Below are 57,671 nucleotides of genomic sequence, written 5' to 3' on the forward strand. Positions count from 1 at the left end.
ACGAGCGTACAGCCTCCTGACTACGGCGATTGCGTATATGCACCATAGCTCTATCAGAGCTATTACTTGTCATGATATTCATTGAGGAAGATAATTCAGAGCCTTACCAAGATATTCTTGTAATACCCTGATAAATAAATACTTATGTGAAAATAAAAAGGAATTACTGAAAATTTGCATCCCTTCAATACTCATGCTACTTGGCGAGTAGCCAAACTGACTGCTACTTGGCGAGTAGCGTTCATTTCATGCCGCAGAAGACGAAACGTGCTTGTTCCGCCCGCTCATGGTTTTCTGTCATATCGTAATTTTTTCAGTAAGGTTATCACTTTTCGTTTCCCTTGGAAAACGAGGTATATATGAATTGCCCTATGAAGTATATATCAATTGCCTAACGCAGTATATATCCTCGGGCATATGCAGTATATCTTCTCAAAAACGGCCAGTTGAGCGGTGTCTGAGACGACTGCTTCACGCATCGTTGATACGGGTACGGATGAAACGCTCTTTGACCATCTCCTCGGGGTTATTTTCGGATCATTTCAGGCATGAGACCGCAAAGGAACAAGCATATGCAAGAACCAAGTGACGAAAGTGATGAGTTTCGATGCTGTCGAGCATACACATGAGCGTGAAATCATCCCCATACACTATTTCCCGGCTCCGAGAAATTGCGTCTTGCATTATAATACGCTTTCTTTTTATCAAATTCAAAATCGGGCGTATATTCATAGACTGTTGAATCCTCGAAAAACCCTTCAATGGAACTTTGTTCCAAACTGAACACAAGAACTCCGGCTTTCGTCTGCCAGCAATCTTGATAGATAACATAACCTTCCCCGTAAATACCAAACTGAAATTCCCTATTATTATATCTAGCAACGATCGGAGTTCCGTCCTCCAAGTCATCTATATTCTCAAAGTCAAGCTGTCCGTGTTTACCCCTATTCAAAAAATCTCCAAACATCTTTCCTCATTAATCGCCGCTTTGACGGCTTTGGGTGTATCTTCTTGCGTCTCTCTCTTTTAAACCTAGACAACAATGATACAAGAGACCTTTCCCATAATTGTCAGCGGGGTAGAAGTACTCAATGAGCGTATCCTGCTGACCCATGTGGAGAACGGATTATTGATGAATGGTTTATGATAGAATAGCTTGCTTCATCGATAATAAGGTTGCCTGCAAAAGGGGTAAGTCCTCCTTCATTGTTGAATAAACAATATCAATATCTATTTTAAAATAATGATGAGCTATCACATCCCGCAACTTCATAATCTCCTTCCAAGGAATTACAGGATATAAAGGGAAAAGTTCTCCTTCTGAAAGTTTATCTATAGTTTTCACACTTTCACCGATAAAAATCAATTTCATACAAACACCATCCAAAACGAACATATCATCAGGAGTCAATAAGAAATCATTGCCATCCTTAATATGAGATGTACGGACTTGTATAACATGAATTGAATCAATCATCATGTCTATTAAATCCAAAATTCGTCCCGAATCTTTCCATTTATACATAAATCAAATCTTTATTTATGGATTTTTCCATACGAGTTCCTGCAAATGACTCTCTTTTACGGAATAAATCAACAGAACAACCTAGAAGTTTCTCAAGTTCTGACTTTAGGCGACATAATGTAAACAAACTCATATGAGAACTCTCGTAATATATATCAATATCACTATCTTCCCTTTGTTCATGACGAGCCACCGAGCCAAACAAACCAAGATTACTTATCTGATATTTACGAAACAACGATTCTTTTTCGCTCCTTAATATACTTAAGTATTCCTCTGTAGACTTCATAGGCTCATTCTTTTTGTTCTAAAAACAAAAATATAAAGAATAATTGAATCCTCCAAGTCAACTAATTGAAATTACCCTATGATTTTGGGGTGACAAACGCAACAGCTGATAAACAGACCGCTCAAACGCCACCCAATGCGTTCCCGTAGAATATAGGGGATCTATGTTAGAGTAATCGAATATATTCAGGATCGACCTCCACAGCGGCGACCAACAGACCAGGTATCTCCACGATCAAACGTTTCACACGGGCCCCTCGTATAGAGAGTAAGCGTCCCTCGTAGCCATCCAATGGGCCACCCTCGATGCGGATCATGCGACCGTACATCGCAGGGGTTAATTCTTCAACCAAGAAATAACGTGGGGAATCATCGGAATGGACAGCACGGATAAAACGGTTCATCTCCGCATGGCCTACCGTCATCGGCTTACGGTAGCCACCACGCAAATAACGATATTGGAGGGTACTGATCTCTTCTACGATTGGATCCATACACGCATGGGTCGTATGGGCAAAAAGTAAATCGTGCAGAAGAGGAACCTCCTCACGAATCCGCTTACCCTTCCTCTCGACCAACTGCCAACGCATAGGAGTGAAAACCTCTATGCCCTTTTCCTCTAGCAACCTATAGGCCGGACGTTTAGCATTGGGACGGGTCAGGTCTCGCAATACGAACCAATTGTCTGTCAAAGGATGTTCCATTGGATAATGGGATAATTCTTCTAGTCCTGAAAGGATACGTATTTTCTTATTATCCAATCAGTTACATAATAGATTCTTATAAGTTGGAAGGCGTACTTGGAGAGTAGCATTCGTCTCACGCTGCAAATGTAGTAAAAAATAACTAAACACAAGCAAACATTAGGCCTTGTTTGTGTTTGGTTATTTTTCACTACATTTGTGTTCGCTAAAAAAGGAGTAATTTAAAATGATCGATCAACCTACCATAGACCGGATATTGGACGCGGCGAACATCGTGGATGTTGTCTCAGAATTCGTGACTCTTCGGAAACGAGGAATCAACTATGTAGGATTATGCCCGTTTCATTCGGACAAATCACCGTCTTTTTACGTATCCCCCTCAAAGAATATCTGTAAGTGTTTCGCTTGCGGAGAGGGTGGAACCGCCGTTCACTTCATCATGAAGCATGAGCAACTCAGCTATTTCGACGCTTTACGCTTTCTGGCGAAAAAATACAATATAGAGATACAGGAACGGGAACTTACCGAGAAAGAGAAACAAATCCGTAGCGACCGGGAAAGTATGCTTATCGTCAATAGTTGGGCGGGGCAATACTTCTCTACTTTATTACATGAGCATGTTGAAGGGAAAAGCGTAGGTATGCGTTACTTTGCCGAGCGAGGATTGCGGGAAGATATCATCCGTAAATTCCAGCTCGGGTATAGCTTGGACCAGCGGGATGCTTTATACAAAACCGCTATAAAAGCAGGTTATAAAAAGGAATTCCTCGAGAAAACCGGTTTAGTTATCGCTTATGATAATGGAAACGTGAACGATCGTTTTCGGGGACGTGTCATCTTTCCCGTCCATACGCTAAGCGGAAAGGTCGTGGCATTCGGCGGACGTGTATTGAAAAAGGACGAGAAGACCGCGAAGTACGTAAACTCTCCCGAAAGCGAGATTTATCATAAAAGCAACGAGCTTTACGGCATCTATTTCGCCAAGCAAGCAATCATGAAACAGGATCGCTGTTTCTTGGTGGAAGGATATATGGACGTAATCGGTATGCACCAAGTGGGCGTAGAGAACGTGGTTGCCTCCTCGGGTACGGCGCTCACGCAAGGGCAAATCCGGCTCATACATCGTTTCACGAATAATATCACGGTATTATACGATGGAGACGCCGCCGGAATCAAAGCGGCTCTCCGGGGTATCGATATGTTATTGGAAGAAGGGATGAACGTCAAGGTCGTGCTTCTTCCGGCGGGAGAAGATCCGGACTCGTTTGCCCGTAGCCATAGCGCGAGCGAGTTCGCAGAGTTTATCAGCCAGAACGAGACGGATTTCATCCGTTTCAAGACAAAGTTACTATTGGCGGAAGCGGGGGGTGATCCGATCAAACGTTCCGCCCTGATCTCGGATATAATCCGTACGGTAGCGATCATACCTGATAATATCGCTCGCTCCGTGTATATCCGGGAATGTAGTACGACCATGGAGATAGACGAGCAAGTCTTACTCAACGAGGTCAATAAGATCCGTCTCAACAAGGAAGAGAACCAAGCGGCTAAATCCGTAAGGAATACACCGCCCGTTCAATCTCCCGTCAATACGATTCCGGAGTATCCAGATTTCCCCGGCTACCAACCGTATACACCGGAAGAGGCGAATACCCTTCCTCCGGAAAATATTCCGCCTCCACCGCTCGAGGACTATATTCCGGAAGAGGAAGCGGGTCCGCCCCCTACTCCTCCATACGAGGTTCCGACGGCTCCCAACATACAGGTCCAACCGAAACGTTCTCCTTTTGAGGCTTATGAGTTGGCTCTTCTGCGCTATATCGTACGATATGGCGAACGTGTCCTCTATGACTACGTAGATGAGGAGACCAACGAGCATGTCATCATGAGGGTCGCCGATTATATCCGTTTCGATCTGGAACGTGATGACCTTACATTTTATACGCCAGCCTTCAAACAAATGCTGGACGAGGCTGCTGAACATTGCCAGAACGAGGGCTTTATGGCCAGTCGTTATTTCCTTGCCCATCCGGACCCGAACATCAGCCGGCTTGCCGCCAACCTTATCAGCGATAAGTACCAGCTTAGTAAATATCATACGAAGTTCAGGGAACTGGAGCAAGAAGAAGATAAATTGGATTACTTGGTACCCCGGGAAATCTATTCCATGAAAGATGCCTATATCCTCTATAAGATAAAGGATATCCAAGCGAAAATCAAGGAGGCTCAAAACAAGGGAGACATGGAGCTGATCTTTGATTTAATGAAACAGAACGCCCACCTCAACGAGATCAAGAACGTGCTCTGCAAAGAGCTGGGTGAGCGTATCGTATTAAAAATGTAATAAAAAATAGCTATGAATTTCCTTGAGACAGAAAACGTGGTAAAACAGTACGCCGGGCATCTGGCGCTAAACAAGGTAAGTATCCAAGTTCCTCAAGGAACCATCTTTGGATTACTGGGGCCTAACGGGGCGGGCAAGACGACCTTGATCCGGATCATCAACCGGATTACGGCACCGGATAGCGGAATCGTTCGCTTCAACGGCCATGAGTCCAGCCCCGAAGACATCTACCAGATCGGTTACTTGCCGGAAGAGAGAGGGTTGTATAAAAAGATGAAAGTCGGGGAGCAGGCGATCTATCTGGCACAATTGAAAGGTCTCTCCTACCCAGAGGCACGCAGTCGTTTGACCCGTTGGTTCGAGAAATTTGACATCATGCCTTGGTGGAATCGCAAACTAGAAGAGCTGTCGAAAGGTATGCAGCAGAAAGTACAGTTCATCATTACCGTGATACACGAACCCGAGCTATTGATCTTTGACGAGCCATTTAGCGGATTCGATCCGGTCAACGCCGATCGCCTTAAACAAGAGATATTGGAATTGAAGGCGGCCGGGCATACCATTATATTCTCAACTCACAACATGTCCTCCGTTGAGGAGATTTGTGACGAGATTGCTTTAATCAATCGCTCTGAGGTCGTCCTGTCCGGCAATGTCAAGGAGGTACGGGAACGGTTTAAGAGTAATACCTATATATTAAATGTACGCAAGGAGACTGGAGGTATTGAGGAGTTAAGGATACGCAAGGAAGAGAATATCAGTAACTCCGATTGGCTTACCCGGCTGGCGTCCCAATATGAGATTCTTTCCTTCACGGAGGAGATCCCTTCTATGAATGACATTTTTATCAACACCGTTTCCGGTACAAACACATCAAAGGTATGAGCAAAATTGGATTAATCATCAAACGGGAATATCTCCGAAGAGTAAGTAAAAAGTCATTTATCCTGCTCACGTTCCTCACACCGTTTCTATTTGCCGCGCTCGTATTCGTCCCTCTTTGGCTTTCATCGATCAAAGGCGACGAGGTACATACCATAGCGATCCTCGACTCCACAGGTAAATACGCCCCGCTATTCGAGGATACGGAGACTTATCGTTTCATCCATAGTGACCAGAGTATGGATACCTACAAACAAATCCCTGATAAGGAAATATTCGCATTCCTTACGATCACGGAGGATTTACTGGAAAATCCAAAAGCCGCTACTTTATATTCCAAGAAACAAATCCCGGGAGAATTGAGCCGACTCGTCAATATGACACTAAAGAAGCAGATTGAAAGTGACAAACTGGCAACGTTCAATATCCCGAATTTGAAAGAAATCATAAAAGAAAGCAAAATCAATTTCAATATACAGACCATCAAATGGGGGGATGACGGAAGCGAAAAGCAATCCTCATCCGTAGTAGCCTCCATAACCGGTGTTATTTTCACCATGCTTATCTATATGTTCATCATGATCTATGGAGCAATGGTCATGCAAGGGGTTATGGAAGAAAAGACGAACCGGATCATCGAGATTATGATCTCGTCCGTCAAACCTTTCGACTTAATGATGGGTAAAATTATAGGAATCGGTTTTGTCGGGCTTACGCAAGTATTCCTTTGGGCGGTTATGACCTTTATTCTCATCACCGGGGGAACTTTCTTTTTGGGAGGAGGTATGGAAAGCGAGATCTTGCAATCAAGCATGGCACTTAACACAACCCCTAACATGACGGCTATCGCAGCCCAGCAGCATGGAAATGAATGGATAGAGATGCTTCATACGATTAACTTCACCGAGATAGGCATCTTGTTTATCGCTTATTTCATAGGCGGCTACTTATTATATTCTTCTTTATTCGCCGCTATCGGATCAGCTGTAGACGGCCAAGAAGACACGCAACAATTCATGCTACCAGTCACGCTCCTTTTAGTTTTCGCCCTCTATGCGGGAATCTATAGCATGGAAAACCCTGACGGACCATTAGCTTTCTGGTGCTCCATGATCCCCTTCACCTCTCCGATCGTGATGATGGTCCGGGTGCCATTCGAGGTGCCTTTGTGGGAAATACTACTTTCCATTGGATTTTTGTATATATCATCCATCGGTTTCACTTGGTTTTCCGCCAAAATATACCGTGTAGGCATTCTCATGTATGGTAAGAAACCCAGTATAAAGGAGATGTCCAAATGGCTTCGTTACAAATAAAAACATGATATCTACAACAAAAAAGCCTCGCTACTCTTATCGAATAACGAGGCTTTTTTATGTTGTTCTACCTGGATTCGAACCAGGACAAACAGGACCAGAATCTGTTGTGCTACCATTACACCATAGAACAATCTCTACAAAATTGTCAAGTAAACTTTAAACGTTGTTCTACCTGGATTCGAACCAGGACAAACAGGACCAGAATCTGTTGTGCTACCATTACACCATAGAACAATATTTAACAAATCGCCAACTCTCTTGTTAGCGAGTGCAAAGGTATATACTTTTTCAAAATTTGCAAATAAACCTTCGAAAAAAATGTCCAGAAAAAAGACGTACGTGTTTTTTTAAAAGCTTATAACAATCGAGGAGATAGTCTCAAACAAGCTATTACACATATATTAATGAAAGAAAAAGACGTATGTAACGAATTAAGAAGTATATTTGCGACTTGGAAAATTATATCAATAGAAATAAATGGATCAAACAAAAGAATTAGTAAAAACGATTGTTGAAGGCCTTCAAGAAAAAAGAGGCAAAAATATTGTAACAGTAGATTTAAGCCAGACTTCTGGTGCCATTTGTCAATATATGGTTATTTGTGAGGGAAACACTCCTACCCAAGTTTCTGCTTTATCCGATTCCGTATGGGATTTCGCACGCAAGAATGCAAATGAGAAGCCTTTGTCTATTGACGGTACACAGGGCGCTCAATGGATCGGCATGGATTATGGCACGGTTCTTGTACATATATTCTTGCCGGAACAACGTGCATTTTATAACTTGGAGAACCTTTGGGCAGACTCGAAGGTTATACAAGTACCTAACATTGATTAAGCCGGTCTAAATATTTGATGATAATCTCTTATGGAAAATAAAAACGACATGTTTAATAAAACACCGAAGAGCGGGAAACCTAAGATGTTCCGCTTTAATTTGTATTGGATGTACGGGTTGATCTTCATCATGCTTGTTGCCCTATACATGACAAATGATTCTTCGGGAACGAAAGAGCTAGGCTGGACAGAGTTCCAGAAACTAGCGCAGGAAAACGTATTCGATAAAATGACAGTCTACAACAAGAAGAACTTGGTGGAGGCTACAGTGAAAAATGGAAAGACAGAACAGGTCTTTGGGAATATGGACGTTTCTAAAATCGGGGTTTCTCCGAAAGTATACGTAAAGATCCCGTCAGCCGACAAGTTTTCCGATTTCTATGACAAAGCGGTAGCCGATAGTCATATCGATACACAAGTCCGGTTCGAGGAAGGCGATGACGCTATCTGGAATTTCTTGGTTTCATTCGGCCCGATTATCTTATTGATCGGTGTATGGATGTTCTTGATGAGACGTATGTCCGGTGGTACCGGCGCAGGTCCGGGTGGCGTGTTCAGCGTTGGTAAGGCAAAAGCTCAGCTTTTTGATAAAGATAATGACCGTAAGGTGACATTCAAGGATGTCGCCGGATTGGCGGAAGCGAAACAAGAGGTAGAGGAAATCGTCTCTTTCTTAAAGAATCCGGAAAAATATACCGAATTAGGAGGTAAGATACCCAAAGGTGCATTATTGGTAGGCCCTCCGGGAACCGGTAAGACATTATTGGCGAAGGCTGTTGCCGGAGAAGCTAATGTGCCGTTTTTCTCCTTGTCTGGTTCTGATTTCGTGGAGATGTTTGTCGGTGTAGGCGCCTCCCGTGTGCGTGACTTATTCCGCCAAGCGAAGGAAAAATCTCCTTGCATCGTCTTTATTGATGAGATCGATGCGGTAGGTCGTGCCCGTGGGAAGAACGCGAATATGAATAGCAACGATGAGCGTGAGAACACGTTGAACCAGTTGTTGACCGAAATGGATGGTTTCGGCTCTAACAGTGGTGTTATTATCTTAGCCGCTACAAACCGTGCGGACATTTTGGATAAAGCGTTGTTGCGTGCCGGACGTTTTGACCGACAAATCCATGTTGAATTACCGGATTTGAATGAACGTAAAGAGATATTCGGGGTGCATTTGCGTCCGATCAAGATAGATGAAAGCGTAGATGCTGAGTTCCTAGCAAGGCAGACTCCGGGCTTCTCGGGTGCTGATATCGCTAATGTTTGTAATGAAGCCGCTTTGATCGCCGCCCGTAACGGAAAGAAATTCGTACAGAAAGAAGACTTCATGAATGCGGTAGACCGCATTGTCGGTGGTCTTGAAAAACGTTCAAAGATCACGACGGAGGAAGAACGTAAATGTATCGCGAACCATGAGGCCGGTCACGCTACGTTAAGTTGGTTGTTGGAACATGCCAATCCGCTGGTTAAGGTGACAATCGTTCCCCGTGGTAAGGCATTAGGTGCGGCATGGTATTTGCCGGAAGAGAGACAGATCACCACCCGCGAGCAATTGCAGGACGAGATGTGCGCTACTTTAGGAGGACGTGCCGCAGAGGAATTAGTCTTGGGAAAAATATCCACAGGCGCATCCAACGATTTGGAACGTGTCACGAAACAAGCATATGCGATGGTCGTTTACTTCGGTATGAGCGATAAACTTCCAAACTTGAACTATTACGACTCCACCGGACAGGATTGGGGATTCACCAAGCCTTATAGTGAGGAGACCGCGAAATTGATCGATACGGAAGTACAGAAGATCATCAATGAGCAATACGACAGGGCAAAACGGATATTATCCGAGAATAAGGAAGGACATAGTAAACTTGCGCAGGTATTATTGGATCGTGAGGTAATCTACTCGGAAGATGTAGAGCATATCTTCGGGAAACGCACCTGGATCTCCCGTTCCCAAGAGATTCTGGAGTTGCAGGAAAAGGCTAACGGAAAGAACAAGGAGAATGCGGATAAGGAGGCGAAAGCGGACGCAACAATGGAAAACGTAACCGATACTCCTACCGAAGAAAACAAGACAGGGAAAATAGCTTGACCAAAGTCAAGACATTCATAACAAGTAAGGCTGGGGCGTATCTTTGATCAAAAGTTACTATCCAGCCTTCCTTATTGCTGTATTATCAATTTATTAGTTATATTTGCAGCCAAAATTACAAACAAGCAAAAACACTATTGTTTTGAAAAATCTGATTACACGTGCATTGACTGGCATTATTTTCGTCGCAGTATTGGTCGGTGCGATCTATTTCCACTCCTATTATTTTCTTACGGTATTTGGACTCATTACCGGACTTTCTCTATGGGAGTTCTACGGATTGGTCAAACATTATGAGAATGCCGCCATCAAACGATTTGTCAGTTCCTTGGGGGGAGCCTACCTCTTCGCCGCCACATTCGGTTACGCCAATGGCTTGGTTGGAGGCAATATATTTCTCCCCTATCTTTTATTCTTAATGTATACCATGATCACCGAGCTTTACGATAAAGCCAGTAATCCAATCAATAACTGGGCATTGACCTTATTCGGTCAAATCTATTGCGCAGGCTCTTTCTCTCTGCTAAACTTTATTACATCGGTACCTAATACGCCGGGCGAGATCGTACATATCCCCTATTTTGCCTTGGCTATTTTCGTTTTCGTATGGGTAAATGATACGGGAGCTTATCTAGTGGGATCTATGCTTGGAAAAAGAAGATTGTTCGAACGTATCTCTCCCAAGAAGTCCTGGGAAGGTTTTTACGGAGGGTTGGCATTCGTATTAATAACCTCCCAAATATTCGCTTGGTTCATGCCGGCCACGAACTGGTACACATGGCTTGGATTAGCCGGCACGATCGTAGTATTCGGAACTTGGGGCGACTTGATCGAATCTTTGATGAAACGTACGTTAGGCGTGAAAGATTCCGGGCATGTATTACCCGGACATGGAGGCATGCTGGATCGCTTCGATAGCGTAATGATGGCTATACCGGCCGCTTATATCTATATCGAGTTATTTATTCGAAATTAAATGTCAGGATCACCATACGGGATGTAGCTTTCGATAAGGCATCCGTATATTTGATATTTGCTTGATCTACCAAGTCCGGACGATCTTTCTCCAATAGGTTAACCAATCCGAAACAGAATTTCAGCTCCGGGCATAACTTAAAGTAGGGTAGATAGATATCACATCCCAAGCCAAACTCAAATCCGAAGTCCGTGCTTTTCAATAGAATCGGATTACCTTTCTTACGGCCTATATCCACGGAGCCATAGATACCGCCGATCAAATAAGGACGATAATTATTCAAGCGTAAAGCCGTATATTTAACGTCTAAGGGGAAATTCAGATAACTGGAACGAACGTTCGTGATGAATTCCTCTCCCGTAGCCTGTTCCCGAAACTTAAATTTCTTATCTCCGAAATGGATAGAAGGCGTGAAACGTAAATTGAAATAAGGATTCATATACATATCTCCGATCACCCCGACACTAAAGCCGGGTGAGTAAGAAGGAATCTCCGCAAACCAAGTCTCTCCATTGGTCATGACACCGGTATGGGTCAATAACAAATCCTGCGAGTGAATACCCACATGAAACCCCAGATGAAGCCATTTCAAATCAGCGTACGGCTGATTCCTCACCCTTTCCTTTTGAGCCATGGCTCCCATGGTAGCCAAGCTTACCACATATAATATAAGTAATAATCGTCTCAAATCTCAACCTATTTTGTTTAATAACGAAAACCCGACAAAGATATTGCAAAAAAGAAGATTTTTGAAGAAAATAAGCCAGTAGATATTTTTTAAATAGAAAGAAAGCTATATTTTTGCACCTACTAATAGTTATCAATTTAAACGTTTAAAAAAATGGCTTACGTAATTAGCGATGATTGTATTGCATGCGGAACTTGTATTGATGAGTGTCCGGTAGGAGCAATTTCAGAAGGTGATAAATACAGCATCAACCCTGAAATGTGTACAGATTGTGGAACTTGCGCTGACGCATGTCCTACAGAGGCTATCCACCCGGCTGAATAATTCGCAGCAAAGAATAGGATTTTCCTTTGCGGAAAGCTCCTAACACATAACGGGCTGTTTCTCTCTATGAGTAAAACAGCCCGTTATCTTTTTCTCTTCGTGTTATATTAAAACTCAATATCTAACTTTATATCACCGGAAGCCATATCCTCCTCTGGGGAATCGCCATGAATCGTTTCCTCCTCTTCAGGTTCCACCACGTCTTCCGCGGATTTCTTCAGATTTGAGTTCTTGATATAACTGATTACATCTTGCATTCCCTCCATGAACTTCTCAAAGTCCTCCTTATAAAGGAAAATCTTATGCTTCTCAAATGAGATTTGCAAACCATCCTTTGATTGAATTTTCTTACTTTCCGTAACGGCAACGAATAGGTCATCTTTCAAATTCCTCTTCACATCCAGATAATAAATCCGTTTTCCCGCTTTAATGGCTTTAGAGTATAGAATCTCCCTGTCGCCACCTTCAACATGTTTTTTATTCCTTGATTCTTCCATGACAGCTAACATTCGTTAAAAACCCACCCACTTTATAGAACTTGCTTCAAATATGTGCATTTTTTTTTAATTAGCAACTATTTTAACGATCGAAAATACGCCCATTGAGGCTAAATTTGTAAAATATCATCTAACACATATAAAATTAAGTAAATCCGGATTCTTTTATGGAAAAAACAACTACCTTTGCAGCCTAATTTATAATAAGAAGTTCCTTCAAACGATGATCAACAGAATTTTAATCCGCATTAAAGTTTTACAGATAGTATACTCTTACTATCAAAACGGAAACGGTGACCTCAAAGTTGCGGAAAACGAATTGCTTTTCAGCCTTCAGAAGTCATATGACTTATATTATTATTTCTTACTCCTAATTATCGAAGTTACCAACCTGCAAAGAAGGATCCTTGACACCCGGAAGTGCAAATACATGCCTACCGACGAGGAGTTAAACCCGAATACACGCTTCATAGACAATCGTTTCGTCGCTCAATTAGCGGAAAACGATACGTTGAAAAAGTATGTAGACGAGCAAGGTCTCTCATGGAGCAACGACGAGGAGTTCATTAAGAACGTATTGGATACGATCCTAAGTTCTGAGATTTACGCCGAATACTTGAAAAACGAAGAAGACTCGTACGAGACGGATCGTGAGTTCTGGCGCCAGATCTTCAAGAAAATAATCTGTGGAAACGAGATGATAGAGGAATATCTGGAAGATAAAAGCATCTACTGGAATGACGATATCGAGATCGTAGAGACTTTCGCCTTGAAGACTATCAAGAAATTCGAGGAGAAGAAAGGTAGCAAACAAGCCTTATTGCCAATGTTCAAGGATTTGGAAGACAAGGCTTTCGCAATCAAGTTATTCCGTCAAAGTTTGTTGAAAGGTAAGGAATATCGTGAACGCATCGACAAACATATGAAGAATTGGGAAACCGAACGTATCGCCAATATGGACTTGATCATCATGCAAGTCGCCTTAGCCGAGATTTTATCGTTCCCGACCATTCCCATCAACGTTACCTTAAATGAATATATCGATGCCGCAAAGTATTATAGTACACCTAAAAGCGGAACATTCATTAACGGAATTCTGGATTCAATAGTCAACGAATTAAAAAAAGAGAAGTTATTGCTCAAAGATTAATTATTATCATTACATTTGTGCATATCATTATTGATATTAACTTGTAAAACGATTATTATAGTATGAACTTACTCAGTATTTTACTTCAAACTCCAGCTGGAGGAAGTCAGTGGTCCGGTATTTTGATGATGGTAGTTATCGTAGCTATCTTCTATTTCTTCATGATCCGTCCGCAACAAAAGAAACAAAAAGAAATCCAGAAATCACGTGAGGCGTTGAAAACAGGCGATAAAGTGATTACCGCCGGAGGTATCTATGGAAAGATCAAAGAGATCGGTGATACTTATATGCTAATCGAGGTAGCGGATGGAGTACGTATCCGTGTAGATAAAACTTCTATTTTCGCTTCAGCGGAAGACGCTCAGCAGCAGAAATAATCTAACTACAGAATATGTCACGACTTGAGAACATACAAAATTCCTTCAAGTCTATCCAAGCAAAGACTAAGGCTTTTTTCCACGGAGACAGATGGAAAGAGGTCTTGGTCTTTTTCTTTTTCGCCCTTTTGGCTTTCGGTTTCTGGCTACTCCAAAGCTTGCAGCAGGAATATGAGATAGAACTTGTTTTTCCGGTTAAGTATAAGAACGTACCTGCCGATATAGCGTTTAATGCCCCTGAGGTGGAAACGATTACCGCAAAGGTAAAAGACAAGGGTAGCGTTTTACTCAACTATACTTTTGGAAGATCGTTTGCTCCGATTGAAGTGAACATGAAGAATACGAAGGAGAAAAATGGTTCGGTTCAAGTAAGTAAAAGGCAGATCGAGAACGATATTCAAAAACAATTGATAGCCACTACGGCATTACAAAGTTTTGATCCGCAACAAATAGATATGGATTTCAGTCAGCGGGTCCATAAGGAAATACCGGTCGTCTTTAATGGCGATATTCATCTGGAAGCCGGCTTTCAACTATCCGGGGATATCCGAATCACCCCTCAAAAGATCAACGCTTATGCCACCGCGGCGATCTTGGATACACTGACCTCGGTTAAGACGGTCTTCACCGAGGTTAAAAAGGCGAATAAAAACATTACGAGAACCGTACAACTGATCAAGGTAGACGGCGTTAACTTCGATCCGGAAAGTGTATCCATCACGATTCCGATAGAGGAGTACACGGAGAAGACATTGGAAATACCTGTCTCTTGCAGTCATATACCGCCACATTATACGGTACGTATGTTTCCGGCGGTCGTAAAAGTGACTTGCAGTGTGCCCTTGTCCCGATTCAAAGGACTTTCGGAAGATATGTTCTCGATTCATATACCTTTTGAGGATCTGGAGCAAAACGTATCTGGTACCCTACCCGTCAAACTCACCAAGAAACCAGACTGGGTGCATACGGCAATCTTATTGCCAGATAAGGTAGAATTTATTTTGGAACACAACAATAAGCATGATTAAAATAGGTATTACAGGAGGGATCGGGAGCGGCAAATCCGTCGTAGCCTCTTTATTAGCGTTATCCGGTGTACCCGTATACATAGCGGACGAGGAAAGTAAATGGCTGACAAATAACTCCCCGGTTATCCGTGAGAAATTAACAGCCCTTTTCGGTCCGGAGATTTATACGAATGAGGGATTGAACAAGAAACTTCTAGCCTCCCACATCTTTAATAATCCGGAACAATTACAACAGGTCAACCAGATCATTCATCCTGAGGTAAACCGTCATTTCTCGGCTTGGGTAGAGAGACAGACTTCCCCTTTATGTGCCATCGAATCCGCCATATTATTCGAATCCGGTTTCTACAAAGTGGTAGACATAAGCTTGATGGTCTATGCCCCAAGAGAACTCCGCATCGAAAGAGCCTTGGGGAGGGACTCAGCCTCGAGAGAAGAAATCGAACGCAGAATCAACAGCCAAATGTCGGACGAGGAAAAGAAAGATCGCTCCGATTACGTTATCTATAATGACAACAGACAGGCCCTTATACCGCAAGTAGGCAAACTGTTATGTTGGCTTCAATCCCAATAATCACCGATAGCGGGACGAGTGGCTTTTACAGTATCTTACCTTCATCATCCAATGAACCTAAGATACTTCGTCAACGAACCTAAGATACTTTGTCGATGCACCTAAGATACTTCTCCAACGAAGTTAACTGTCCTCATGACGGAAGAATTCCACTTTTTCTTATTACCTTTGCCACCTCGAAGTTTAACACTAATAGAAAATAAAAACATTATGTTGAAGACTATTTTGTCTATTTCGGGAAAACCCGGTCTGTATAAACTGGTTTCCCATGGAAAAAACATGTTGATCGTTGAATCGCTGACTGATAACAAGAGAGTACCCGCATACGCAAAAGATAAAGTAATCTCATTAGGCGATATCGCAATCTATACGGATGAAACAGAAGTGCCTTTGCATGAGGTATTGACTAGCGTAAAGAATAAAGAAGAGGGAAAAGCCGCCTCTTTAGTACCTTCTAAAGCCACGACGGACCAATTGCGTGCGTACTTTGCCGAGGTATTGCCTAGCTATGATCGTGAGCGTGTTTATCCGAGCGACATCAAGAAACTACTCTCTTGGTATAACATCTTGATCAACGCAGGCATCACTGACTTCACCCCGGAAGATGCTCCGGCAGAAAAGGAAGCTGCTGAAAAAGAAGCTGAATAACAGCATACGACATAAAGATTAAAGAAAGGACCGTTCGATACCCATCGTCCGGTCCTTTTTTTATATTGCCACATTAACCAACAAGAGCACTTATGCAAAAATAGTCCATTATTTTAGGCTAAACCTCACATTGTCTAGGGCGGGTAACTCCTCTATCTTTGCCAACAAATAATTCACTCTATTGACCTCATAAAATAAAGAGCAAAGATGGAAAGCACCAAGTATTATCTCGGTCTGGACGTTGGCGGTACCAATATGGTCGCTGGCGTAGTAGATGAGAATCACCAGATTATCGCAAAGGAGAGTATACCGACACAAGCCGGACGCACGATCGAGGAGATCACCACCGACATGGCGGAAGTCAGCAAAAAAGCGGTTCTCAAAGCAGGCTTGCAAATGGAAGACATCTCTTCTTGGGGCATCGGCATGCCCAGTTACGTAAATCCAAAGACGAACCTTTTGGTACATGCCAATTGTTTCGGATGGAAGAATGTCCCCATCTACGACTATTTAAAGAAGCATATCTCATTGCCTACTTATATAGCCAACGACGCCAATTGCGCGACCTATGGAGAGGTCTTGGCCGGATCGGCCAGCCAATATACCGACGCCATCATGCTAACGCTAGGAACGGGAGTCGGAGGCGGAATTATCATGGGTAAGAAGATTTATTCCGGATCCGATAATATGGGAGCCGAACTCGGACATACCAAATTGGTATACAATGGCGAACGCTGCACATGCGGGCAAAAAGGTTGTTTGGAAGCTTATTGCTCATCCACCGCATTAATCCGTATCATGAAAGAGACCTTACAAAAGAATAAGGACACCTTGATATGGAAACTTTGCGGCGAAGACGAAAATAAAGTCAATGGAGAGATTCTTTTCGAGGCCGCTAGACAAGGGGATTCCCTCGCTAAACAGATCGTCGATGACTATATCAGTAGACTGGCCGCCGGAATCTCCACGTTCATAACCATCTTCCGTCCGCAAGTAATCATCTTAGGGGGTGGTATCGCACATGCAGGTGACCTGCTGTTGAAACCTTTAAACGAGAAACTACATACTTGTACCTTCGCCGCCGAGGAAATAGGTATCCCTCAAGTTATCCGTGCGGAATTAGGAAATGACGCCGGAATAATCGGCGCCGCGCTTTTAGAGAAAACGATGTAACGAAAAAAAATATGAAAACAAATAAGAAAGAACTTTTAGATTCATTCAAGGGAGGACTGATCGTATCCTGTCAAGTACAACACGATGATCCGACTTTTTCAGTAGACTTTGTCGTAAAAATGGCAAAAGCCGCCCAATGGGGAGGAGCCGTGGGTATCCGTGCCAACGACCCAGAGCAGATCAAGGCGATCAAAAAAGAGGTGGATTTGCCGGTAATCGGGCTTTGGAAAATCTGGCACGATGATACGGACGTATTTATCACTCCCACCCTAGAGGCCGCTAAAGCGGTATGGGAAGCCGGAGCCGAGATTATCGCCTTGGACTGTACGAGCCAAATCACTCATGAAGGCCACCCGGCATACGAACTGCTACCGATCTTGAAAAAGGAAATTCCGGAAGCGATCATCTTCGCCGACGTATCCAATTATGAGGAAGCCGTACGTGCCGTAGAAATGGGAGCCGATATCGTTGGCCCTACCTTATATGGGTATACGGAAGCTACCAAACATATCGAGCAACCGGATTTACGGGAGTTCGCCCGTATGTGCCGTGACTTCAAGGGCAAGGCCTACGTCATTATGGAGGGGCATATCTACTCGCCGGAAGATGCCATGAAATGTATCTTCCTCGGAGCTCACTCCGTAGTAGTAGGTAGCGCGATCACCCGTCCGCACTTGATCACGAAACGTTTTACAGACTTACTAACCGGTTACCAAAATAACTGGCGGGAAGCCGAAAGAAGCAAACATTAATAGTCATATGGCAAATTTCAATGTAGAAGGGGCGCAAAACGTAGAGATCAGCAAGAAAATACCTTGCGAGAAACCTCTGATCGTACAACTGGAGATCATGGAGCGGTATACGGCAGTCCATAAAGCCTGTGCCGCCCTACCCAAAGAGATACGTGAAGTGGAATGCCTGAAAGTTTTATACCCCACGCTATTTCGCAAGATCACGGATCAAGACTTGATCGCCGGACGTACGGACTTCCTACCCATCGGGTTCGGATGCGTAACCTCATTAGGGGGTGTCGGGCATTATTGCGTATTCAAGAAACTCCGTGCCTTCCAGCAACAACTGGATGAAACTGAACGAAAACGGGTGGATACGTTATATGATTATTGGTTGGATCACGATTTAAAGACCCAATTCAACAAGGAGGTCCTCACCGAGGATACATTGGGTATGTTCATCGACTGCGAATACCCGATGATCGCTACCGCACGTCTATCCGGAATGATGCTGGATTACCCGAAACTATTGGATAAGGGCATCGGTGGCCTTCGCTCTGATTTACAGGAGAAACTCAAAGAGCAACCCGATAATAACTTTTACAAAGCAGGCATCCAATGTCTGGATATTTTTGTAGATTGTGCTTCTCATCTCCAGCAAGACGCTAGAGAGCAAATGGCTTCAGCCAACATGAAAAGGCAAAAAGAATTAGAGCGTATCTGCCAAGCCCTAGAGAACATCAAGGAGAAGAAACCCGGTACGTTCCATGAAGCGATGCAGTTATTCTGGTTATTCGCTTTGTTGGCCGGTGTTATAAACTACGGTCGTCTGGATGATTATCTAGGCCCTTATTTAGTAGCCGATCTCAAGTCCGGGCGATTGACCGACGAAGAGGCATACCGATATATCCACTCGCTTTGGACCATGATTGAAAATCGCCGTACAACCGTAAACGGACGTATCATCGTAGGCGGTAAAGGACGCAAGCACCCGAAAGAGGCCGACGTATTCCTGCATATCGCCATGAAAGTAGCGAAAAATTGCAGGTATGTAGAGCCGCAATTCACCTTGCGTTTCGATAAAGATACCTCCGAGGAAATCTGGGACGAAGCGTTGGACGCTTTGGGTGCGGGAGCTACTTACCCGACCCTTTACAATGACGACGTAAACGTCCCGGCCGTCATGTACGGAATGCGTGTAGACGAGAAAGCAGCGGAACAATACGTGCCTTTCGGGTGTACCGAGTTCGTGATACAAGGACAAAGTACGGGTACGCCCAACATCTGCATCAATTTACTAAAACTACTTACAATTTATATGAATGATGGTATCGACCCGATTGACGGTAAACGTAAATCCGGGCCGGTACCTCTAAAGAAATTAGAGGAGTATCAGACATTCGAGGAATTCTATGACGGTTACAAGGCTTTACTCGATTATTATCTGGATCTGTCTGTCAAAGCCCAATACCATTCGTATGAGGTGATGAACCAGCACGTAAGTTTCTTGTTTACCAGCCTATTGACCGATGATTGCATCGCACGGGGAAAAGCGCTTTTGGACGGAGGCGTACGTTATCTAGGCGGGACAAACGAGACGTATGGCAATATCAACACTTCCGATTCCCTATGGGTAATCCGGGATCTGGTATTCAATCAAAAAAAATACACGTTACGGCAATTAAATGATGCCATGCTAGCTAATTTTAACGGCTATGAGGCTTTACGAAAAGATTGCCTAAACTGTGATAAATATGGTAACGACCTTGAGACTGCCGATACGATGGCCAACGATTTGTACGAGTTCGTAGCGAAAGGCGTACGCGATCGCGGTATCGCCATCGGTATGCAATACTTCTTGATCGTTATCAGCAATAATCAATTAAACACGGAATGGGGAAACCGGACCGCCGCCTCACCCGACGGACGATTATCGTACATGTATATGAATCCTGCCAATAATCCGCAAGGGGGAGCGAATAAAAGCGGCCCCACGGCCATGCTGAATTCCTTGGCGAAGTTCGACGCCAAGTATCATGGAGGCTCGGTACAAAACATTAAGTTTTCTCCTTCCATGTTCAACGAGAACAGGGCTGTCATCAAGAGCCTGTTCAAGACTTATTTTGCGAAAGGGGGTTGCCATTTGATGGTGACTGTAGTAGATAAGGGAGTTTTAGAAGACGCGGTAGAGCACCCGGAAAATTACCCGGACCTAATCGTCCGGGTAAGCGGGTTCTCCGCGGTATTCGTCGATTTATCTCCCAATATTCAACAGGAACTTTTAAGCAGGGTATTATATGATGAATAAATATAAGGTTAGCGAGAATAGGTTATCAATCATGGAGATCGAACGGTTCGCCGTTCACGACGGCCCGGGCATCCGGACCGTCGTTTTCCTTCAAGGTTGTCCCCTACATTGTCCATGGTGCTCCAATCCGGAATCCCAGAAAAGGAAACCGCATCTGCTCCATATCAAGAATAAATGTATCGGATGCGGACGTTGCGAGGCGATTTGTCCACGGGGCAATATCTCCATCCAAGACCATTTTCCGGTGTTTAATCGTCAGGCCTGTGTAGCCTGCAAGGCTTGCGAGCGTATATGCCCGCAGAACGCTATTAAGTTTGTCGGTGAATCAATTACCTCATCCGAGGTTATGGAAATCCTTTTACGTGACCGGGATTATTACCTGAATTCCGGTGGAGGGGTTACGTTTTCCGGAGGGGAAGCTTTCACGCAATTCGAGGGATTGATGGATTTGCTGATCCAATGCAAGAACGAGAAACTGCATACCTCCGTAGAGACTTGTGGGCAAGTGAATCTTGATAAGATAAAGCAAGCGCTTCCGCTTATCGATTTGTTCTTGTTCGATATCAAACATACGGACAAGGATTTACTTCAGAAAGAAACCGGAGCGAACTTGGATACGATCCTCACGAATTTACGGTATATATCCAGTAAGAGCGCTAATAAAGTAACGATCCGTGTACCGGTAATCCCCGGTTTCAATTTCAATGAGAATACGCTTCGGGAAATATTCATGCTGGCGAAAGAGAATCGTATCAAATGCGTACACCTGCTTCCCTACCATACATTGGGAAAAGATAAATACGAGCAATTAGGTCTCACCTATCCTTATCCCTGCGAGCAAATGCTAGCCAAAGAAGAGCTGTTCCCCTTTAAGGAGATGGGGGAAATAATGGGTTTGGAAATACGAATCGGAGGATAAACTCCTCCCAATAAAATAGTATCTTCGCGCAAATCATCGTTTTATAAATCTTAGTAAGAGACATATGAAAACAGAAAAAGAGAAAGCGGCGGAAGGTCTATTATACAATGCGAATCATGATAGTGAGCTTCAAGATGAGATGAAAAGAGCGAAATGCGTCCTTTTCAAATACAACCAATTGCCCCCCGACCAAGAGGAAGAAAAAGATCGGATTCTAACCTCTTTTCTAGGCAAGAAAGGGAAGAACACCGTTATCCTATCCCCTTTCCAATGCGATTATGGCTATAATATCGAGATTGGGGATAATTTCTTCGCCAACGTGAATCTCGTTATCTTGGATGGAGCGAAAGTTCGTATCGGCAATAACGCATTCATCGCCCCGAACGTAGGCATCTATACCGCCGGCCACCCTTTTGACGTAAAGCAACGTAATGAGGGTTTGGAATACGCTTTTCCCGTGACCATCGGCGATAACGTATGGATCGGTGCGCAAGCCTGTATCCTTCCGGGGGTGACCATTGGCGATAACACGGTAATCGCCGGAGGTAGTGTCGTAACCAAAGATATTCCGGCCAATGTTATAGCTGCCGGCAATCCCTGCCGTGTAATCCGGGAAATAACGGAAGCCGACCGGAATAAATACCGCCAGCCCTAAGCTCCCGTTTAGGGTATCCCTAAGCCCTCGTTTAGGGCAGCCCTAAATTCCCGTTTAGGTTCATCGTAAATATCTCACTTCGGTAACGAGTGCCGGTAATCCTTGGGTGATGTCCCTACTATCTTCTTAAAGATACGGCTGAAATAGTAGGGATCGTCAAAGCCCAGTTTCAAGGCGACTTGATTGATCTTCATATTCGTATGTAATAATAGCTGGCAAGCCCGGTCTATTTTCATATGCAAGAAATAATTCATCGGAGCATAACCGGTTTCCTTGAAGAAAAGCCTGTACATATAAGATTCCGAATAGCCGAAATGAGAGGCCAATTCCTTTAATGTCAATTTATTTTCCAGATTCTCCGTCATGAAGTGGGTCGCCAAACTAATAAAGAACGTATTCTCCGCCTTGCTTTTGGAGAATTTAGCCTCCCTATACGTCTTCACATAGAGGAAAGAGGCGATCAAATGATTGAAACTTAAATTGACGTAATTAACCGTAGCCTCATCCGTCCCACTCTCCAACACATTCAATAGTTCATCAAAAAAAGCGATACGATCGCCGATACGGGAATTATCATCCATGTCGATCGGGATCACCCCTTGCAGTTGATCGCTGATATACTTCGCCTTTTTCCCTTTAAAATGTGCCCAATAAATATACCAAGGATCATGCTCACTCGAACCATATTGATGGGGCTTCTCTGCCGGGAGGATGAAAAAATGATTCTCGGGTACGACATATCGTTTTCCATCCAACACGTACCACCCTTCCCCTTTCGTGCAATAAATTAAAAGATACTCTCCACAACCGGACGCACGATCAATATAATGGTTTTCCGCCTTCGGAAAATACCCCATAGAGTGTACGACCAAGTCCGCGACCAACGGGTTGTTCAACGCTTGTTCTATAATGTAGAAAGGATAGACAATCAACCGCTGACCGGAAAAACCATGCTTTATTTTCGCCATAAACCAAAACTTTTAGATGGTTACTGAATAACGCAAAGATAATCCATTTTTTTTAGCTAGATACTCTATTATCCAAATCCTTTATGTGCAGTATTTTTGCCAATGAACAAATAAACCATATCAAATGGCGTTATCATAAGGAGATAATCAAACTAAATATTCTAACAGATGAAAAAGATCGTATCTATTTTTCTAGTAACCATTTACGGGATGTGTATGGTTGCATGTGGAAGTCGTTCCTCATCCACGGAAGTAAAAGATAATGTATTGACTGAGGAAGAAAAAGCGGAAGGCTATACCTTGTTATTCAATGGCAAGGATTTTACCGGTTGGAAAATGTTCAACGGGGGTGATGTCAAGGGATGGCAGGTAGAAGACGGGGTGATCGTCGGCTACGGAAACGGTGGTGACGTGATAGCAGATACTACGATCAAGGTAAGTACCGATATCGTTACCGTTAAGAATTACCATAATTTCCAGATCAAATGGGACTGGAAAATCGGAGCGCAAGGAAACTCCGGATTCTTATATCACGTACAAGAAGGACCTAAGTACAAAGCTCCTTTTGAAACCGGCCCGGAATACCAGTTGATCGATGACGATAACTATCCTTGGGTCAGCGAGACCGGAAAAGAGGGATTGGAAGACTGGCAGAAAACGGGTTGCAACTACGCTATGTATGTACCGGAAACCAAACAGGTGAACCCTCCGGGAGAATGGAACTCCTCTATGGTACTTTACAAGGATGGATATGTTGAGCACTGGCTGAACGGAGAAAAACTATTCTCTTTCCAAGAAGGGTCCGAAGATTGGAAGATGCGTCGTTATAGCGGTAAATGGGAAGCTTTCCCCGATTACGGTATCTCTACCACCGGTAAACTTTGTTTTCAGGACCATGGAAGTAAAGTATATTTCAAGAATGTGAAGATTAAGGATTTAGACTAATTGTATTAAGAAATCAATGCCATGAATAGAAAAGAATTCTTTAAAGTATCGGCCGCGGCAAGTCTCGCGTCACTACTATCACCCCTTTCCGCCTATGCGGAGAAATTCGAATCGGAAGGTAAAAAGGTGAAAGTAGCCGTTATCGGTTGCGGAAGTGTATCTACCCAATATTTTCCCCATATATCGAAATGCCCGTATGTAGAAATCGTGGCTTGTTGCGATATCAAACCGGATCGTGCTCAAAAGGCTGCCAAGCAATATAATATACCTAAATGGTACAAGCATATCGATGATATGCTTAGTGGTTCCAAGTTCGACTTGATGCTTACATTGACCGATATGCAGGTTCACGGAGAGTTAAACCGTAAGGCTTTGATGGCGGGAAGAAATGTCTGGAGCGAGAAACCTTTGGCGAATTCCTATAAGGAAGGCAAAGAATTATACGATCTCGCTACTAGCAAGGGGCTTCGTATCTGGGGTGCGCCTGCCGTTGTAAACAGTCCTCAATTTGCCTTTATGGCCGAACAAATCAATAAAGGAACCCTAGGTAATCTGGCATGCGCGCACGGACATTACGGACATGAAGGTCCTTCTTGGTCCGCTTTCTTCTACGAACCGCTAGGTGGCAGTATGCCCGACTTAGGAGTCTATAACATCGCTACCCTAACCGGATTATTGGGACCGGCTAAATCCGTTGTTGCCATGACTACAATCGTAACCCCGGAGAGAACCGTAGACGATAAGGGCAAGATCAAAGTTCGAGAAGAAGATAATGCCATGATTATCATGGAACACGAAAAGGGAGTCCTTTCTCATATCGAGTGTGGTTTCAACTATTTCGATCCATACGGACATTTAGGTAAAGGACAGGAGAAAGCGACGATCTCCTTATACGGTTCCCACGGCAATATGCATATGGTAGGTTACGACTGGGCACCGAACGGGGTGGACTTATCGACGATGGATCATCCGGTACCCCAGCGTTTCGTTCCGGACACCAATGGCTATGTTTGGCAAGAAGGTGCTTCCGATATCAGCAAACACATGGCATTAAACACGGAACCACGTATAAATGTCGAGCATGCGTTACACGTATTAGAGATTATCGAGGCCGCCCGAAAATCACAAGCTACAGGTCAACGCATCCAGCTTGTATCGAAGTTTCCTTGGCCGATGGTAAAATAAATTAAGAAGTCTTAGTAGTGAAAAGAACGGGACATTTAATATATTTGTTCCTGTAAATACCAGAGAAACATGAGGAAGATAAGTGAAATTTTATGCTGCGTAGCCATACTTTGTTGTGCATTGAGCGCATGTAGCGACAAGCCGGCAACGGTAAAAGTCAGTAGTTTCAATATTTGGTTGAATACCCTAGGGGGAAAGCTTCCCCCTAGCCAGACAGCGAAAGTGATCGAGGCTAGCCAGACGGATATCGTAGGAATCCAAGAAGGGCATATCTATGAAGAAGACGGCATCAAGCACGATCATGTACCGGAAATCGCGGAATCCCTAGGTTTCCACCTTTTCAACCAAGGGGAGGGACATTATATCTTATCTCGTTATCCGGTCGTCGACAGTACGGCTTCCCGCTACGGGGTGAAGATACAGGTAGGCAAAGACAAATTCTGCTGGATGTTTAATTGCCATCTATATTATATCCCGTATCAGCCTTATCAATTGAATGGGATTCCTTATGGCGATTATCCGTTTATCGATACCGAGGAGGAAGCTGTCCGGTTCGCCAACGAGGCCCGGCGTGAAGAAGTAACTCGTTATCAAAAGGATATACAGCAAGTCATGAAAGAAGGTTATCCTGTCTTTTTAACAGGAGATTTTAATGAGCCTTCTTTCTTGGACTGGACACAACGGGCTGCCGATGCCGGTATCCACAAGATCAAGGTGGAGTGGCCGGCAACCAAGGCTTTCTCTGAGATCGGGATGAACGACTCCTACCGGACAATCCATCCGGACGAGGTCTCCACACCCGGCTATACATGGACTCCCGTTCCTAGCGAACAAGAAATACTAGACCGTCTGGATTTCGTACTATATTCCGGATGTAAGGTAACAGACTCATTTATCACAGGCGAAAGCGAGGCCACCTCGGACGTGGTAGTCTCCCCTTACCCTTCAGATCATAGAATGGTAACCTCCTGTTTCAATTTCTAACAGCAACTACTAAAAAACAAATTATACAACATGGAATCAAGAAGAGATTTTCTGAAAAAAGCAGCCGTAGCGGCAGCTGGTCTAACAATCGTTCCCTCTAAAACGATCGCTGGATTAGGCCATAAGGCACCAAGTGATACAATGAATATTGTCGGTATCGGTATCGGTGGTAAAGGCCACCCGAACTTGGTCGGCATGAAAACCGAGAACATCATCGGGCTTTGCGATATCGACTGGAAATACGCGAAGAACTGCTTCGAGGAATTCCCGGACGCTAAACGTTATTGGGACTGGCGGAAGATGTTCGATGAGTTGGGCGACCAGATCGACGGTGTCATGGTAGCTACTCCGGACCATACTCATGCCACGATCGCAGCCACGGCCTTGACAATGGGTAAACACGTATATTGCCAAAAGCCGCTTACCCACTCTGTTTACGAGAGCCGTTTATTGACAAAACTCGCCGCTAAATATAAGGTAGCGACCCAGATGGGTAACCAAGGGAACTCCGGCGATGGTGTCCGTCAATTATGCGAATGGATCTGGAACGGAGAGATCGGTGAAGTAAAAGAAGTACACGCATGGACCAACCGTCCGATCTGGCCGCAAGGATTACAGCGCCCAACCGAAAAACAACGTTGTCCGAAGACGATGAATTGGGACTTATTTATCGGCCCGGCCGCCATGCGTCCGTTCCATGAGATCTACACCCCTTGGAACTGGCGTGGATGGTGGGATTTCGGAACCGGAGCTTTCGGAGATATGGCTTGCCACGTACTCGACCCGGTTTACCAATCCTTGAAGTTAGGTTATCCGGATCGTGTACAAGGCCGTTCTACCCAGATCAATACGGAATCCGCTCCTCAATCGGAGGTGGTAGAATTCCGCTTCCCGGCTCGTGACAATCTTCCAAAGGTAGCCTTGCCGGAAGTGAAAGTATATTGGTACGATGGCGGTATGCTTCCTCAGCGTCCGGACTTATTACCGGATGGTGTAGATATGATGCGTGACGGTTTGGGTGGATGTATCTTCGTAGGTACTAAAGACACGTTGATCTGCGATTGCGGAGGTTTCAACTCCCGGTTATTATCCGGCCGTGTACCTCAAGTAACCCCCTATTTGCGCCGTATCCCGAACGCTACCGGATACTTTGACGGTTTCCATGAGCAAGACTGGATCCGTGCTTGTAAAGAATCGCCGGAGAACCGTGTGGAAGGAACTTCCAACTTCGCTTATTCCGGACCATTCAACGAGATGGTGCTATTGGGTGTATTAGCGATCCGTCTGCAAGGCTTGAACAAGAAATTGATGTGGGACGCCCAAAACATGCGTTTCACCAATATATCCTCTTCCGACGTATTGAAGATCGTAACCAGCGATGATTTCAAGGTGATAGACGGTCACCCCTATTTCGATACGAAATACGCGGAGTTCAATGCGCTAGAGGCTGCCAACGAATATATCAGACATACCTATCGTGAAGGCTGGAGCCTTCCGGAAATGCCGGTATAAGTATGAAACGATATATTATATTAGCACTATGTACGGTCATGTTCCTTGGACAGGCCGTACAGCTGGCGGCGCAAAAAGCGGACTGGAAGGTGGGTATACAGACTTGGACTTTCCACAATCTTACGTTGATGGAGACCTTGGATAAGACCCAACAACTGGGCATGGGGTATGCGGAGGCTTTCTTTTTCCAAGAATTGGGCGCTCCGTTCCCAAAAGAGACGTATTTAAATTACGACTTGAGCGATGATGACTGCGCTTTATTACGCCATGAGTTCAAGAAAAGGGGAATCAAGCCGATCGCCTTTGGTGTAGCCTCTTATGGGACTAACGAGGAATGGGATAAGTTCTTCGCATTCGCTCATAAAATAGGCGCGCATATCGTGACTGTCGAACCGGAGTTAAACCAGTTGGACTACATCGAATCCCTCGCCAAGAAGTACGATATGGAGGTAGCGATCCATAACCATCCGAGTCCATGCATTTACGCAAGTGCCGAGGTGGTAGAGAAAGCGCTGAAAGGCCGTTCTCCCTTGATGGGAGTATGCGCCGATATCGGCCATTGGAAACGGGTGGGTGAAGATCCGCTCAAGAATCTCCAGAAATTATCCGGACGCATCAAGGTGGCGCATTTGAAAGACCTCACCGACAAGATGGAAGACGCCACATGGGGAACCGGGATCTTACCGGTAAAAGCGTTCGTCAACGAGCTGAAGCGTCAGCATTTCAACGGGCTTATCTCCATTGAGTACGATGATTTCAAATCCGATATCCAAGAGATACGCAACAGCTTGGAATTCCTACGAAAATGCTCTAAATAGAAGTATACGCTTCCCTTAAAAACATCTATATCGGCGTAGGCCCACACGTATATACGTATAGGCTTACGCCGATACTAATATGGGCCTACACGTATATACGTATAAGCCCACACCTATATATGCCTAAAAAGTCGTTATCAGAACAAGGGATTATCCACCTTTTCTCTCAGCAACGCAAGATCTACCACCTGTTGAATATCACTCACATAATGGAACACCAAGCCTTTCAAATACTCCGGTTTGATCTCATTGATATCCTTCTCATTCTCCTTGCAAAGAATCAATTCCTTAATCCCGGCACGTTTAGCCGCCAAGATCTTCTCCTTGATACCACCTACGGGAAGCACTTTGCCACGCAGCGTAATCTCGCCCGTCATAGCCAAGTTCTTTTTCACCTTACGCTGAGTAAAGGCGGAGACAAGAGAAGTCACCATCGTTATTCCGGCACTCGGTCCGTCTTTCGGGATCGCCCCCTCCGGTACGTGGACATGCACATTCCAGTTCTCGAACAACTCCTCGTTAATATTAAACTGAGCCGCATGCGCATGGATATACTCAAGTGCCAACATGGCAGACTCTTTCATCACATCTCCCAGATTCCCGGTCAAAGTAAGCTTTGATCCCTTACCTTTACTTAAGCTCGACTCCACGAAAAGAATCTCACCACCAACAGCCGTCCAAGCTAATCCCGTAACCACGCCGGCATAGTCATTCCCTTGATATTTATCGCGGGAATATTCGACCGCCCCTAGATATTCATACAAATCCTCCGGCTTAATACTAGTCGGGATAGGCTCATCGCTAGCGACTTTACGGGCTAGCTTACGCATGATTTTGGCGATTTTCTTATCCAATTCCCGGACACCGCTCTCGCGTGTATAGGCTTCAACGATCACTTGTAAGGTTTTCTTGGGGAATTTCACGGAACCTTTCTTCAAGCCGTGTACATCCATCTGCTTAGGCACGAGATGCTTCGCTGCGATCTCTACCTTCTCCTCCATGATATAACCGCTCACCTCGATCAATTCCATACGATCCAGCAACGGCTGGGAAATCGTATTCAAATTGTTAGCGGTAGCGATAAACATTACCTTGCTTAAATCGTAATCGATATCCAGATAATTATCGTGAAACGCATTATTCTGCTCCGGGTCCAAGACCTCCAATAAAGCGGATGCCGGATCCCCCTTGAAATCATTCGTGATCTTATCGATCTCATCTAAGATAAAGACAGGGTTCGATGTTCCCGCCTTCTGTATATTCTGGATGATACGTCCGCACATAGCACCGATATAGGTACGACGATGTCCGCGAATCTCGGCCTCATCGTGCAATCCACCTAAAGAGACACGTACATATTTACGGCGCAAAGCCTCTGCGATGGAACGCCCCAATGAAGTCTTGCCGACTCCCGGAGGACCGTACAAACAGATAATCGGAGATTTCATATCCCCTTTCAGCTTCAATACCGCCAGATGCTCGATAATACGCTCTTTCACCTTCTCCAAACCATAATGATCACGATCTAAGACCTTCTGGGCATGAGACAAGTTGAAATTGTCCTTACTATACTCGTTCCACGGCAAGTTAACGATATTCTGGACATATTGCGTCTGTACGGAATAATCCGGAGATTGCGGATGCAATCGTTCCAATTTTCGCAATTCCTTCTCAAAGACCTGCGCTACCTCGGCAGGCCATTTCTTACGACTGGCTTTCTCCCGTAATTCTTTTATCTCCAACTCATTGATATTCCCGCCCAATTCCTCTTGAATGGTCTTGATTTGCTGTTGAAGGAAATATTCTTTTTGTTGTTGATTGATATCCTCATGTGTCTTCATCTGGATGGAAGCTTTCAACTCCACCAGCTGATACTCGCGGTTCAAGATAAAAAGTAACCGATACGCACGCTCTTTTAAGTCCCCGATCAATAACAATTGCTGTTTCTCGGCCGATCCACTCGGTATATTGCTACAAGAGAAATTGACCACATACAAGACATTCTTATTATTCTTGATCGAGAAGATCAAATCCCGGGGAGGTTCAGCCACGGCCCCAAGCATCTTGATGGTCAAATCCTTGATCGTTGAGATCAAAGCCTCGAACTCGCGGTCTGTCTTGTCCGGCTTCGTGTCCTCCAACACGGTGATCTTACCGGAAAGATACGGATCTGTCTCGGTCAACTCATTCAATTCAAAGCGTTTCTTACCTTGAAGAATAACAGTAGTGCTACCATCTGGCATCTCTAAGACACGAACGATGTCAGCGATTACCCCGGTAGTATATAAATCCTCTAAAACCGGATCTTCCGTATCCATCTCTTTCTGGCAAACAACTCCGATCAAACTCTTTTTATGTACAGCCTCTTTGATCAGGCGCATCGATTTAGGACGCCCGATAATCACCGGCAAGGCAACACCCGGAAAGAGTACCATATTCCTTAACGGAAGAATGGGTATAGTGTCTCCAACTTTCTCTATTCCTTCTGTGAAATCCTCATCTACATCGCATTCTGTAAGAATTGGCATTACGATACCAATATTGTCATCCAAGTCATCAAACGAATTCTGGCAAAATACTCTCGTCTTTTCTTTCATATATACATTCATATTGTATATGTTAATACAATAAACGTGCCAAAGTTACAGCTTTTCATTCAATTCTTACTAATTTCGCGGCATACAATCGATAGAGATATGGCAAATCCTTATTTTCAATTCAAGAAATTTACGGTATGGCACGATAAATGTGCCATGAAAGTCGGAACGGATGGCGTTTTGCTTGGGGCGTGGGCTAGCATAGAGAGATGTCAGAGGATTTTGGATGTGGGAACCGGAACGGGATTGATCGCCCTCATGCTGGCGCAGCGTAGCACCGCGATCCTAGACGCTATCGATATAGATTCAGACGCATGTTTACAAGCTCAGGAAAACATCGCGAAATCGCCTTTCGCCAACCGGATACAAGTCTATCAAACCTCGCTCTCCGAATATATGCCGGATGAGAATATCAAATATGACTTGATCGTATCCAACCCACCCTATTTTATTGATTCATTGAAATGCCCGGATACTAAACGTAATCTAGCCCGGCATACGGATACTCTATCACTCCCGGATTTATTGCGTGATAGCCGCAAACTGTTGGCAGCCGAAGGAAATATCGCCTTGGTGCTTCCCTTCGATCAACGGGAGTCTTTAATAGACCTCGCTCGAGAAGAGTCTTTGTCGCCATCGAGAGAAGCCCACGTTTCCCCCATACCGGACGCCCCTCCTAAGCGTTTATTAATAGAACTCTCAGCGACGCCGGTAGCAAAACCCAAATCGTCTCATCTGACCCTAGAAATCGAGCGGCATCGATATAGCGATGAATTCACCGCTATAGCTAAAGACTTTTACTTGAAAATGTAAGGAAGTTTTTTATCGAAGAAGCGAGTTACCTCGTCAAATAAATTATGTACCTCCTTGGTGAAAGACACAACCTCCGGAGTCAGCACATGTAAGGCCTTCGGTTCCACCGTAATATCGATACGGCGATCTGCCATGATCGGTTCTCCATCCAAGTGCATCACGCCCGGATGTTGGCGAATAATCGTGACTTGCTGGGCTTTCATCGTCTTAATCTTACTATTCCGATCAATCTGTTTGGTAAACAATTGAATGGCCAAAGGAGCGATATCCAATGGCATAAAAGGGGATAAGATCGTAACGTCCATCCGTCCGTCCTGTATATTCGCGTGCGGAGCGATAAACGCGTTATTACCATATTGCGAAGCATTCGCGCAAGCGACTAGAAACGCCTTCTCCTTGATCGTCTGATTATCTACCACCAATTCATAAGGCTCAGGCTTATAGCTCAGATACTCCTCTATCGTATTCTTTATATAAGTAAGAGACCCGCGCCGTTTCTCATTCGCGAATTTCTGGCTGACGGCGGCATCAAAACCGACTCCACAGGTACAGAAAAAGACCTGTCCGTTCGCCCGGCAGCAATCTATCGTCGTAACATGCCCTTTCGCGATCAGATCGATAGCCCTTTTCACGTCCATCGGTATGTGCAATTCTCTAGCTAAGCCATTGCCCGAACCTTTCGGGATGATACCTAAGATCGCGTTCGAATGGATCATAGCTCTCGCTATCTCATTCACCGTCCCGTCACCGCCTACCGCCAAAATATATTCAGCTCCTTCCTCTATGGCTTGCCGAGTCAACTCGCTGGCATGGCCTGCATACTCTGTAAAAGAAATGTTTAACGAACAGTTCTTTTTCGAGCAGATCCCTTCGATCATCTTAGGTATCTTGCGCTTCGACCCTACACCTGATATAGGGTTTATGATAGCTTGTACTTTTATATCCCGTTCGCTCATCCTCACTTCTTCTTTTTTATTTGAGAGGACAAAAATAATGCTTTTATAAAACTTTTAAAGCATTTCGACTACTATAAGTTATTTTTTTACTACTTTTGCGGCTGGATTTGCCGAAACATGGGATTATGTACGCGGCGAACCTGTGTTCTTTATTAGAATAAATAAATAGCGAGATAAATCATTCTCTTTTATAATAATATGAAACTTTTACAAGAGAAACTAGCAAAGTACGACGCTCCTCAAAGAGCCATGGCAATGGGAATCTATCCTTACTTCAGGGAAATCCAGAGCGATCAGGACACGGAAGTTCTAATCAGCGGGAAGAAAGTCTTGATGTTTGGTTCTAATGCGTACTTAGGATTAACCAATCATCCTAAAGTAAAAGAAGCAGCGATCGAGGCCATTAAAAAGTATGGTACAGGTTGTGCCGGCTCACGTTTCTTAAACGGAACGTTGGACTTACACCTCCAGTTGGAAAAACGTTTAGCAGAATTTGTTGGTAAAGAAGACGCCATCGTATACTCTACAGGTTTCCAAGTTAATCTAGGTGTTGTATCCTGTATCACCGGACGTGAGGACTATATCCTTTGGGATGAGTTGGATCATGCATCCATTATCGAAGGACATCGTCTTTCTTTCTCCACGAAATTGAAATTCAAGCATAACGATATGGACTCCTTGGAGAAACAACTCCAGAAATGCGAGCCAGACAAGGTGAAACTTATCGTTATCGACGGTGTCTTCAGCATGGAAGGTGATGTCGCTAAATTACCGGAAATCGTAGCTCTCGCAAAGAAATATAACGCAAGTGTAATGGTTGACGAGGCTCATGGTATCGGTGTATTCGGTGATCATGGCCGCGGTACTTGTAATCACTTCGGCGTTACGAACGATGTTGATTTGATCATGGGAACTTTCAGTAAGTCTTTCGCTTCTATCGGTGGTTTTATCGCATCGGACGAACCGGTTATCAATTACTTACGTCACCACTCCCGTTCCTATATCTTTAGCGCAAGCAATACGCCTGCCGCTACTGCCGCAGCGAACGCGGCATTAGATATTATGTTAAGCGAACCGGAACGTATCCAACATTTATGGGATTTGACTCATTACGCATTGGATGGTTTCCGTAACATGGGTTGTGAGATCGGACATACTTCTACCCCGATCATCCCGTTGTTTATCCGTGACAACGACTTGACATTCCTTATCGTAAAAGAATTATTTGAGGCCGGAATCTTCGTAAACCCGGTAGTAGCTCCCGCAGTTGCTTCCGAGGATACACTGATCCGCTTCTCCCTTATGGCTACCCACACGAAAGAGCAACTAGATTACGCTTTGGAGACAATCCACAAGGTATTCAAGAGCCATGGGTTGGTAGACTAATCGTGTAAATATATAAGAAAAGGCCCGAAGGTTAGGTATAACACCTATCTTCGGGTCTTTTTTTATAACTGAAAAAATCATAACTATGATTTTGAATGGGAATAAATCACTATTTTTGCATATTTAGATAAATTGGGCGGTTATGTCGATGGCCCTCTTACAAATTAAAAATAAATGGATTTCATATTAGATAAAGGAAGTAGCCATATGGGCTGCAAAGGTTGCAGCAAAAGGCAAAACAATAAACTGAATACCTATGATTGGTTGTGCGATGTACCCGACGCGGAAGGCTCGACTGATTTCGTAGAGGTTCAATTTAAAAATACCCGCAAAGGGTATTACTTGAATAGTGCTAAAATACCTTTGGAAAAAGGTGATATAGTAGCCGTAGAGGCAAGTCCCGGTCATGATATCGGTACGGTTTCTTTAACGGGTAAATTGGTTCTGCTGCAAATGAAGAAGAACAACGTGCGCACGGAAGCCGAGCCTAAACGGATTTACCGAAAGGCAAAACCGACCGATATCGAGAAATATGAGGAAGCAAAAGCAAAGGAACATGCCACCATGATTCGCTCGCGGCAAATCGCGGCCGATTTAGGATTGAATATGAAAATCGGTGATGTAGAGTATCAAGGTGACGGTAATAAGGCGATCTTTTATTATATAGCGGATGAACGTGTAGATTTCCGTCAACTAATTAAAGTGCTAGCGGAGGCTTTTCGTGTTCGTATCGAGATGAAGCAGATCGGTGCTCGTCAAGAAGCCGGACGTATCGGTGGTATCGGCCCTTGCGGTAGAGAACTTTGCTGTTCCAGTTGGATGACAAGTTTTGTATCGGTCGCTACCGGAGCTGCCCGTTATCAAGATATTTCCATGAATCCCCAGAAATTGGCCGGACAATGCGCTAAATTGAAATGTTGTATCAATTATGAGGTAGATACATATGTGGAAGCCCAGAAACGCCTTCCTTCCCGGGAAATTGTCTTGGAGACCAAAGATAATAATTACTATCATTTCAAGACGGATATTTTCAAACGGGAAATTACCTATTCTACGGATAAATCATTTGCGGCTAATCTTATCACGATTCCGGCAAGCCGTGCTTTCGATGTCATTAACATGAATAAGAAAGGCATGAAGCCGATATCTCTAGAGGCGGATACGAAGCCACAACCACCGAAACGAGACGCTCAAGATATTCTTGGGCAAGAAAGCGTCACACGTTTCGACTCTGTTAAAAAGAAAAAGAAAAAACGTCCTGCCAACAAGAATAATGGCGAGAACAATGGAAACGGGAACGGAGCTAACACCACCGCGACGGCAGTTACCAACACCGACGCACCTGTTTCTGAGAATAAGAACAACGGAGGAAACGGAGCCGGTGGCAATAATCGCCGCAACGGAGGAAATAATAGGAATAGCAATCGTGAGAATAACCGGGACAGAGAGAATAACCGGGAGAATAACAAAGATAATAGCCGGGAAAACAGTCGGGAGAATCGGGAGAACAACCGTGATAATAACAGGGAGAGCAACCGAAACAATCGCCCGAAACAAAGGCCGAGAGCTAATAACGATAAGCAATCCAACAATGACAAGCCTGCGAATAATGACAAACCTCAGCAACCGATCAAACAGGCCAGACCTGATAAAACGGAGAATAGGCCAGAGACAAAGCCTGAGGCTTAAAAAGTTCATTGCCGCCTGTGTAACATGCTTCTTATGCTTCTCTTGCGAGAATGAAGCTGTATACGATCAGTATCAAGCTATCCAGAACACCTCGTGGGAGAAGAATAAGGAGTACTATTTCACTTTCTTGATTGAGGATATATCGGTTCCGTACGACCTAACCTTGGAAGTACGGAACAATAATATGTATCCGTATCAGAACCTATGGGTATTTTGCAGCGAGGAACTTCCGATAGGTCCTTTAAAAAGGGATACGATCGAATGTATGTTAGCTGATGAGTTTGGGAAATGGTATGGGGACGGGATCTCCCTGTTTCAATCCAGTTTCCCGATACGGTCTGCTTACTATTTCCCCGTTAAAGGGCAATATACCTTTAGCTTCCGGCAGGGGATGCGTAACGACCAACTTCCGGGCATTCAGGAAATCGGCTTACGGGTCTTACCTTCTTCCACTAACGCTCCTTCCGAGAAGCGTCCAAACGAAGAAAAATAAACAATAAGATCGTAAATCCCCAAAGCGAGGAACCTCCATAGCTAAAGAAAGGCAAGGGAATGCCGATAACCGGAGTCAATCCCGTCACCATGCCGACATTAATCGCCAGATGGAAAAAGAATATGGAGGCTACGCTATAGCCATAGACTCGCCCGAAAGCATTATCTTGCCGCTCCGCCAATACAATCAGACGAAGAATAAAAAGTCCGAATACGATCAATACGGCAGAGGCTCCCAAAAAGCCTTGCTCCTCGCCTACCGTACAAAAGATAAAATCCGTATCCTGTTCCGGCACATACTTCAATTTGGTCTGCGTCCCATTCAAGAATCCTTTTCCGGATAATCCTCCGGAACCGATAGCGATCTTGGACTGATTCACATTATACCCCGCCCCGCTTGGATCATCCTCCAAGCCTAAAGAGACTTTAATACGAATTTGTTGGTGAGGTTCCAATATGTCATTAAACACATAATCCACAGAAAATAGGAAACAGATAGAACCTAAAGCGAACAGAGCGATTAACGCATAATGCCATACCCAGTTTCGAATGGATAAATAGAATAAATAGATTGACGCGGCTCCTACCAAGCCTATCGATATCCAAGCGAAGTTTACCGGGACAAACAAAGAAACGACATACCCGATCAAGAATATCGAAGCAATTCCCCCAAGCATGATCTTAACGCTTATATAATCCTTACGGACATTCCCAACTAATCCCATGGTTATTAATAAGACAAGGCAAGAGACGATTAATTCACCCAATGGGGTAATACCCACCATCACCTCTGAATATTTCATTCCCGTAACGAAAAAGACGACCGCACAAACTCCTATCAACAAAATATATCCAGTCATTCCTTCCCGGTATAACATCAGGAAGAATGCCAAGTAAACCAATGCCGACCCCGTCTCTTTCTGTAAAAGAATACAAACCATCGGCAAGAAGATCAAGAACAAAGTGATTGAGAAATTCTTGACCGTCGTTAGCTTAAAGCCATAGCCATTCATAAACTTCGCCACGGCCAAAGCGGTAGCGAACTTAGCCAACTCCGCTGGTTGCAAACGGATAGGTCCCAATACGAGCCAAGAATGCGATCCCTTGATATTAGGTGCTAAAAATATAGTGGCGATCAACAATACGATCACGCACGCATAGATCAGATAGGCGAATATATCGAAGAAGTCACTTTCCAGCATCAATATGACGAAAATAAGGGCGAGTGAGGTACCGATCCAAATCATCTGCATCCCCGGACGGCCCGACGGGTCGAACAAGCCAACGTTATCAAACTCGTAGCTCGCCCCACAAATACTAAACCAACCGGCGATTACCATAATCAAATACAACAAAATGGTAATCCAGTCTACCGACTTCCATATTTCCGTTTTCCTATAGCGCATTGTTCGGTAGTATTACGGCATTCATAATATATTCCTCCGTCGCCTTGTTAGCCTCGGATATTTCTCCTTTCAAATATTTCTCCAACATCAATTTACCGATAGGCACCGCATAGGTAGCACCGAATCCGGCGTTTTCCACAAACACGGCAATGGCGACCTTCGGCTTTTGATAAGGAGCGAATCCCATAAAAATAGAATGGTCCTTACCATGCGGATTCTCCGACGTTCCCGTCTTTCCACAAACCTCGATATCCGGTAAAGCCGCCCCACGACAGGTTCCACCATAAGCGGTTCCCGTAACAGCCCCTCGCATACCCTCGGCAATATAACTATAATAATGCGTATCCACCGATGTATAATGCCTCTTACTATATAATGTATCCAGCGGAGTGTCTTGAATCTCTTTTACGACATGCGGAGTAATATAATATCCCCGATTAGCGACAGTAGCCGCCAAATTACAGATTTGCAAAGGCGTAGCCAATATCTCACCCTGACCGATAGCGATCGAGATAACCGTACTGGAATTCCAACGTCCCCGGTACACCTTATCGTAGAACTTACTATTCGGAATGAACCCTCGCTTCTCTCCCGGAAGATCAATTCCCAACTTATAGCCATATCCCATTGAGACCATGTGATTCTTCCAAACCTCAAAAGCCTCCTGTACCGAGGGATATCGCTTCCGGCTGTCGATCATATCATGCAGTCCCCAAGGGAAAAAAGAGTTACAAGAGGTCGCCAACGCCCCGACCAGATTCAGAGGAGACGGATGCCCGTGGCAAGCCGGCTTACCACCCCGGAAGGTGTATCCATGCGCACAGGTATATTGAGTTTCCGGGGTAATCACACCTTCTTGCAAGAAGATCAAACCTTGGGTCGGTTTAAAAGTAGATCCGGGAGGATATTGCGCCATGAGCGGACGGTTGAACAGAGGTTTCAACGGGTCCTTCTGCAAAGCCACGTAGTTCTTTCCCCGCTGGCGCCCGATCAAGATACTCGGATCATACGTAGGGGCGGAAACCATACAAAGCACCTCCCCTGTCTCCGGCTCTATCATCACGATACCCCCTAATTTATTCTGCATTAACTTCTCCCCATAAGCCTGCAAGTCCATATCCAAGGATAATTTCAAGTTTTTGCCGGATTCCGGCTGGATATCGTGCAGGCCTTCCTCGTATCGCCCCTTGATACGTCCGTGAGCGTCACGCAACAGGATCTCGACACCCTTCACGCCCCGCAAATATTCCTCGTACGATTGTTCGATCCCGGTCCTGCCGGAGTAATCGCCTTGTGTATAATAAGAGTCACTCTCTATATCTTTCCGGTTTACCTCGCCGATATTTCCCAGCACAAGAGCGGCATTGGGATACTCGTATTGGCGGATCGTGCGATTCTGTATATAGAAGCCGGGAAATTTGTATAACTTCTCCTGCAACACGCCATATTCCTGCGCGGAAAGCTGGTTCATAAATACTTGAGGGACATAGGAAGAATAACCGGGATTTAACCGCCGGTTCTTAATATCCGCTATACGTTTGAGGAATTGCTCTTTCGTGATGCCCAGCACATCGCAGAAATCGAGGGTATCGAAAGGCTGTATCTCACGCATGATAAGCATCACGTCGTAAGCGGGCTGGTTATAGACCAATAATTTACCATTACGGTCGTACATCATGCCTCGGGAAGGATATAAGGTCTTTTTCAAGAAAGCGTTACTATCCGCCCAAGCTTTATAATCGTTGTCGACCACCTGAAGGATGAACAAACGGATAATAAAGATGATAACCAACAGGATCACCGCCCCACCTAAGACATAGCGCCTGTTCTCAAACTCATACTTGGTATTATTCTCCACTTTTCTGAGACTCTATATTGAATGCTTCTACCGTACAAATCAATAAGGTTGTCATCACCACGCTCGAGAGGATACGGACAACCAGAAACAACGGGTCAAATAAAGTCAACGACTCAATCGCGAAAAGAGTCGTATGTTGTATCAACACAAACGATAACACATATCGGAAAAAGCCTCCGAAACCAAAGGTCTTATAAGACGGGTAAATACCTTCCGGCAAATCTTTCCCCATGAATACACGGATTAACGGCTCCCTGCAAAATCCCGCCAATGTACAGGCGGCCGCATGCATACCCGGTGTGTTGCTGAATGTATCGATAACCACCCCGGCTATGAAAGAGAAGAAAACGACTTGCGTCCGTGAGCTACCGACCGGCATCTTAATAATGAAATAGAGATACAGAAACGGGGTAGCGATCCGCAAGAAATGAATGTTGTTCAAGATCAAGACCTGAATCAACACAAACACCACGAAATATATGAAACCACGCAGTAAATTATTAATCATTTCTTTTCGCCTCTTGTTCTACACCAATTTGCTCCGTCTGACGGAAATTCTTGATAATACGCACGTTGTTCAACGCTTGGAAATCCGTAGCCAACTCTACCTGTAATGAATAGAAATTATCATCGTGTTGTTTCTCGAAATCAGCGACCGTACCTACGATAATACCCGAGGGGAATACGGCTGAGTAACCGCTCGTCACGATCGTATCGCCTTTCTGGAACTCCACATGGCGCGGCAACTCATCGAGGTTGGCGTACAGCGTATTGCGTCCATTCCAGCTTAATGACCCGAAATAACTACTACCTAATACCTTACAACTCAACCGGAACTTAGGATTCAGCAACGGAATGATCACGGAGAAATGATCGGAAACCGTCGATACGATACCCACCACACCTCGTTCCGAGACAACTCCCATATCGGGCATGATCCCGTCCAGCTTCCCTTTATCCACGGTAATATAATTAGACAAATGCGTGACACTGTTGTTCACTACATCCGCCACGACAAACGAATAAGGAAATTGCTCCGTCGAATCCGGCGCAAATCCCTTAAAACTAACCGTATCCGCAATCAGCGCATCTAACTGATCTTGCAGATCCAGCATTTGCAATTCCAACTGTCCGTTACGCTCCAATAACTCCTTATTGATATCCCGAAGATTCAAATAAGAAGTGACAGATCCGGATATCGAGGCGATATATCCTGTCACGACATTCGCTGAGCTGAATATAATATTCCGTTGGTACGCGTTATTACGATAGACCAACATCAACGAAACAGCCTCAAGCAGAATGAACAAAAACCAATGCCTCTTCCCGATCAGGAATTCTAGTAACTTACGCATAGGAATTGAAAACTGAAAGTTGAGAATTGAAAATTGAAAAGAACCAGACCTATCGGCTTGCTAATTTTCAACTTTCAATTCTCAATTCTCAATTATTTACTCTTATCGGATTAAGAAATTAAACTTCTCAATATTCTTCAAAGCGACTCCCGTACCTTTCGCCACGGCATGCAACGGATCCTCGGCGATATGGAACTGGATATTCATCTTATCCCGCAAGCGCTTATCCAAACCGCGAAGCATAGCGCCACCGCCAGCCAAATAGATACCGTTTTTCACGATATCGGCATATAACTCGGGAGGGGTTTGCTCCAAGGCACTCAAGATAGCCGCCTCTATCTTCGAGATAGACTTATCCAAACAGTGGGCAATCTCCTGATAAGAGACGGGTACCTCCATCGGTAAGGCAGTCATCTGATTCGGGCCGTGAACCACGTAATCCTCCGGAGCGTCTTCCAATACCGTAAGCGCGGAACCCACGTTGATCTTGATACGCTCGGCCATACGCTCACTCACCTTCACGTTGTGTTGGCGACGCATATACTCCACGATATCAGCCGTTAAATCGTCACCCGCCATACGGATTGATTTATTCGACACGATACCACCTAAGGAGATGACAGCGATCTCGGTAGTACCACCGCCTATATCCACGATCATATTACCCTCGGGGGCCAAGACATCTATACCGACACCGATAGCGGCAGCCATCGGCTCAAAAACCATGTACACATCACGTCCACCGGCATGCTCGGCAGAGTCTCGCACGGCACGTATCTCTACCTCCGTACTACCTGAAGGGATACCGATCACCATACGTAAGGACGGAGCGAACCAGCGCTTCCTTCCGCTCGCCATCTTGATAAAGCCGCGAATCATTTGCTCGGCAGCGTAAAAATCCGCGATAACTCCCTCACGAAGCGGTCGTACGGTACGAATATTCGGGTGCGTCTTCTCGTACATCTCACGGGCCACCTTACCGACAGCCAGCACCTTGTCCGAGCGAGCATCCAAAGCAATCACCGAAGGTTCGTCTACCACCATCTTATCATTACACGTGATAATGGTATTAGCGGTACCCAAATCTATGGCAACTTCTTGTGTGAAAGAAAACAATCCCATTAGTCTTATTATTAATGTTTAAAATGACGAACACCTGTCTTCACCATAGCCAAACCATGTTGGTTACAGTACTCGACAGACAACTTATCATTGATAGAGCCTCCCGGCTGGATTACGGCCGTGATACCTGCTTGGTCTGCGATCTCAACGCAATCGGGGAACGGGAAGAAAGCGTCGGAAGCCATCACGGCGCCATTCAAGTCGAAGCCGAATGATTTAGCCTTCTCTATGGCTTGTCTCAAAGAGTCCACACGAGAGGTCTGCCCGATACCGCTGGCGCAAAGCTGCTTGTTCTTCACCAAGGTGATCGCGTTGGACTTGCTGTTCTTCACGATTTTGTTGGCGAACAACAGGTCCTCAACCTCCGAGGCTGTCGGCTGCTTATCCGTCATAGGCTCCAAATCAGCCTTACCTTGGATGCTCAAGTCCTTCTCCTGCATCAAGACACCATTCAATAAAGAACGGAACTGCATCGGGCAAGTCTTGCAATCCTTACGGATCAAGATGATACGGTTCTTCTTCTGTTGAAGTACCTCCAGCGCGTCAGCGTCGTAAGCCGGAGCGATAATCACCTCGAAGAAAATCTTGTTGATTTCCTCGGCCACTTCCTTGTTAATCGTAGTATTCGTGATCAAGATGCCACCGAAAGCGGAAACCGGGTCACCGGCCAAAGCCTCTTTCCAAGCCTCAACCACATTACCGCGGGAAGCGATACCGCAAGCGTTATTATGTTTTAAGATAGCGAACGTCAGCTCGTCGAACTCATCGATCAAGTTCACGGCAGCGTCGATATCCAATAAGTTGTTGTAAGAAATCTCTTTTCCATGGATTTGATCGAACATATCGTTAAACTTACCATAGAACTTAGCGGCTTGATGAGGATTCTCGCCATAACGCAAATGCATCGGACTATCTACCGTTGCACGGAAATGGGAACCTTCGCGGCCATCAAAATAATTGAAGATAGCGGAGTCGTAACCCGAGGAAACGGCGAACGCCTCTTTGGCGAACCATCTACGATCCTCGATGCTTGTCTCAGCGCCCTTCTCGTTCAAAAGATCCATCAACGGCTGGTATTGAGCCTTGGAAGCTACGATTACCACATCCTTGAAGTTCTTCGCGGCGGCACGTATCAAAGAGATACCGCCTATATCTATTTTCTCAATAATCGCTTGTTCCTCAGCGCCGGAAGCGACAGTCTCCTCGAAAGGATATAGGTCAACGATAACCAAGTCGATCTCCGGGATCTCATATTCGGCTAATTGTTTCTGGTCATTCTCGTTCTCGCGGCGAGCCAAGATACCACCGAACACCTTCGGATGAAGCGTCTTCACACGACCGCCCAAAATAGACGGATAAGAAGTCAAGTCCTCTACCGCATCACAAGGCAAACCCAATGACTCGATAAATGATTGAGTACCACCTGTTGATACAAAGCTCACACCCTCGCTATGCAATTTCTTTAGGATTTCGTCCAGCCCGTCTTTGTGAAACACAGAGACCAAGGCACGTTTCATTCGTTTCGTTGCAGCCATCTTTCTATTTTCGTTTACTTTAATGTTTTAGAGCACAAAAGTAGATATTTATTTCCAATCCAGCCTTATTATTCAGATAAAAACAAGGCAACCATACCAAATTTCATCCATAGCCAAAGAAACATGAATCCATCGCACATGATACGGGAGACGGGGCACGCCCCGTCTCTACAACATATGACATTGCCCTAAGATAATGAGATTTCCTTTGTTAATAATAGAAGATCGCCCAATTTGACATTCTGACATTTTGTATTCTAAAGCTCCAGAGAATCGAATATTTCGCCCCAGAGTACAGTCGGTTTCCATATTTGAGAATAAAAATCCGCAATTAGTTATCTTCCAAGGATATATCGTTTTTGGAGCTTTTATTCTAGCGAGGATTCCCGTCTCTTATCACCCTCAAACATACAAACAATAGACTTCTTATTCGAAAACAATAGACTTTTCACTCGAAAACAATAGCATTCGTAGTCGAAAGCAACTAACAACGCCGCCGTAAACACCCTACAACTGGATCGTAACAACCTTACAATGCCTATCCGCAGCATGAAAAGACAACCAAATCCTCTCTTTTCTCCCCTCTATTCCCGCTATTTCAGTCTATTCAAAGGAATGGCTTGTCAGCGAAAAGCGCCCATCCCAAGCAAAAAGCCACGAATAAGCGAATTACGCAGACAAGCCATTTTAGTGATGAGAACTATCGTCCACCAGTAATCAGCAATAAAAAGGAAGGGACACACCGCCTCATCCCGCCATACAAAGCGAGTCCGATCCCTATCACCACACAGGCAGATCCCAAATACAAGCCTATCACCTCTAACTCAGACCCCGGAGGGAGATACCGAACCACCACCTTGATAGCCAACGCCAACGGCATCCCATGATAAGCATAAACAAAGAAGCTGCTCCCCGCCAGAAAACCGCTTACCCGACAAAGCCCTCGCTCCAAACAGGTCGCCGTGAGGCTGATAAAGCACACGCACCCCACGATAATCCCCACGTTATGCAGGTATCGGCACCATGGTTCTCCCATAAAACAGAGGTCGCACACAGCCAAAATCGCATAAAGCCCTACTATGCAGCAAATAAGCGATAGGGGTCTTACACATACTCTACCTCCTTTAATATCTGCTGGCCAATAAAAGGGCTTAACCCTTTAAGCGTGACTATATCCACTTTCAATCTGTCAAAAAGCTTCTCTAATATCTCACAAGCCAAAAGGAAATTGGAATAAGTCTCTTTATCATCCTCAAAGTCGATCAATATATCCACATCACTACTTTCCGTATTGCTCTCACGAACAGTAGAGCCAAAAAGCCCCAACTGCTTTACACCGCAACTCTGCGACAAAGGCTGCTTTGCTTTCCGAAGAAGAGATATGACAGATTGTTTATTCATTACACAATTGGATATTAATGTATAATGCAAAGATAAGCAATATTTTTCGTACCTTCTCATTTAAACCGCGTATCGTTTGCTTAAATGAGATTAATATACTTACTTTGCGATAAATAAACTTTTAATCAAACTATTAAACTATGGATATACTAAATTCTCATTTACCTTTGTCTATAACTACTCAAAGCAACTACAAATGACACAAAAAGAATCTATCCGCTTATTCGAAGAAAGAAAAGTTCGCGCCATATGGGATGACGAACAAGAGGAATGGTATTTCTCGATCGTTGATGTTATATCTATTTTAACAGATAGCCCCAACCCTCGAAAATACTGGAGTGTATTAAAAAACAGATTGAAAAAAGAAGGTAGCGAGTTGACTACAAATTGTAGTCAACTGAAAATGCAGGCCGCTGATGGCAAGAAATATTTAACCGACGTAGCCAATACCGAGCAACTCTTCCGCCTTATCCAATCAGTACCATCTCCAAAAGCAGAACCTTTTAAGTTATGGATCGCCCAAGTAGCGAAGGAACGTTTGGATCAAATGCAAGACCCGGAATTGTCTATCGAGCAAGCCATGGCCGATTATAAACGATTGGGCTATTCGGATAATTGGATCAACCAACGATTGAAATCCATCGAGATACGGAAAGATCTAACAGACGAATGGAAGAAAAGAGGACTGGAAGAAGGCCTCCATTTCGCTACGCTAACCGATATCATTTATAAGTCGTGGTCCGATATGACCTCCAAAGAATATAAACGACTCAAAGGATTAAGAAAAGAAAACCTTAGGGATAATATGACAAACAAAGAGCTTGTATTAAACATGCTGGCTGAGTTATCCACTAAGGAAATATCAGAAACATCAGAGCCGGAAACATTTAGTGAACATATAAATGTCGCCCAACAAGGAGGCGAGGTGGCTCGCAATGCCCGGTTAGAATTGGAAGCCAAAACCGGGAAAAGCGTTATCTCACCGCTCAACGCCCAAAAGATAATTAGCCTAAAAAAGGGAGAGAACGAGCGGGATGTATGACATCCAATGATAAGATAAACAATATTTTTCGTACCTTTGCATCCTCAATCGCAATTTAATAGGTATACGAAATATGATAACAGTTAACAATCTGGACGTACAGTTTGGAAAACGCATCCTTTTTCAGGATGTGAACATGAAGTTTACACCGGGCAATTGCTACGGTATTATCGGTGCTAACGGGGCCGGAAAATCTACGTTTCTCCGTGTAATCAGCAAGCAATTAGACCCTACCAGAGGTAGCGTTAACCTAGGACCGGGCGAACGCCTTTCCGTATTGAGCCAAGATCACTTCGCATTCGATGAATATACGGTTATGGATACCGTATTGATGGGACATACGACCTTATGGGAGGTGATGAGCGAGAAAAACGCCCTTTACGAGAAGCCTGATTTCAGTGACGCCGACGGTATCCGCGTATCGGAACTGGAAGAGAAATTCGCCGAGATGGAAGGCTGGAACGCGGAGAGCGACGCCGCCAACCTATTGAGCGGACTAGGCATCAAGGAGGATTTGCATTATATGTATATGAAGGACTTGAGCGGTAAGCAGAAAGTACGTGTCTTATTGGCCCGTGCCTTGTTCGGACAGCCCGATAACCTATTATTGGATGAGCCGACGAACGACTTGGACCTTGAGACGGTTTCTTGGTTGGAGAATTATCTCTCTAATTTCGAGCATACCGTATTGGTTGTTAGCCACGACCGTCACTTCCTCGACTCCGTTTGTACGCATACCGTGGATATCGACTTCGGTAAATTACAATTATTCGCCGGAAACTATAGCTTCTGGTACGAGTCTAGCCAGTTAGCCCTTCGTCAACAGCAGAATCAGAATAAGAAAGCCGAGGAGAAGAAGAAAGAGTTGGAAGAATTTATCCGCCGTTTCAGCGCCAACGTAGCGAAGTCCAAGCAGACCACCAGTCGCAAGAAGATGTTGGAGAAGCTGAATATCGAGGAGATCAAACCGTCCTCACGCCGCTATCCGGGAATCTTGTTCACGCCTAACCGCGAACCGGGCAACCAGATCCTTGAGGTGAAAGGATTGTCGAAGAGTATCGACGGACAGGTATTGTTCAAGGACTTGAACTTCTTCGTGGAGAAGGATGACAAGATCGTATTTATCAGTCACGACCCTCGTGCCATGACCGCCTTGTTCCAGATCATCAACGGTGAGGAGAAAGCGGATGCCGGTACGTATCAGTGGGGACAGACGATCACGACCTCTTATCTTCCTCTCGATAACTCCAAATATTTCAATACAGATATCAACCTGCTCGATTGGTTATGCCAGTTCTCGCCGGATACTAACGAGGTATTCTTGAAAGGCTTCCTCGGACGTATGTTGTTCTCGGGCGAGGAGCTCATGAAAAAGGTAAGCGTACTTTCCGGAGGTGAGAAGATGCGTTGTATGATCTCACGTATGATGCTCACCGACGCCAACTGCTTGATCTTGGATACTCCGACCAACCACTTGGACTTGGAATCCATCCAAGCCTTCAATAATACATTGAAGACATTCAAGGGAAATATCCTGTTCTCCAGTCATGACCACGAGTTCATACAGACTGTATCGAACCGTATCATCGAGCTGACTCCTAACGGTATCATCGATAAGATGATGGATTACGATGACTACATCACAGATCCGGCTATCGCGGAGTTACGGGAAAAGTTATATTCGAAATGAAAAAAAGATTATTATTCATACTAATCGTTTTTATCGCATGGCTACCGGTTTTTGTTATTCAAAAACCGGTATTTATGTTTTATCAGCATGCGTTGTCCGAGACTTGTACCTTCACGGACTTCCTACAAGTTATGCTTCATGGGCTGAAGCTGGATTGCACGATAGCGGGATACCTTACCGCCATCCCTCTCCTATTGACTCTAGTATCAGTTTGGCTTCCGGGCGCTTGGTTGAAGAAGGTATTGAAAGGGTACTTCTTGATCATGGGAATTCTGGTATCTGCGATCTTCTCCGTAGATGTGGCTTTATACAGCTTTTGGGGATTCAGGTTGGACGCTACTTTATTCTTCTACCTGCAATCGCCCGCCGATGCGATGGCGAGTGTTCCGTTGGGAATGTTCTTTATCCAATTATTGGTATTCGTGGCATATGCGCTAGGTATCTATGCTTGGTTCACCTTCATCCTCCGGTTCGCGCCAGTAAAGCCTAGCTTTCCACCTACGGGATTGGAACAATTGGGAAGTACTTTCGCCATCCTCTTAGCAGGGGGAATATTGTTTATTCCGATCCGGGGAGGCGTAACTACGTCTACGGCAAATGTCGGCATGGTTTATTTCAGCCAGAACCAGTTCTTGAATCATTCGGCGATCAACCCGTGTTTCAGTCTGATAGCCTCATTGAGTAAGCAACAGGATTTTGCCTCGCAATTCGATTTCTATCCGGAGGAAAAGCGGAAAGCCTTATTCGATACGCTCATTCAAGCCCAAGACTCCTTATGCCCGGGAGATTCCATACCTACAGAGCCTGTCAAGCTATTGACAACGACTCGTCCCAATATTCTCATTATCATCATGGAGAGTTTCACGGCAAATGCTATCGAGGCTGTTGGTGGTGAGCCGGGAATTACGCCGAACTTGAATCGGCTGAGCAAAGAAGGTGTATTATTCACGAACCTATATGCCAACTCGTTCCGTACCGACCGAGGCTTAGTCTCCGTATTGAACGGCTATTTAGCCCAACCCACCACCTCCATCATGAAGTATCCGGTGAAAAGCCAGACCCTTCCATCTATCGCAAAGAGTCTTAACAAAGAAGGATATACGGCAGATATGCTCTATGGAGGTGATATCAATTTCACGAATATGCAAAGTTATTTCTATAGTTCCGGCTACAGCAAGATAACGGCAGACCGTGATTTTCCCTTGAGTAGCCGTCTGAGTAAATGGGGAGCAAACGACGATATCACGTTCTCGCATCTTTACGAGGATATCAAGCAAAGACCAGTCGACGGCAAACCTTGGTTAAGTACATTCCTAACATTAAGTAGCCATGAGCCATTCGAGGTCCCGTTTCACCATTTGGAGCATCCCTATCTAAACTCCGTCGCATTTACGGACAGCTGTATCGGCAATTTCATTGATACGTTCAAGGAACTGCCGGCATGGAAAAATACGGTAGTCATCTTTGTCTCCGACCACGGATACCGTTACCCTGAAAACATGCAGGAGTACGGACCTTTGCGTTTCCACATACCTATGCTATGGCTAGGTGGAGCGATCGCTGAACCTAAAGTGATCGATACGTACGCAAACCAGACCGATTTGGCAGCCACCTTATTAAATCAGATGGGTCTCCCCACGGATGAGTTCTCATTCAGCAAAGATATATTGAATCCTTGCGTCCCGCATTACGCCTTTTATACATTCAATAATGGATTTGGCTTTATAGACGAATCCGGTGTTTCCGTATACGACAATGAAGGGAACAAGATTTTAGTAGAAGAACCTGAAAGCGGAAACAAGACCCGCTTGGAGAAAGGAAAAGTCCTATTACAAACTTTATACGACGATCTGGGAAATCGATAACGACAGATATAAAAAAGGCCGACTTACACAAGCCAGCCTTTTTTATTTATATTAATAATATTCTTACTTAGCGTAGCTTACCGCACGAGTCTCACGGATCACCGTGATCTTAACCTGTCCCGGATAAGTCATCTCATCCTGAATCTTCTTAGCGATCTCAGCGGACAAGTTCTCGGTGTCCTTATCGTCAATCTTATCAGCGCCAACGATTACGCGCAACTCTCTACCCGCTTGGATAGCGTAAGTCTTGACAACACCCGGATACGATAAAGCCAATTGTTCCAAATCATTCAAACGCTTGATATAAGCCTCTACGATCTCACGACGTGCGCCCGGACGAGCACCTGAAATAGCGTCGCAAACCTGTACGATCGGAGCCAACAGCGTCTGCATCTCCACCTCATCGTGGTGAGCGCCTACGGCGTTACAAATATCCGGTTTCTCCTTATATTTCTCGCAAAGCTTCATACCCAAGATAGCGTGCGGCAATTCCGGCTCATCATCGGGCACTTTACCAATATCATGTAACAATCCGGCACGTTTCGCTTTCTTCGGGTTCAAGCCCAACTCAGAAGCCATCACGGCACAAAGGTTGGCCGTCTCACGAGCATGCTGCAATAAGTTCTGTCCATAAGAAGAGCGATACTTCATCTTACCGATCATACGGATTAATTCCGGATGCAAACCGTGCACTCCCAAATCGATCACGGTACGCTTACCGGTCTCTACGACCTCGTCTTCCACTTGCTTCTTCACCTTCGTTACCACCTCCTCGATACGAGCCGGATGGATACGTCCGTCCTGCACCAATTGATGCAAAGCCAAACGAGCGATCTCACGACGAACCGGGTCGAATCCAGAAAGAACGATAGCCTCAGGCGTATCATCCACCACGATCTCAATACCGGTAGCGGCCTCCAAAGCACGGATATTACGTCCCTCACGACCGATGATACGGCCTTTGATCTCGTCCGATTCAATATGGAACACGGTAATAGAGTTCTCGATAGCCGTCTCCGTCGCTACCCGTTGGATAGACTGGATCACGATCTTCTTCGCCTCCTTATTAGCGGTCATCTTCGCCTCCTCGACGATCTCGTTGATGTAAGAAGCGGCTTGCGTCTTTGCCTCATCCTTTAAGGACTCGATCAAACGCTCTTTGGCTTCCTCGGCGGACAACCCGGAGATAGCCTCCAAATGCTCCACTTCCTTCTGATGAAGTTTATCCAAATCTTGCTTCTTCTTCTCCACCAACTCCAACTGAGAAGATAAATTCTCCTTTACAGCCTCTACCTCGTTATTCCTACGCTGTAACTCTTCCTGACGTTGATTCATCGTCAGTTCTCTTTGTTTCAATTTAGTCTCGACAGACTGGATCTTAGCGTTACGCTGTGATACCTGTTTTTCCAAGTCCGCTTTCAAATGAAGAAACTTCTCCTTTACTTCCAGCATCTTGTTCTTCTTTATCACCTCGGCCTCCTTCTCCGCCTCTTGAAGCACGGAGTCGTACTTCGACTTCAGAAGGAAACGCATGCCCAGCCACGCAAGCAACCCACCAATGATGAAGGTTACTATCGGTATGATTATATACATTCCAACCATTTAACTAATAATTTAAGATTCATTTATTTATATACAAAAAAAGCACTACCATCACACGGTCTCACCGTGCAAAGCAGTGCGGAAACTCTCTTCTTACAATATGTATGTTATTTCTTCAGATATCCTTCCAACTCGGTTGTAAGCTCCTGTATCTTATCCGTAAAAGGATTTGTATCATTCCGTTTTTCCAACTCCAGATTATGCATCGAGAGTTGAAAAGCCACCATGGCTAACAAATCTTTCGTATCCACCTCGACCGCGAAATGCTGCCTGTATTGAAGAATCTTGCTGTTGATCTGATCAGCGGCGGCACGCACCAACTCTTCCTCATGACGTTTGATCGTAAGCGGATATTTCTTTCCGGCTATCACTATATTTATAAGAAATTCTTCGTCCATCGCTTCTATTCATTTAAAAGTGCGATGCACTTGTCTACTTCCCGCACTAATTTTGATAACCGCATCCGGGCGTTCTTCATCTCTTCCTCGTTCGTGGAAACAATTCGCGCCGTCAGCATGTTATCACATTTGGCATTCAATCCTTCAATCATATCCTTCGCCTGCCGCAACTCCTCGTCTTTAAGGCTCAAAGCAGCTGTAAGTTCGTCAATTCTACGTTTCTGCTGATCGCATAACGCCATCAAATCACGAACTCTAACCTCAAATACAGCTAACAATCTCTTATGATCTTCGGTCATTTCACACCAAATTCTACACAAAAGTAAGTTTTTGAATTGAATTAACCAACTGTAGACTTAATTATTTTGACAGAAAACGTATGGACAAATAAAAAGGCCGTTCAAAAAAATCGAACAGCCCTCCCTAATTCTTGTAAACGTTCCTCTTGTTTACACTAAAGAAACATACATTTCACCTTCAATCTCCTCGAAAGCTAATTTACCTTCTTTCGCCAACCAACCAAAAGCGGCGTACATATCTTTTTCCGCTTTAATCTTCGTGGCTTTCTTCACTGCCTTAAAACTCATTTTACCGCCTTCATTTAAAACGTTCCATACAAGGCCGGCGTTTGTACCAATTAATTCAATCATTTTATGATAACATTTGATTACTGGGGACAAATTTATAGATTAAATGATTAAAACAAAAGATTATAGATGTTTTTTAGCATAAAAGACGGACATTTTTCGCTTTGTAAACAATATTAACACGGTTATAACGTTATTTTCCCTCTGTTTTCTCGGCATATCAGTTCCGCTTCCACGTTTACCGCTGAGACATATCTTTTTAATAAGTCAACCGAGTAACCACCCGCTTCCAATAAGCCCTCCTTACCGGAATAACCATTCAGAATCATTAACAATGAAGTGGTCGACATTTCAATCTTGGTACGTTCCTCATCGCTGGTAGGCGTTCCGACACCCGCTACTCCATCCCTATAGACTGGAAGACCGGCGATATTCAATTCACCACGTCCGATACCGTGATAAATTTCCCCCTCTTTTCCGACACCTAGTTCCAATCCGCCTACAATCTTATCTGCGTCAAATCCTCCGATAGAATAACCGCTGCGAATAGAAACCAGATTGATGATATCCACCAAGGTATCTATCTTATATAAAGGAAGTCCGCGAAGTATCCGCCGTCTTAACGCCTCGGCGGAAGGGCGATACCGGTTCGGGTCTTTCCCCAGACGTTTATAAGCCTGACGGGTAGCGAAAATAGGAGTCCACTTATTAATATCCTCTATCTTACAGGTAGAACGGATATCCTCCTCAACACGGGTTATTTCTTCCCAAAGTCGTTCATCGGGCTCCGTGTTCTTTACTTGACAGGCGATAGCCAACACGTGAAGATCGGGGCAAGCCTCCGATATCTCAGATGAAAGAGTGATTGAAATCATGTCTATTATAAGTTTGAGCCAATATAACTAAGATTTTTTCAAGCATATTCCGGTAAGAATCCGGCCGCTTTTGACACCGAGGCGACGAGCGGAGAAATAATCCTCATACCGAATATAAGTACAGATGCCAGCGATCTCTATATGCTCGGAGAGCAATCCTGCCTCTAACAATTGTAAACGGTTGGTTTCCCATAGATCGATATACGCTTTTTGAGTCTCCGCATTACGTCGAAGAATCCGCTCCATTGGGAAGCCCGCCATTTGAAAAGCTTTTACGACTTCCTCTCCCACCTCAAATGCCGCTTGACTGATAGAGGGACCTATTCCGGCAACCAATTGAGTAGGATCGCAATCGTATGCCTCGATCATCAAGCTTGCCGCCTTACGAGCTATGTGTAAAACCGTACCCCGCCAACCCGCATGGACGGCAGCTACCACTTTACGATCCGGCGCATATAACAAGACAGGGACACAATCCGCCGTAGATACGGCTATACATACATCCGGAACATTCGTCACCAAAGCATCCACGCCTTCCAAACGTAGCTTTCGCTCTTTATCATTCAGCGAAAGGAAAGACGCGTCGATCGCCAATACTCGATCCTCATGGGTCTGATGAGGTATAACCATATTCTCTAGGGAAATCCCGACCGCATTCGAAAGAAGTTCCAAGTTCTTCCGGATGAAGCCCGGATCATCCTCGGTATAAACGCCCGGATTCAGCGAAGCGTATGTTCCCGTACTCACGCCGCCATGACGTGTTGTCGTAAAATGAGAAATGTCGCAGTATCCGTTTAACCCGGAGAACCTCGACACCTCTATTTGCTTATTTTCCTGTATCTTCATCATCGTCCCAGTATTCCTCGTATTCCTCATCCGGATCATCCTCGTCCTCATCCACAGGGAAGATGTATTCGTCATCATCCTCAAATTCCAACGTACTTACATCTATATTCTTATGGACAATTCGCTCTGCCTCATGGAAATTCTCCTTATTCAGCTCTTTCCATAAAAGGTCTTTCAACTCGATAATTCCCAGTCCCGTGATAGAGGATATAAAGACATACGGAATTCCCTCCGGCAAGTCTTGCGACAAAGCCTCGATCAATTCCTCATCCAGCATATCGCTCTTGGTGATCGCCAGTACACGACGTTTATCCAGCAATTCCGGATTATATTTCACCAATTCATTATGCAAGATCTCATATTCTTTCTTGATATCATCCGCCTCAGCGGGAACCATGAACAATAACAATGAATTACGTTCGATATGACGTAAGAAACGAAGTCCCAAACCTTTTCCCTCGCTTGCTCCTTCGATAATACCCGGTATATCGGCCATTACGAACGAACGGTTATCGCGATAACTCACGATGCCTAAATTAGGCTCCAACGTAGTAAAAGGATAATTAGCGATCTTCGGTTTAGCGGCGGATACGACAGAAAGCAAGGTAGATTTACCCGCATTCGGGAAGCCTACCAAACCGACATCGGCCAGCAATTTCAACTGAAGAATCACCGTACGTTCCAATGCCGGCTCACCCGGTTGCGAATAACGGGGCGCTTGATTGGTAGCCGTCTTGAAGTTAAAATTCCCCAGACCGCCACGACCGCCTTTCAGCAACATCACTTGCTGACCGTCTTCCGTAACGTCGCAAATAAACTCTCCGGTCTCAGCATCGTAAACAACCGTACCGCAAGGAACCTCGATTACTCGATCCTCCCCGTCTTTACCCGAGCTACGCTTTGCGCTACCACTCTCACCATTGGTGGCCATGATATGACGCTCATATTTCAAGTGAAGGAGCGTCCAGTAATTCCGGTTACCACGGAGATACACATGACCTCCTCTCCCTCCATCGCCCCCGTCGGGACCTCCTTTCGGAATGTATTTCTCACGACGGAAGTGAGAAGATCCTCTTCCACCCTTTCCTGAGCGGCAATAGATCTTGACATAATCTACAAAGTTCGATTCAGCCATATTGGTTTATTTCAATTATTTTACGTTATTAACCGCCTCTTTGATACGACCGAAGATTTCCTCGATTGTTCCCATCCCTTTGATGGCTACGTGCTTGCCTTCACCTACATAGTAGTCTGCCAAAGGAGCTGTTTGAGTATGGTAAACATCCAGTCTGGATTTGATCGTCTCCAAGTTATCGTCAGAACGTCCGGATACTTTACCGCGCTCCAATAAACGCTTGATCAACTCCTCTTCCTCTACTTGAAGGTTCAACATAACGGAAACGTCTGTTCCACGCTCGTTCAACATCTTCTTCAAGGCTTTCGCTTGAGGGATCGTACGAGGGAAACCATCGAAGATTACACCCTTAGCCGGCTTCTTGCTATCCAATACATTCGCCAACATATCAACGATCAACTCGTCCGGAACCAATTGTCCCTTCTCGATATAATCCTTAGCGATCTTGCCCAGTTCAGTCTCAGCCTTCATCTCGCCACGCAATACGTCGCCAGTAGAGATATGATCCAAACCGTATTCTTTAATAATCAACTCACTTTGTGTTCCCTTACCTGAACCGGGAGCACCAAAAATAACCACGTTCAACATACTATTGTTTCTTTATTATATATAATGTATACTATTTTATTCCACAACCTTGTAGATATCCTTATATGAGCGGCCCAACTCATCATAATCCAAACCATGTCCCACGATAAAATCAGCGGGTATCTGTAAGCCTACATAATCCGGAGTCAACTCGCATTTCAAGGATTCCGGCTTGAAAAGCATCGTTGCCAATCTTACATCGGCGGCACCCTCGCTCCGAAGCTTCTCCATCACGTAGCTCATCGTAAAGCCCGTATCGATAATATCCTCCAATAAGATCACCATACGTCCGCAAATATCAGCCTGCACCGGCATGATCTCATTCAATATGCCCGTACTGGAAGTTCCTTGATACGAGGAATAACGAGCGAATGTCAGCTCATACGGAACATCCAACTCACGCATCAGCTCGGCGACAAACATAAAAGCCCCGTTTAGCACACCCACGAATAGAGGATTTTTCCCTTCCACATCCGCTTTAATCTGAACGGCCATTTTAGCGATAGCCGCCTGAATATCCGACTCCGGAATAAACAGTTCAAATTCTTTGTCTTTTAGACGAATTCTGTCCATAAATCTTTCGGTTTTCGAGGGGACAAATGTACAACTTTTTCGGCGATGCACAAAAAAGTGTAGCAACATACCAAAGTTTGTTATACATTTGTAAGCAGAATAAAACCCCAGACATCTAGAATTATGATTAAGATATTCGCTACAGACAAGGTAAAGGAGCTCGACCAATATACGATTCAACACGAGCCAATTAGTTCGATCGACTTAGTGGAGCGTGCCGCTACGACGTTCGTCCATGAGTTTTGCCGGCGCTACTCCAAGCAGGTCCGCATCGTGATTTTCGCCGGTCAAGGCAATAACGGAGCCGACGCTTTGGCCATCGCCCGCCTTTTGAACGAGGAATCATACCGGGTAGAGACGTATTTATTCAATCCGACGGAGCATCTGTCCGTAGAGTGTGAGCAAAACAAGCAGCGTCTGCTCGACATGGAACGGATCGAATTTACGGAAGTGGTCCGTGACTTTGAGCCGCCGACGCTAACCGACCGAGACGTGGTGATCGATGGCTTGTTCGGTTCGGGATTAAACCGTCCTCTCACCGGAGGTTTCGCCGCTATGGTCAATTATATCAACCAATCCGAGGCGGAAGTCGTAGCGATCGATATTCCTTCCGGCTTATTCGGGGAAGATAATCGTAAGAATGACTCGGAAGCGATCATCAAGGCCAGCTTAACCTTGACATTCGGTTTCCCGAAACTGGCGTTTCTTTTTCCGGAGAATGAGCAATACGTAGGCGAGTGGAAAATACTGGATATCGGAATCCATCCGGACGCAATTTATGAGACGGCTTCCCCTTACTCATTGGTTACGGAAGAAGATATATCCTATTCGTTAAAGTCTCGCAAACGTTTCGCCCATAAGGGAACGTTCGGACATGCTTTATTGATCGCCGGAAGTAAAGGAAAAATGGGAGCCGCCCTATTATCTGCGAAGGCATGCTTACGGAGTGGAGCCGGACTATTGACCGTGCATATCCCGACCCGAGGCGAATCAATCTTCCAAACCGCTTTCCCGGAAGCGATGTTAAGTTTAGACGCAAATCCGGATTATTTCTCTACGGTTCCCGAGATAGGTAGTTACTCCGCTGTTGGTATGGGACCGGGACTCGGACAGCATTTAGAATCCGCAGCAGCGATCGAACGTATCCTGCAATCTAGCACAAAACCAGTCGTTATCGATGCGGACGCTATTAATATAATGGCATCCAACAAGGACTTATTCAATAAGATCCCGCCACGGAGCATCCTCACTCCCCATCCGAAGGAGTTCGACCGGATAGCGGGTGAAAGCACGAACTCATACGACCGTTTGATGAAAGCGCAATCTTTCGCCGCCGAACATAAGATTTGTATCGTATTGAAAGGTGCTTATACCGCTATCTGTTCTCCGGCAGGAAACATTTATTTCAATAGTTGC

Annotated in this window: 56 protein-coding genes and 2 tRNA genes (1 of these 58 only partly in view); 30 read left to right on the forward strand and 28 right to left on the reverse strand. The window is 44.8% G+C overall.

Annotated features, from left to right (window positions below; all coding sequences use genetic code 11):
• Positions 1 to 637: 637 nt before the first annotated feature.
• The 4 genes from QVP94_RS03850 to QVP94_RS03865 all read right to left on the reverse strand — a co-directional run bounded on the left by QVP94_RS03850 (position 638) and on the right by QVP94_RS03865 (position 2,517).
• A complete protein-coding gene (locus QVP94_RS03850; protein WP_005864966.1) occupies positions 638 to 967 on the reverse strand; it encodes a hypothetical protein in 330 nt (109 codons plus the stop codon).
• Positions 968 to 1,141: 174 nt separating this feature from the next.
• Complete coding sequence (locus QVP94_RS03855) at positions 1,142 to 1,525, reverse strand: HepT-like ribonuclease domain-containing protein (RefSeq protein WP_022192012.1); 384 nt, start codon at positions 1,523 to 1,525, stop codon at positions 1,142 to 1,144.
• Entirely contained in the window at positions 1,518 to 1,814 is a 297-nt protein-coding gene (locus QVP94_RS03860; protein ID WP_008773352.1) for a nucleotidyltransferase family protein, read from the reverse strand. Before QVP94_RS03860 ends, QVP94_RS03855 begins: the two co-directional genes overlap by 8 nt.
• Before the next feature lie 166 nt (positions 1,815 to 1,980).
• Entirely contained in the window at positions 1,981 to 2,517 is a 537-nt protein-coding gene (locus QVP94_RS03865) for a UpxY family transcription antiterminator (RefSeq protein ID WP_022192013.1), read from the reverse strand.
• A 226-nt stretch (positions 2,518 to 2,743) separates the two neighbouring features.
• Here QVP94_RS03865 and dnaG point away from each other — a divergent pair, with 226 nt between their 5' ends.
• Genes dnaG through QVP94_RS03880 form a run of 3 tightly spaced genes read left to right on the forward strand, consistent with a single transcriptional unit; the run spans position 2,744 to position 7,059 of the window.
• The gene (dnaG, locus tag QVP94_RS03870) at positions 2,744 to 4,861 is read left to right on the forward strand and encodes a DNA primase (RefSeq protein ID WP_005854905.1); all 2,118 of its coding nucleotides are present in this window, start codon (positions 2,744 to 2,746) and stop codon (positions 4,859 to 4,861) included.
• 12 nt (positions 4,862 to 4,873) lie between these two features.
• Positions 4,874 to 5,746, forward strand: coding sequence for an ABC transporter ATP-binding protein (locus QVP94_RS03875; protein WP_008780206.1), 873 nt, complete (start codon positions 4,874 to 4,876; stop codon positions 5,744 to 5,746).
• Complete coding sequence (locus QVP94_RS03880; protein WP_022192014.1) at positions 5,743 to 7,059, forward strand: ABC transporter permease; 1,317 nt, start codon at positions 5,743 to 5,745, stop codon at positions 7,057 to 7,059. The genes QVP94_RS03875 and QVP94_RS03880 overlap by 4 nt, the downstream gene beginning before the upstream one ends.
• A gap of 62 nt (positions 7,060 to 7,121) precedes the next feature.
• On the opposite strand, the gene QVP94_RS03885 is transcribed toward QVP94_RS03880, so the two are convergent.
• Together QVP94_RS03885 and QVP94_RS03890 are read right to left on the reverse strand one after the other, a co-directional pair.
• A tRNA-Gln gene (locus tag QVP94_RS03885) sits at positions 7,122 to 7,192 on the reverse strand.
• A gap of 33 nt (positions 7,193 to 7,225) precedes the next feature.
• Positions 7,226 to 7,296: transfer RNA gene (locus tag QVP94_RS03890), tRNA-Gln, on the reverse strand.
• A 243-nt stretch (positions 7,297 to 7,539) separates the two neighbouring features.
• Between QVP94_RS03890 and rsfS the strand changes: the two genes are divergently transcribed.
• The 3 genes from rsfS to QVP94_RS03905 all read left to right on the forward strand — a co-directional run bounded on the left by rsfS (position 7,540) and on the right by QVP94_RS03905 (position 10,960).
• Complete coding sequence (gene rsfS, locus QVP94_RS03895) at positions 7,540 to 7,899, forward strand: ribosome silencing factor (protein ID WP_005854895.1); 360 nt, start codon at positions 7,540 to 7,542, stop codon at positions 7,897 to 7,899.
• 30 nt (positions 7,900 to 7,929) lie between these two features.
• A complete protein-coding gene (ftsH, locus tag QVP94_RS03900; protein WP_022192016.1) occupies positions 7,930 to 9,984 on the forward strand; it encodes an ATP-dependent zinc metalloprotease FtsH in 2,055 nt (684 codons plus the stop codon).
• Positions 9,985 to 10,126: 142 nt separating this feature from the next.
• On the forward strand, positions 10,127 to 10,960 hold the full coding sequence (locus tag QVP94_RS03905; RefSeq protein ID WP_005854890.1) for a phosphatidate cytidylyltransferase: 834 nt from the start codon (positions 10,127 to 10,129) through the stop codon (positions 10,958 to 10,960).
• Here QVP94_RS03905 and porT read toward each other — a convergent pair.
• Positions 10,947 to 11,648, reverse strand: a complete 702-nt coding sequence (gene porT / locus QVP94_RS03910; RefSeq protein ID WP_008778155.1) for a type IX secretion/gliding motility protein PorT/SprT — start codon at positions 11,646 to 11,648, stop codon at positions 10,947 to 10,949. The genes QVP94_RS03905 and porT overlap by 14 nt on opposite strands.
• Positions 11,649 to 11,801: 153 nt before the next feature.
• On the opposite strand from porT, the gene fdxA reads away from it, so the two are divergent.
• Positions 11,802 to 11,972: a 4Fe-4S ferredoxin gene (gene fdxA / locus QVP94_RS03915; RefSeq protein ID WP_005854886.1), complete on the forward strand. Its 171-nt coding sequence runs from the start codon at positions 11,802 to 11,804 to the stop codon at positions 11,970 to 11,972.
• A gap of 107 nt (positions 11,973 to 12,079) precedes the next feature.
• On the opposite strand, the gene QVP94_RS03920 is transcribed toward fdxA, so the two are convergent.
• On the reverse strand, positions 12,080 to 12,469 hold the full coding sequence (locus tag QVP94_RS03920; protein ID WP_005854884.1) for a PUR family DNA/RNA-binding protein: 390 nt from the start codon (positions 12,467 to 12,469) through the stop codon (positions 12,080 to 12,082).
• A 223-nt stretch (positions 12,470 to 12,692) separates the two neighbouring features.
• Between QVP94_RS03920 and nusB the strand changes: the two genes are divergently transcribed.
• From nusB to QVP94_RS03970, 10 genes are all read left to right on the forward strand, one after another.
• Positions 12,693 to 13,619 (forward strand): transcription antitermination factor NusB, encoded by a 927-nt coding sequence (gene nusB, locus QVP94_RS03925; RefSeq protein ID WP_005854882.1) that lies wholly within the window; start codon positions 12,693 to 12,695, stop codon positions 13,617 to 13,619.
• 62 nt (positions 13,620 to 13,681) lie between these two features.
• Complete coding sequence (gene yajC / locus QVP94_RS03930) at positions 13,682 to 13,996, forward strand: preprotein translocase subunit YajC (protein ID WP_005854879.1); 315 nt, start codon at positions 13,682 to 13,684, stop codon at positions 13,994 to 13,996.
• Between the two features lie 14 nt (positions 13,997 to 14,010).
• On the forward strand, positions 14,011 to 15,024 hold the full coding sequence (locus QVP94_RS03935; RefSeq protein ID WP_011966616.1) for a YbbR-like domain-containing protein: 1,014 nt from the start codon (positions 14,011 to 14,013) through the stop codon (positions 15,022 to 15,024).
• On the forward strand, positions 15,017 to 15,598 hold the full coding sequence (gene coaE / locus QVP94_RS03940; RefSeq protein ID WP_009018231.1) for a dephospho-CoA kinase: 582 nt from the start codon (positions 15,017 to 15,019) through the stop codon (positions 15,596 to 15,598). The genes QVP94_RS03935 and coaE overlap by 8 nt, the downstream gene beginning before the upstream one ends.
• Before the next feature lie 210 nt (positions 15,599 to 15,808).
• Positions 15,809 to 16,246 carry a DUF5606 family protein gene (locus QVP94_RS03945; protein ID WP_005854873.1) on the forward strand — a complete coding sequence of 146 codons (438 nt, stop codon included), beginning with the start codon at positions 15,809 to 15,811 and terminating at the stop codon, positions 16,244 to 16,246.
• Positions 16,247 to 16,453: 207 nt separating this feature from the next.
• Positions 16,454 to 17,419: an ROK family protein gene (locus QVP94_RS03950; protein WP_022192017.1), complete on the forward strand. Its 966-nt coding sequence runs from the start codon at positions 16,454 to 16,456 to the stop codon at positions 17,417 to 17,419.
• 11 nt (positions 17,420 to 17,430) lie between these two features.
• Positions 17,431 to 18,171, forward strand: coding sequence for an N-acetylmannosamine-6-phosphate 2-epimerase (locus QVP94_RS03955; protein WP_022192018.1), 741 nt, complete (start codon positions 17,431 to 17,433; stop codon positions 18,169 to 18,171).
• A 7-nt stretch (positions 18,172 to 18,178) separates the two neighbouring features.
• Positions 18,179 to 20,458, forward strand: coding sequence for a pyruvate formate lyase family protein (locus QVP94_RS03960; RefSeq protein ID WP_022192019.1), 2,280 nt, complete (start codon positions 18,179 to 18,181; stop codon positions 20,456 to 20,458).
• Positions 20,448 to 21,377 (forward strand): glycyl-radical enzyme activating protein, encoded by a 930-nt coding sequence (locus QVP94_RS03965; RefSeq protein ID WP_022192020.1) that lies wholly within the window; start codon positions 20,448 to 20,450, stop codon positions 21,375 to 21,377. The genes QVP94_RS03960 and QVP94_RS03965 overlap by 11 nt, the downstream gene beginning before the upstream one ends.
• Positions 21,378 to 21,441: 64 nt before the next feature.
• Entirely contained in the window at positions 21,442 to 22,032 is a 591-nt protein-coding gene (locus QVP94_RS03970; protein WP_005854862.1) for a sugar O-acetyltransferase, read from the forward strand.
• Positions 22,033 to 22,106: 74 nt separating this feature from the next.
• Here QVP94_RS03970 and QVP94_RS03975 read toward each other — a convergent pair whose 3' ends face one another.
• Positions 22,107 to 23,000 (reverse strand): AraC family transcriptional regulator, encoded by an 894-nt coding sequence (locus QVP94_RS03975; protein WP_005864921.1) that lies wholly within the window; start codon positions 22,998 to 23,000, stop codon positions 22,107 to 22,109.
• Positions 23,001 to 23,168: 168 nt separating this feature from the next.
• Here QVP94_RS03975 and QVP94_RS03980 point away from each other — a divergent pair, with 168 nt between their 5' ends.
• The 5 genes from QVP94_RS03980 to QVP94_RS04000 all read left to right on the forward strand — a co-directional run bounded on the left by QVP94_RS03980 (position 23,169) and on the right by QVP94_RS04000 (position 28,444).
• A complete protein-coding gene (locus QVP94_RS03980) occupies positions 23,169 to 23,945 on the forward strand; it encodes a 3-keto-disaccharide hydrolase (RefSeq protein ID WP_005854859.1) in 777 nt (258 codons plus the stop codon).
• Between the two features lie 21 nt (positions 23,946 to 23,966).
• A complete protein-coding gene (locus QVP94_RS03985) occupies positions 23,967 to 25,130 on the forward strand; it encodes a Gfo/Idh/MocA family protein (protein ID WP_005854857.1) in 1,164 nt (387 codons plus the stop codon).
• Positions 25,131 to 25,199: 69 nt separating this feature from the next.
• A complete protein-coding gene (locus tag QVP94_RS03990; protein ID WP_005854855.1) occupies positions 25,200 to 26,114 on the forward strand; it encodes an endonuclease/exonuclease/phosphatase family protein in 915 nt (304 codons plus the stop codon).
• Positions 26,115 to 26,144: 30 nt separating this feature from the next.
• Complete coding sequence (locus QVP94_RS03995) at positions 26,145 to 27,626, forward strand: glycoside 3-dehydrogenase (RefSeq protein ID WP_005864916.1); 1,482 nt, start codon at positions 26,145 to 26,147, stop codon at positions 27,624 to 27,626.
• Positions 27,627 to 27,628: 2 nt separating this feature from the next.
• Positions 27,629 to 28,444, forward strand: a complete 816-nt coding sequence (locus tag QVP94_RS04000) for a sugar phosphate isomerase/epimerase family protein (RefSeq protein ID WP_288213171.1) — start codon at positions 27,629 to 27,631, stop codon at positions 28,442 to 28,444.
• A 137-nt stretch (positions 28,445 to 28,581) separates the two neighbouring features.
• Here QVP94_RS04000 and lon read toward each other — a convergent pair whose 3' ends face one another.
• Positions 28,582 to 31,053, reverse strand: coding sequence for an endopeptidase La (gene lon / locus QVP94_RS04005; RefSeq protein ID WP_022192022.1), 2,472 nt, complete (start codon positions 31,051 to 31,053; stop codon positions 28,582 to 28,584).
• Between the two features lie 87 nt (positions 31,054 to 31,140).
• Here lon and QVP94_RS04010 point away from each other — a divergent pair, with 87 nt between their 5' ends.
• A complete protein-coding gene (locus QVP94_RS04010) occupies positions 31,141 to 31,854 on the forward strand; it encodes a tRNA1(Val) (adenine(37)-N6)-methyltransferase (protein WP_288213172.1) in 714 nt (237 codons plus the stop codon).
• On the opposite strand, the gene QVP94_RS04015 is transcribed toward QVP94_RS04010, so the two are convergent.
• Positions 31,839 to 32,810 (reverse strand): diacylglycerol/lipid kinase family protein, encoded by a 972-nt coding sequence (locus QVP94_RS04015; protein ID WP_005854843.1) that lies wholly within the window; start codon positions 32,808 to 32,810, stop codon positions 31,839 to 31,841. The genes QVP94_RS04010 and QVP94_RS04015 overlap by 16 nt on opposite strands.
• A gap of 198 nt (positions 32,811 to 33,008) precedes the next feature.
• On the opposite strand from QVP94_RS04015, the gene spt reads away from it, so the two are divergent.
• From spt to QVP94_RS04030, 3 genes are all read left to right on the forward strand, one after another.
• Positions 33,009 to 34,196 (forward strand): serine palmitoyltransferase, encoded by a 1,188-nt coding sequence (gene spt / locus QVP94_RS04020; RefSeq protein ID WP_005854840.1) that lies wholly within the window; start codon positions 33,009 to 33,011, stop codon positions 34,194 to 34,196.
• Between the two features lie 174 nt (positions 34,197 to 34,370).
• Positions 34,371 to 35,885 (forward strand): PSP1 domain-containing protein, encoded by a 1,515-nt coding sequence (locus QVP94_RS04025; RefSeq protein WP_010183701.1) that lies wholly within the window; start codon positions 34,371 to 34,373, stop codon positions 35,883 to 35,885.
• A complete protein-coding gene (locus QVP94_RS04030) occupies positions 35,806 to 36,378 on the forward strand; it encodes a gliding motility lipoprotein GldH (RefSeq protein WP_029257204.1) in 573 nt (190 codons plus the stop codon). Before QVP94_RS04025 ends, QVP94_RS04030 begins: the two co-directional genes overlap by 80 nt.
• Here QVP94_RS04030 and rodA read toward each other — a convergent pair.
• The 8 genes from rodA to QVP94_RS04070 all read right to left on the reverse strand — a co-directional run bounded on the left by rodA (position 36,338) and on the right by QVP94_RS04070 (position 45,054).
• Positions 36,338 to 37,783 carry a rod shape-determining protein RodA gene (rodA, locus tag QVP94_RS04035; protein WP_022192024.1) on the reverse strand — a complete coding sequence of 482 codons (1,446 nt, stop codon included), beginning with the start codon at positions 37,781 to 37,783 and terminating at the stop codon, positions 36,338 to 36,340. The genes QVP94_RS04030 and rodA overlap by 41 nt on opposite strands.
• Positions 37,773 to 39,641, reverse strand: a complete 1,869-nt coding sequence (gene mrdA, locus QVP94_RS04040; protein ID WP_011966623.1) for a penicillin-binding protein 2 — start codon at positions 39,639 to 39,641, stop codon at positions 37,773 to 37,775. Before mrdA ends, rodA begins: the two co-directional genes overlap by 11 nt.
• Complete coding sequence (mreD, locus tag QVP94_RS04045) at positions 39,631 to 40,149, reverse strand: rod shape-determining protein MreD (RefSeq protein WP_009275822.1); 519 nt, start codon at positions 40,147 to 40,149, stop codon at positions 39,631 to 39,633. The genes mrdA and mreD overlap by 11 nt, the downstream gene beginning before the upstream one ends.
• Positions 40,142 to 40,996, reverse strand: a complete 855-nt coding sequence (mreC, locus tag QVP94_RS04050; RefSeq protein WP_005864901.1) for a rod shape-determining protein MreC — start codon at positions 40,994 to 40,996, stop codon at positions 40,142 to 40,144. The genes mreD and mreC overlap by 8 nt, the downstream gene beginning before the upstream one ends.
• A 102-nt stretch (positions 40,997 to 41,098) precedes the next feature.
• Positions 41,099 to 42,118, reverse strand: coding sequence for a rod shape-determining protein (locus tag QVP94_RS04055; RefSeq protein WP_005854830.1), 1,020 nt, complete (start codon positions 42,116 to 42,118; stop codon positions 41,099 to 41,101).
• 11 nt (positions 42,119 to 42,129) lie between these two features.
• Entirely contained in the window at positions 42,130 to 43,653 is a 1,524-nt protein-coding gene (purH, locus tag QVP94_RS04060) for a bifunctional phosphoribosylaminoimidazolecarboxamide formyltransferase/IMP cyclohydrolase (protein ID WP_005854829.1), read from the reverse strand.
• A gap of 700 nt (positions 43,654 to 44,353) precedes the next feature.
• Positions 44,354 to 44,689, reverse strand: coding sequence for a hypothetical protein (locus QVP94_RS04065; RefSeq protein WP_008780188.1), 336 nt, complete (start codon positions 44,687 to 44,689; stop codon positions 44,354 to 44,356).
• Between the two features lie 68 nt (positions 44,690 to 44,757).
• Positions 44,758 to 45,054, reverse strand: coding sequence for a nucleotidyltransferase family protein (locus QVP94_RS04070; protein WP_005854828.1), 297 nt, complete (start codon positions 45,052 to 45,054; stop codon positions 44,758 to 44,760).
• A 196-nt stretch (positions 45,055 to 45,250) separates the two neighbouring features.
• Between QVP94_RS04070 and QVP94_RS04075 the strand changes: the two genes are divergently transcribed.
• The 3 genes from QVP94_RS04075 (at position 45,251) to QVP94_RS04085 (ending at position 49,651) form a co-directional block, all read left to right on the forward strand.
• Positions 45,251 to 46,096, forward strand: coding sequence for a BRO-N domain-containing protein (locus tag QVP94_RS04075; RefSeq protein WP_022192025.1), 846 nt, complete (start codon positions 45,251 to 45,253; stop codon positions 46,094 to 46,096).
• Between the two features lie 73 nt (positions 46,097 to 46,169).
• The gene (locus QVP94_RS04080; RefSeq protein ID WP_005854824.1) at positions 46,170 to 47,786 is read left to right on the forward strand and encodes an ABC-F family ATP-binding cassette domain-containing protein; all 1,617 of its coding nucleotides are present in this window, start codon (positions 46,170 to 46,172) and stop codon (positions 47,784 to 47,786) included.
• Positions 47,783 to 49,651: an LTA synthase family protein gene (locus QVP94_RS04085; RefSeq protein ID WP_022192026.1), complete on the forward strand. Its 1,869-nt coding sequence runs from the start codon at positions 47,783 to 47,785 to the stop codon at positions 49,649 to 49,651. Before QVP94_RS04080 ends, QVP94_RS04085 begins: the two co-directional genes overlap by 4 nt.
• A 63-nt stretch (positions 49,652 to 49,714) precedes the next feature.
• Here QVP94_RS04085 and rny read toward each other — a convergent pair whose 3' ends face one another.
• The 9 genes from rny to QVP94_RS04130 form a co-directional block, all read right to left on the reverse strand.
• Positions 49,715 to 51,253 (reverse strand): ribonuclease Y, encoded by a 1,539-nt coding sequence (rny, locus tag QVP94_RS04090; RefSeq protein ID WP_005854819.1) that lies wholly within the window; start codon positions 51,251 to 51,253, stop codon positions 49,715 to 49,717.
• A 107-nt stretch (positions 51,254 to 51,360) separates the two neighbouring features.
• Positions 51,361 to 51,651: a cell division protein ZapA gene (locus tag QVP94_RS04095; RefSeq protein ID WP_005854817.1), complete on the reverse strand. Its 291-nt coding sequence runs from the start codon at positions 51,649 to 51,651 to the stop codon at positions 51,361 to 51,363.
• A gap of 5 nt (positions 51,652 to 51,656) precedes the next feature.
• Entirely contained in the window at positions 51,657 to 51,950 is a 294-nt protein-coding gene (locus tag QVP94_RS04100) for a coiled-coil domain-containing protein (RefSeq protein WP_005864886.1), read from the reverse strand.
• Positions 51,951 to 52,100: 150 nt separating this feature from the next.
• Complete coding sequence (locus tag QVP94_RS04105) at positions 52,101 to 52,301, reverse strand: winged helix-turn-helix domain-containing protein (protein ID WP_005854813.1); 201 nt, start codon at positions 52,299 to 52,301, stop codon at positions 52,101 to 52,103.
• Between the two features lie 122 nt (positions 52,302 to 52,423).
• Positions 52,424 to 53,113 carry a B3/B4 domain-containing protein gene (locus tag QVP94_RS04110; protein WP_022192027.1) on the reverse strand — a complete coding sequence of 230 codons (690 nt, stop codon included), beginning with the start codon at positions 53,111 to 53,113 and terminating at the stop codon, positions 52,424 to 52,426.
• 27 nt (positions 53,114 to 53,140) lie between these two features.
• On the reverse strand, positions 53,141 to 53,989 hold the full coding sequence (gene pgeF / locus QVP94_RS04115; RefSeq protein ID WP_130882627.1) for a peptidoglycan editing factor PgeF: 849 nt from the start codon (positions 53,987 to 53,989) through the stop codon (positions 53,141 to 53,143).
• Complete coding sequence (gene obgE / locus QVP94_RS04120; RefSeq protein WP_022192029.1) at positions 53,940 to 55,094, reverse strand: GTPase ObgE; 1,155 nt, start codon at positions 55,092 to 55,094, stop codon at positions 53,940 to 53,942. Before obgE ends, pgeF begins: the two co-directional genes overlap by 50 nt.
• A gap of 15 nt (positions 55,095 to 55,109) precedes the next feature.
• Entirely contained in the window at positions 55,110 to 55,682 is a 573-nt protein-coding gene (locus tag QVP94_RS04125) for an adenylate kinase (protein WP_005854805.1), read from the reverse strand.
• Positions 55,683 to 55,718: 36 nt separating this feature from the next.
• A complete protein-coding gene (locus tag QVP94_RS04130; protein WP_034527250.1) occupies positions 55,719 to 56,255 on the reverse strand; it encodes a phosphoribosyltransferase in 537 nt (178 codons plus the stop codon).
• A 123-nt stretch (positions 56,256 to 56,378) separates the two neighbouring features.
• Here QVP94_RS04130 and QVP94_RS04135 point away from each other — a divergent pair, with 123 nt between their 5' ends.
• On the forward strand, positions 56,379 to 57,671 hold the 5' portion of the coding sequence (locus tag QVP94_RS04135; RefSeq protein ID WP_005854801.1) for a bifunctional ADP-dependent NAD(P)H-hydrate dehydratase/NAD(P)H-hydrate epimerase. It continues 219 nt past the right edge of the window; only the first 1,293 of its 1,512 coding nucleotides appear in the window; the start codon lies at positions 56,379 to 56,381; its stop codon lies off the right edge, out of view.

It is taken from the genome of Parabacteroides sp. CAG:2 (assembly GCF_000436315.1).
GTDB classification, from domain to species: Bacteria; Bacteroidota; Bacteroidia; order Bacteroidales; family Tannerellaceae; genus Parabacteroides; species Parabacteroides distasonis.

Excerpts from the sequence above, each read along its gene's own strand:
- QVP94_RS04100 (WP_005864886.1), bottom strand. The coding sequence starts at position 51,950 with ATGACCGAAGATCATAAGAGATTGTTAGCTGTATTTGAGGTTAGAGTT.
- nusB (WP_005854882.1), top strand. The coding sequence starts at position 12,693 with ATGATCAACAGAATTTTAATCCGCATTAAAGTTTTACAGATAGTATAC.
- QVP94_RS04055 (WP_005854830.1), bottom strand. The coding sequence starts at position 42,118 with ATGGGATTGTTTTCTTTCACACAAGAAGTTGCCATAGATTTGGGTACC.
- QVP94_RS04000 (WP_288213171.1), top strand. The coding sequence starts at position 27,629 with ATGAAACGATATATTATATTAGCACTATGTACGGTCATGTTCCTTGGA.
- QVP94_RS04030 (WP_029257204.1), top strand. The coding sequence starts at position 35,806 with ATGACAAACCTCAGCAACCGATCAAACAGGCCAGACCTGATAAAACGG.
- QVP94_RS03955 (WP_022192018.1), top strand. The coding sequence starts at position 17,431 with ATGAAAACAAATAAGAAAGAACTTTTAGATTCATTCAAGGGAGGACTG.
- QVP94_RS03920 (WP_005854884.1), bottom strand. The coding sequence starts at position 12,469 with ATGGAAGAATCAAGGAATAAAAAACATGTTGAAGGTGGCGACAGGGAG.
- QVP94_RS03945 (WP_005854873.1), top strand. The coding sequence starts at position 15,809 with ATGTTGAAGACTATTTTGTCTATTTCGGGAAAACCCGGTCTGTATAAA.
- coaE (WP_009018231.1), top strand. The coding sequence starts at position 15,017 with ATGATTAAAATAGGTATTACAGGAGGGATCGGGAGCGGCAAATCCGTC.
- QVP94_RS03865 (WP_022192013.1), bottom strand. The coding sequence starts at position 2,517 with ATGGAACATCCTTTGACAGACAATTGGTTCGTATTGCGAGACCTGACC.
- rsfS (WP_005854895.1), top strand. The coding sequence starts at position 7,540 with ATGGATCAAACAAAAGAATTAGTAAAAACGATTGTTGAAGGCCTTCAA.
- QVP94_RS03855 (WP_022192012.1), bottom strand. The coding sequence starts at position 1,525 with ATGTATAAATGGAAAGATTCGGGACGAATTTTGGATTTAATAGACATG.
- QVP94_RS03880 (WP_022192014.1), top strand. The coding sequence starts at position 5,743 with ATGAGCAAAATTGGATTAATCATCAAACGGGAATATCTCCGAAGAGTA.
- mreD (WP_009275822.1), bottom strand. The coding sequence starts at position 40,149 with ATGATTAATAATTTACTGCGTGGTTTCATATATTTCGTGGTGTTTGTG.
- QVP94_RS04010 (WP_288213172.1), top strand. The coding sequence starts at position 31,141 with ATGGCAAATCCTTATTTTCAATTCAAGAAATTTACGGTATGGCACGAT.
- QVP94_RS03985 (WP_005854857.1), top strand. The coding sequence starts at position 23,967 with ATGAATAGAAAAGAATTCTTTAAAGTATCGGCCGCGGCAAGTCTCGCG.
- yajC (WP_005854879.1), top strand. The coding sequence starts at position 13,682 with ATGAACTTACTCAGTATTTTACTTCAAACTCCAGCTGGAGGAAGTCAG.
- spt (WP_005854840.1), top strand. The coding sequence starts at position 33,009 with ATGAAACTTTTACAAGAGAAACTAGCAAAGTACGACGCTCCTCAAAGA.
- QVP94_RS04075 (WP_022192025.1), top strand. The coding sequence starts at position 45,251 with ATGACACAAAAAGAATCTATCCGCTTATTCGAAGAAAGAAAAGTTCGC.
- QVP94_RS04025 (WP_010183701.1), top strand. The coding sequence starts at position 34,371 with ATGGATTTCATATTAGATAAAGGAAGTAGCCATATGGGCTGCAAAGGT.
- obgE (WP_022192029.1), bottom strand. The coding sequence starts at position 55,094 with ATGGCTGAATCGAACTTTGTAGATTATGTCAAGATCTATTGCCGCTCA.
- ftsH (WP_022192016.1), top strand. The coding sequence starts at position 7,930 with ATGGAAAATAAAAACGACATGTTTAATAAAACACCGAAGAGCGGGAAA.
- QVP94_RS03860 (WP_008773352.1), bottom strand. The coding sequence starts at position 1,814 with ATGAAGTCTACAGAGGAATACTTAAGTATATTAAGGAGCGAAAAAGAA.
- QVP94_RS04070 (WP_005854828.1), bottom strand. The coding sequence starts at position 45,054 with ATGAATAAACAATCTGTCATATCTCTTCTTCGGAAAGCAAAGCAGCCT.
- QVP94_RS03975 (WP_005864921.1), bottom strand. The coding sequence starts at position 23,000 with ATGGCGAAAATAAAGCATGGTTTTTCCGGTCAGCGGTTGATTGTCTAT.
- QVP94_RS03965 (WP_022192020.1), top strand. The coding sequence starts at position 20,448 with ATGATGAATAAATATAAGGTTAGCGAGAATAGGTTATCAATCATGGAG.
- QVP94_RS03875 (WP_008780206.1), top strand. The coding sequence starts at position 4,874 with ATGAATTTCCTTGAGACAGAAAACGTGGTAAAACAGTACGCCGGGCAT.
- rny (WP_005854819.1), bottom strand. The coding sequence starts at position 51,253 with ATGGTTGGAATGTATATAATCATACCGATAGTAACCTTCATCATTGGT.
- pgeF (WP_130882627.1), bottom strand. The coding sequence starts at position 53,989 with ATGAGGAATACGAGGAATACTGGGACGATGATGAAGATACAGGAAAAT.
- QVP94_RS04130 (WP_034527250.1), bottom strand. The coding sequence starts at position 56,255 with ATGGACAGAATTCGTCTAAAAGACAAAGAATTTGAACTGTTTATTCCG.
- rodA (WP_022192024.1), bottom strand. The coding sequence starts at position 37,783 with ATGCGCTATAGGAAAACGGAAATATGGAAGTCGGTAGACTGGATTACC.
- QVP94_RS04125 (WP_005854805.1), bottom strand. The coding sequence starts at position 55,682 with ATGTTGAACGTGGTTATTTTTGGTGCTCCCGGTTCAGGTAAGGGAACA.
- QVP94_RS04015 (WP_005854843.1), bottom strand. The coding sequence starts at position 32,810 with ATGAGCGAACGGGATATAAAAGTACAAGCTATCATAAACCCTATATCA.
- lon (WP_022192022.1), bottom strand. The coding sequence starts at position 31,053 with ATGAATGTATATATGAAAGAAAAGACGAGAGTATTTTGCCAGAATTCG.
- QVP94_RS03995 (WP_005864916.1), top strand. The coding sequence starts at position 26,145 with ATGGAATCAAGAAGAGATTTTCTGAAAAAAGCAGCCGTAGCGGCAGCT.
- QVP94_RS03935 (WP_011966616.1), top strand. The coding sequence starts at position 14,011 with ATGTCACGACTTGAGAACATACAAAATTCCTTCAAGTCTATCCAAGCA.
- QVP94_RS03980 (WP_005854859.1), top strand. The coding sequence starts at position 23,169 with ATGAAAAAGATCGTATCTATTTTTCTAGTAACCATTTACGGGATGTGT.
- QVP94_RS04110 (WP_022192027.1), bottom strand. The coding sequence starts at position 53,113 with ATGATTTCAATCACTCTTTCATCTGAGATATCGGAGGCTTGCCCCGAT.
- QVP94_RS04065 (WP_008780188.1), bottom strand. The coding sequence starts at position 44,689 with ATGGGAGAACCATGGTGCCGATACCTGCATAACGTGGGGATTATCGTG.
- QVP94_RS04105 (WP_005854813.1), bottom strand. The coding sequence starts at position 52,301 with ATGATTGAATTAATTGGTACAAACGCCGGCCTTGTATGGAACGTTTTA.
- QVP94_RS03950 (WP_022192017.1), top strand. The coding sequence starts at position 16,454 with ATGGAAAGCACCAAGTATTATCTCGGTCTGGACGTTGGCGGTACCAAT.
- QVP94_RS04085 (WP_022192026.1), top strand. The coding sequence starts at position 47,783 with ATGAAAAAAAGATTATTATTCATACTAATCGTTTTTATCGCATGGCTA.
- QVP94_RS03990 (WP_005854855.1), top strand. The coding sequence starts at position 25,200 with ATGAGGAAGATAAGTGAAATTTTATGCTGCGTAGCCATACTTTGTTGT.
- QVP94_RS04095 (WP_005854817.1), bottom strand. The coding sequence starts at position 51,651 with ATGGACGAAGAATTTCTTATAAATATAGTGATAGCCGGAAAGAAATAT.
- QVP94_RS03970 (WP_005854862.1), top strand. The coding sequence starts at position 21,442 with ATGAAAACAGAAAAAGAGAAAGCGGCGGAAGGTCTATTATACAATGCG.
- mreC (WP_005864901.1), bottom strand. The coding sequence starts at position 40,996 with ATGCGTAAGTTACTAGAATTCCTGATCGGGAAGAGGCATTGGTTTTTG.
- QVP94_RS04080 (WP_005854824.1), top strand. The coding sequence starts at position 46,170 with ATGATAACAGTTAACAATCTGGACGTACAGTTTGGAAAACGCATCCTT.
- dnaG (WP_005854905.1), top strand. The coding sequence starts at position 2,744 with ATGATCGATCAACCTACCATAGACCGGATATTGGACGCGGCGAACATC.
- fdxA (WP_005854886.1), top strand. The coding sequence starts at position 11,802 with ATGGCTTACGTAATTAGCGATGATTGTATTGCATGCGGAACTTGTATT.
- purH (WP_005854829.1), bottom strand. The coding sequence starts at position 43,653 with ATGGCTGCAACGAAACGAATGAAACGTGCCTTGGTCTCTGTGTTTCAC.
- QVP94_RS03960 (WP_022192019.1), top strand. The coding sequence starts at position 18,179 with ATGGCAAATTTCAATGTAGAAGGGGCGCAAAACGTAGAGATCAGCAAG.
- QVP94_RS03850 (WP_005864966.1), bottom strand. The coding sequence starts at position 967 with ATGTTTGGAGATTTTTTGAATAGGGGTAAACACGGACAGCTTGACTTT.